This window comes from Planobispora longispora (assembly GCF_016863135.1).
In the GTDB taxonomy this organism is placed as follows: Bacteria; Actinomycetota; Actinomycetes; order Streptosporangiales; family Streptosporangiaceae; genus Planobispora; species Planobispora longispora.
On sequence record NZ_BOOH01000037.1, the window covers coordinates 1 to 55,411 of the forward strand.

The 55,411-nt window shown below is 72.0% G+C and carries 53 protein-coding genes and 2 pseudogenes (1 of these 55 cut by a window edge); 22 read left to right on the forward strand and 33 right to left on the reverse strand.

Features of this window, described 5'->3' with window-relative positions; translation table 11 throughout:
- The 3 genes from Plo01_RS22105 to Plo01_RS22115 all read right to left on the reverse strand — a co-directional run.
- A partial coding sequence (locus Plo01_RS22105; protein ID WP_203892576.1) for a hypothetical protein occupies positions 1 to 265 on the reverse strand: 265 nt, incomplete at its 3' end.
- A 450-nt stretch (positions 266 to 715) separates the two neighbouring features.
- A complete protein-coding gene (locus Plo01_RS22110; RefSeq protein ID WP_203892577.1) occupies positions 716 to 1,276 on the reverse strand; it encodes a MauE/DoxX family redox-associated membrane protein in 561 nt (186 codons plus the stop codon).
- Between the two features lie 90 nt (positions 1,277 to 1,366).
- Complete coding sequence (locus Plo01_RS22115; RefSeq protein WP_203892578.1) at positions 1,367 to 1,540, reverse strand: hypothetical protein; 174 nt, start codon at positions 1,538 to 1,540, stop codon at positions 1,367 to 1,369.
- A gap of 144 nt (positions 1,541 to 1,684) precedes the next feature.
- On the opposite strand from Plo01_RS22115, the gene Plo01_RS22120 reads away from it, so the two are divergent.
- Genes Plo01_RS22120 through Plo01_RS22130 form a run of 3 tightly spaced genes read left to right on the forward strand, consistent with a single transcriptional unit; the run spans position 1,685 to position 4,505 of the window.
- Positions 1,685 to 2,227 carry a TlpA disulfide reductase family protein gene (locus Plo01_RS22120; RefSeq protein ID WP_203892579.1) on the forward strand — a complete coding sequence of 181 codons (543 nt, stop codon included), beginning with the start codon at positions 1,685 to 1,687 and terminating at the stop codon, positions 2,225 to 2,227.
- Positions 2,224 to 4,050 (forward strand): ABC transporter ATP-binding protein, encoded by a 1,827-nt coding sequence (locus tag Plo01_RS22125; RefSeq protein WP_203892580.1) that lies wholly within the window; start codon positions 2,224 to 2,226, stop codon positions 4,048 to 4,050. Before Plo01_RS22120 ends, Plo01_RS22125 begins: the two co-directional genes overlap by 4 nt.
- Positions 4,047 to 4,505, forward strand: coding sequence for a S26 family signal peptidase (locus tag Plo01_RS22130; RefSeq protein ID WP_203892581.1), 459 nt, complete (start codon positions 4,047 to 4,049; stop codon positions 4,503 to 4,505). Before Plo01_RS22125 ends, Plo01_RS22130 begins: the two co-directional genes overlap by 4 nt.
- Here Plo01_RS22130 and Plo01_RS22135 read toward each other — a convergent pair.
- The 3 genes from Plo01_RS22135 to Plo01_RS22145 form a co-directional block, all read right to left on the reverse strand.
- Entirely contained in the window at positions 4,471 to 6,285 is a 1,815-nt protein-coding gene (locus tag Plo01_RS22135) for an AfsR/SARP family transcriptional regulator (RefSeq protein WP_203892582.1), read from the reverse strand. The genes Plo01_RS22130 and Plo01_RS22135 overlap by 35 nt on opposite strands.
- A gap of 81 nt (positions 6,286 to 6,366) precedes the next feature.
- Complete coding sequence (locus Plo01_RS22140; RefSeq protein WP_203892583.1) at positions 6,367 to 6,660, reverse strand: ISAzo13-like element transposase-related protein; 294 nt, start codon at positions 6,658 to 6,660, stop codon at positions 6,367 to 6,369.
- Between the two features lie 53 nt (positions 6,661 to 6,713).
- A complete protein-coding gene (locus Plo01_RS22145; RefSeq protein ID WP_203892584.1) occupies positions 6,714 to 7,676 on the reverse strand; it encodes a GlxA family transcriptional regulator in 963 nt (320 codons plus the stop codon).
- A 120-nt stretch (positions 7,677 to 7,796) separates the two neighbouring features.
- On the opposite strand from Plo01_RS22145, the gene Plo01_RS22150 reads away from it, so the two are divergent.
- Complete coding sequence (locus tag Plo01_RS22150; protein WP_203892585.1) at positions 7,797 to 8,072, forward strand: helix-turn-helix domain-containing protein; 276 nt, start codon at positions 7,797 to 7,799, stop codon at positions 8,070 to 8,072.
- 1,341 nt (positions 8,073 to 9,413) lie between these two features.
- Here the strand turns inward: Plo01_RS22150 and ligA are convergent.
- The 5 genes from ligA to Plo01_RS22175 all read right to left on the reverse strand — a co-directional run bounded on the left by ligA (position 9,414) and on the right by Plo01_RS22175 (position 16,105).
- Positions 9,414 to 11,501, reverse strand: coding sequence for an NAD-dependent DNA ligase LigA (gene ligA / locus Plo01_RS22155; protein ID WP_203892586.1), 2,088 nt, complete (start codon positions 11,499 to 11,501; stop codon positions 9,414 to 9,416).
- A 541-nt stretch (positions 11,502 to 12,042) separates the two neighbouring features.
- On the reverse strand, positions 12,043 to 14,541 hold the full coding sequence (locus Plo01_RS22160; RefSeq protein ID WP_203892587.1) for an FtsX-like permease family protein: 2,499 nt from the start codon (positions 14,539 to 14,541) through the stop codon (positions 12,043 to 12,045).
- The gene (locus Plo01_RS22165) at positions 14,538 to 15,212 is read right to left on the reverse strand and encodes an ABC transporter ATP-binding protein (RefSeq protein WP_203892588.1); all 675 of its coding nucleotides are present in this window, start codon (positions 15,210 to 15,212) and stop codon (positions 14,538 to 14,540) included. The genes Plo01_RS22160 and Plo01_RS22165 overlap by 4 nt, the downstream gene beginning before the upstream one ends.
- 3 nt (positions 15,213 to 15,215) lie before the next feature.
- A complete protein-coding gene (locus tag Plo01_RS22170) occupies positions 15,216 to 15,719 on the reverse strand; it encodes a PadR family transcriptional regulator (protein ID WP_203892589.1) in 504 nt (167 codons plus the stop codon).
- A 182-nt stretch (positions 15,720 to 15,901) separates the two neighbouring features.
- A complete protein-coding gene (locus Plo01_RS22175; RefSeq protein ID WP_203892590.1) occupies positions 15,902 to 16,105 on the reverse strand; it encodes a hypothetical protein in 204 nt (67 codons plus the stop codon).
- A gap of 148 nt (positions 16,106 to 16,253) precedes the next feature.
- Here Plo01_RS22175 and Plo01_RS22180 point away from each other — a divergent pair, with 148 nt between their 5' ends.
- Positions 16,254 to 17,429: a serine hydrolase domain-containing protein gene (locus Plo01_RS22180; protein ID WP_203892591.1), complete on the forward strand. Its 1,176-nt coding sequence runs from the start codon at positions 16,254 to 16,256 to the stop codon at positions 17,427 to 17,429.
- A 73-nt stretch (positions 17,430 to 17,502) separates the two neighbouring features.
- A pseudogene (locus tag Plo01_RS41350) lies at positions 17,503 to 17,637 on the forward strand (hypothetical protein); the annotation flags it as partial.
- On the opposite strand, the gene Plo01_RS22185 reads toward Plo01_RS41350, so the two are convergent.
- Positions 17,578 to 17,760 carry a hypothetical protein gene (locus tag Plo01_RS22185; RefSeq protein WP_203892734.1) on the reverse strand — a complete coding sequence of 61 codons (183 nt, stop codon included), beginning with the start codon at positions 17,758 to 17,760 and terminating at the stop codon, positions 17,578 to 17,580. The pseudogene Plo01_RS41350 and the gene Plo01_RS22185 overlap by 60 nt on opposite strands.
- Between Plo01_RS22185 and Plo01_RS22190 the strand changes: the two genes are divergently transcribed.
- On the forward strand, positions 17,738 to 19,645 hold the full coding sequence (locus Plo01_RS22190) for an alpha/beta fold hydrolase (RefSeq protein ID WP_239316832.1): 1,908 nt from the start codon (positions 17,738 to 17,740) through the stop codon (positions 19,643 to 19,645). The genes Plo01_RS22185 and Plo01_RS22190 overlap by 23 nt on opposite strands.
- A 230-nt stretch (positions 19,646 to 19,875) precedes the next feature.
- On the opposite strand, the gene Plo01_RS22195 is transcribed toward Plo01_RS22190, so the two are convergent.
- A complete protein-coding gene (locus Plo01_RS22195) occupies positions 19,876 to 21,198 on the reverse strand; it encodes a YibE/F family protein (RefSeq protein ID WP_203892593.1) in 1,323 nt (440 codons plus the stop codon).
- A 268-nt stretch (positions 21,199 to 21,466) separates the two neighbouring features.
- Positions 21,467 to 22,660: a glycosyltransferase gene (locus tag Plo01_RS22200; protein ID WP_239316834.1), complete on the reverse strand. Its 1,194-nt coding sequence runs from the start codon at positions 22,658 to 22,660 to the stop codon at positions 21,467 to 21,469.
- A 226-nt stretch (positions 22,661 to 22,886) separates the two neighbouring features.
- Between Plo01_RS22200 and Plo01_RS22205 the strand changes: the two genes are divergently transcribed.
- Positions 22,887 to 23,837 carry a Gfo/Idh/MocA family protein gene (locus Plo01_RS22205; RefSeq protein ID WP_203892594.1) on the forward strand — a complete coding sequence of 317 codons (951 nt, stop codon included), beginning with the start codon at positions 22,887 to 22,889 and terminating at the stop codon, positions 23,835 to 23,837.
- On the forward strand, positions 23,830 to 24,936 hold the full coding sequence (locus tag Plo01_RS22210; RefSeq protein WP_203892595.1) for a zinc-binding dehydrogenase: 1,107 nt from the start codon (positions 23,830 to 23,832) through the stop codon (positions 24,934 to 24,936). Before Plo01_RS22205 ends, Plo01_RS22210 begins: the two co-directional genes overlap by 8 nt.
- Positions 24,937 to 24,967: 31 nt before the next feature.
- Here Plo01_RS22210 and Plo01_RS22215 read toward each other — a convergent pair whose 3' ends face one another.
- Positions 24,968 to 25,909 (reverse strand): NAD-dependent epimerase/dehydratase family protein, encoded by a 942-nt coding sequence (locus tag Plo01_RS22215; protein ID WP_203892596.1) that lies wholly within the window; start codon positions 25,907 to 25,909, stop codon positions 24,968 to 24,970.
- A 93-nt stretch (positions 25,910 to 26,002) separates the two neighbouring features.
- Complete coding sequence (locus Plo01_RS22220; protein WP_203892597.1) at positions 26,003 to 26,593, reverse strand: TetR/AcrR family transcriptional regulator; 591 nt, start codon at positions 26,591 to 26,593, stop codon at positions 26,003 to 26,005.
- A 92-nt stretch (positions 26,594 to 26,685) separates the two neighbouring features.
- Here Plo01_RS22220 and Plo01_RS22225 point away from each other — a divergent pair, with 92 nt between their 5' ends.
- Both Plo01_RS22225 and Plo01_RS41060 read left to right on the forward strand, forming a co-directional pair.
- Complete coding sequence (locus Plo01_RS22225) at positions 26,686 to 27,507, forward strand: acyl-CoA thioesterase (RefSeq protein WP_203892598.1); 822 nt, start codon at positions 26,686 to 26,688, stop codon at positions 27,505 to 27,507.
- 135 nt (positions 27,508 to 27,642) lie between these two features.
- Complete coding sequence (locus tag Plo01_RS41060) at positions 27,643 to 27,777, forward strand: hypothetical protein (RefSeq protein WP_275415411.1); 135 nt, start codon at positions 27,643 to 27,645, stop codon at positions 27,775 to 27,777.
- A 66-nt stretch (positions 27,778 to 27,843) separates the two neighbouring features.
- Here Plo01_RS41060 and Plo01_RS22230 read toward each other — a convergent pair whose 3' ends face one another.
- Positions 27,844 to 28,815: an NADPH:quinone oxidoreductase family protein gene (locus tag Plo01_RS22230; RefSeq protein WP_203892599.1), complete on the reverse strand. Its 972-nt coding sequence runs from the start codon at positions 28,813 to 28,815 to the stop codon at positions 27,844 to 27,846.
- 86 nt (positions 28,816 to 28,901) lie between these two features.
- The gene (locus tag Plo01_RS22235) at positions 28,902 to 29,714 is read right to left on the reverse strand and encodes an alpha/beta hydrolase (RefSeq protein ID WP_203892600.1); all 813 of its coding nucleotides are present in this window, start codon (positions 29,712 to 29,714) and stop codon (positions 28,902 to 28,904) included.
- A 116-nt stretch (positions 29,715 to 29,830) separates the two neighbouring features.
- Here Plo01_RS22235 and Plo01_RS22240 point away from each other — a divergent pair, with 116 nt between their 5' ends.
- Together Plo01_RS22240 and Plo01_RS22245 are read left to right on the forward strand one after the other, a co-directional pair.
- Positions 29,831 to 30,835: a GlxA family transcriptional regulator gene (locus tag Plo01_RS22240; protein ID WP_203892601.1), complete on the forward strand. Its 1,005-nt coding sequence runs from the start codon at positions 29,831 to 29,833 to the stop codon at positions 30,833 to 30,835.
- Positions 30,836 to 30,942: 107 nt separating this feature from the next.
- A complete protein-coding gene (locus Plo01_RS22245) occupies positions 30,943 to 31,695 on the forward strand; it encodes an MBL fold metallo-hydrolase (protein ID WP_203892602.1) in 753 nt (250 codons plus the stop codon).
- 98 nt (positions 31,696 to 31,793) lie between these two features.
- Here Plo01_RS22245 and Plo01_RS22250 read toward each other — a convergent pair whose 3' ends face one another.
- Both Plo01_RS22250 and Plo01_RS22255 read right to left on the reverse strand, forming a co-directional pair.
- The gene (locus Plo01_RS22250) at positions 31,794 to 33,356 is read right to left on the reverse strand and encodes a pectate lyase family protein (protein WP_203892603.1); all 1,563 of its coding nucleotides are present in this window, start codon (positions 33,354 to 33,356) and stop codon (positions 31,794 to 31,796) included.
- An 872-nt stretch (positions 33,357 to 34,228) separates the two neighbouring features.
- Positions 34,229 to 34,900, reverse strand: a complete 672-nt coding sequence (locus tag Plo01_RS22255; RefSeq protein ID WP_203892604.1) for a TetR/AcrR family transcriptional regulator — start codon at positions 34,898 to 34,900, stop codon at positions 34,229 to 34,231.
- A 169-nt stretch (positions 34,901 to 35,069) separates the two neighbouring features.
- Between Plo01_RS22255 and Plo01_RS22260 the strand changes: the two genes are divergently transcribed.
- The gene (locus Plo01_RS22260; protein ID WP_203892605.1) at positions 35,070 to 36,626 is read left to right on the forward strand and encodes an MFS transporter; all 1,557 of its coding nucleotides are present in this window, start codon (positions 35,070 to 35,072) and stop codon (positions 36,624 to 36,626) included.
- Positions 36,627 to 36,740: 114 nt separating this feature from the next.
- Here Plo01_RS22260 and Plo01_RS22265 read toward each other — a convergent pair whose 3' ends face one another.
- Complete coding sequence (locus Plo01_RS22265; protein WP_203892606.1) at positions 36,741 to 37,109, reverse strand: DUF4406 domain-containing protein; 369 nt, start codon at positions 37,107 to 37,109, stop codon at positions 36,741 to 36,743.
- A gap of 76 nt (positions 37,110 to 37,185) precedes the next feature.
- Entirely contained in the window at positions 37,186 to 37,965 is a 780-nt protein-coding gene (locus Plo01_RS22270) for a DeoR/GlpR family DNA-binding transcription regulator (protein WP_203892607.1), read from the reverse strand.
- Positions 37,966 to 38,140: 175 nt separating this feature from the next.
- Between Plo01_RS22270 and Plo01_RS41355 the strand changes: the two are divergent.
- Positions 38,141 to 38,719, forward strand: a pseudogene (locus Plo01_RS41355) (DUF2238 domain-containing protein); the annotation flags it as partial.
- A 63-nt stretch (positions 38,720 to 38,782) separates the two neighbouring features.
- Here the strand turns inward: Plo01_RS41355 and Plo01_RS41360 are convergent.
- Positions 38,783 to 38,989, reverse strand: coding sequence for a hypothetical protein (locus tag Plo01_RS41360; RefSeq protein WP_373871707.1), 207 nt, complete (start codon positions 38,987 to 38,989; stop codon positions 38,783 to 38,785).
- Positions 38,990 to 38,998: 9 nt separating this feature from the next.
- Here Plo01_RS41360 and Plo01_RS41365 point away from each other — a divergent pair, with 9 nt between their 5' ends.
- Positions 38,999 to 39,304: a substrate-binding domain-containing protein gene (locus Plo01_RS41365; RefSeq protein WP_373871708.1), complete on the forward strand. Its 306-nt coding sequence runs from the start codon at positions 38,999 to 39,001 to the stop codon at positions 39,302 to 39,304.
- 65 nt (positions 39,305 to 39,369) lie between these two features.
- Here the strand turns inward: Plo01_RS41365 and Plo01_RS40445 are convergent, their stop codons facing one another.
- Entirely contained in the window at positions 39,370 to 39,795 is a 426-nt protein-coding gene (locus Plo01_RS40445) for a glycerophosphodiester phosphodiesterase (protein WP_239316836.1), read from the reverse strand.
- 187 nt (positions 39,796 to 39,982) lie between these two features.
- Between Plo01_RS40445 and Plo01_RS22285 the strand changes: the two genes are divergently transcribed.
- The gene (locus tag Plo01_RS22285; protein ID WP_239316838.1) at positions 39,983 to 41,293 is read left to right on the forward strand and encodes an endo-1,4-beta-xylanase; all 1,311 of its coding nucleotides are present in this window, start codon (positions 39,983 to 39,985) and stop codon (positions 41,291 to 41,293) included.
- Between the two features lie 100 nt (positions 41,294 to 41,393).
- Positions 41,394 to 42,155: a 3-oxoacyl-ACP reductase FabG gene (gene fabG, locus Plo01_RS22290; RefSeq protein ID WP_203892611.1), complete on the forward strand. Its 762-nt coding sequence runs from the start codon at positions 41,394 to 41,396 to the stop codon at positions 42,153 to 42,155.
- Positions 42,156 to 42,260: 105 nt separating this feature from the next.
- Here the strand turns inward: fabG and Plo01_RS22295 are convergent, their stop codons facing one another.
- The 6 genes from Plo01_RS22295 to Plo01_RS22320 all read right to left on the reverse strand — a co-directional run bounded on the left by Plo01_RS22295 (position 42,261) and on the right by Plo01_RS22320 (position 47,299).
- On the reverse strand, positions 42,261 to 43,268 hold the full coding sequence (locus Plo01_RS22295; RefSeq protein ID WP_203892612.1) for a hypothetical protein: 1,008 nt from the start codon (positions 43,266 to 43,268) through the stop codon (positions 42,261 to 42,263).
- Positions 43,265 to 44,044, reverse strand: coding sequence for a hypothetical protein (locus tag Plo01_RS22300; protein WP_203892613.1), 780 nt, complete (start codon positions 44,042 to 44,044; stop codon positions 43,265 to 43,267). The genes Plo01_RS22295 and Plo01_RS22300 overlap by 4 nt, the downstream gene beginning before the upstream one ends.
- 249 nt (positions 44,045 to 44,293) lie before the next feature.
- A complete protein-coding gene (locus Plo01_RS22305; RefSeq protein ID WP_203892614.1) occupies positions 44,294 to 45,451 on the reverse strand; it encodes an MFS transporter in 1,158 nt (385 codons plus the stop codon).
- 216 nt (positions 45,452 to 45,667) lie between these two features.
- Positions 45,668 to 46,246, reverse strand: a complete 579-nt coding sequence (locus Plo01_RS22310; RefSeq protein WP_203892615.1) for a GNAT family N-acetyltransferase — start codon at positions 46,244 to 46,246, stop codon at positions 45,668 to 45,670.
- A gap of 67 nt (positions 46,247 to 46,313) precedes the next feature.
- Entirely contained in the window at positions 46,314 to 46,940 is a 627-nt protein-coding gene (locus Plo01_RS22315; RefSeq protein ID WP_203892616.1) for a hypothetical protein, read from the reverse strand.
- A 71-nt stretch (positions 46,941 to 47,011) separates the two neighbouring features.
- Entirely contained in the window at positions 47,012 to 47,299 is a 288-nt protein-coding gene (locus Plo01_RS22320) for a hypothetical protein (protein WP_203892617.1), read from the reverse strand.
- A gap of 111 nt (positions 47,300 to 47,410) precedes the next feature.
- On the opposite strand from Plo01_RS22320, the gene Plo01_RS22325 reads away from it, so the two are divergent.
- Entirely contained in the window at positions 47,411 to 47,890 is a 480-nt protein-coding gene (locus tag Plo01_RS22325) for a nucleoside deaminase (RefSeq protein ID WP_203892723.1), read from the forward strand.
- Between the two features lie 58 nt (positions 47,891 to 47,948).
- Here Plo01_RS22325 and Plo01_RS22330 read toward each other — a convergent pair whose 3' ends face one another.
- Both Plo01_RS22330 and Plo01_RS22335 read right to left on the reverse strand, forming a co-directional pair.
- The gene (locus Plo01_RS22330; protein ID WP_203892618.1) at positions 47,949 to 48,722 is read right to left on the reverse strand and encodes an SDR family NAD(P)-dependent oxidoreductase; all 774 of its coding nucleotides are present in this window, start codon (positions 48,720 to 48,722) and stop codon (positions 47,949 to 47,951) included.
- Positions 48,723 to 48,736: 14 nt separating this feature from the next.
- The gene (locus tag Plo01_RS22335; protein ID WP_203892619.1) at positions 48,737 to 49,231 is read right to left on the reverse strand and encodes a MarR family winged helix-turn-helix transcriptional regulator; all 495 of its coding nucleotides are present in this window, start codon (positions 49,229 to 49,231) and stop codon (positions 48,737 to 48,739) included.
- A gap of 119 nt (positions 49,232 to 49,350) precedes the next feature.
- Here Plo01_RS22335 and Plo01_RS22340 point away from each other — a divergent pair, with 119 nt between their 5' ends.
- The 3 genes from Plo01_RS22340 to Plo01_RS22350 all read left to right on the forward strand — a co-directional run bounded on the left by Plo01_RS22340 (position 49,351) and on the right by Plo01_RS22350 (position 55,225).
- Entirely contained in the window at positions 49,351 to 52,611 is a 3,261-nt protein-coding gene (locus Plo01_RS22340) for an efflux RND transporter permease subunit (protein WP_203892620.1), read from the forward strand.
- Positions 52,612 to 52,876: 265 nt separating this feature from the next.
- Positions 52,877 to 54,307 (forward strand): adenylosuccinate lyase, encoded by a 1,431-nt coding sequence (gene purB / locus Plo01_RS22345; RefSeq protein ID WP_203892621.1) that lies wholly within the window; start codon positions 52,877 to 52,879, stop codon positions 54,305 to 54,307.
- A 6-nt stretch (positions 54,308 to 54,313) separates the two neighbouring features.
- Positions 54,314 to 55,225, forward strand: a complete 912-nt coding sequence (locus Plo01_RS22350; protein ID WP_203892622.1) for a GNAT family N-acetyltransferase — start codon at positions 54,314 to 54,316, stop codon at positions 55,223 to 55,225.
- Here Plo01_RS22350 and Plo01_RS22355 read toward each other — a convergent pair.
- Positions 55,165 to 55,411, reverse strand: the 3' portion of a protein-coding gene (locus Plo01_RS22355) for a hypothetical protein (protein WP_203892623.1). 41 nt of this gene lie beyond the right edge of the window; 247 of the gene's 288 nt are visible here — the last part of the coding sequence; its start codon lies off the right edge, out of view; its stop codon occupies positions 55,165 to 55,167. The two genes, Plo01_RS22350 and Plo01_RS22355, sit on opposite strands and share 61 nt — an antisense overlap.

The window sequence follows — 55,411 nt, forward strand, 5'->3', positions numbered from 1 at the left end:
TGCAGCGGTTTCCCGGCGTACCCGTACCCGGTGAAGCAGCCCGGGTCGATGCGGCGGGGCGGCCGGCCAGTTGCCGCACCGTCGGCGGGGCGGCGTCATCGAGGTCGTCGACGGCGGCCAGGGCGGCGGCGGTGACGTCGTCGGCGCGCATGCCGTACTTGTGCAACAGCGTGGCCAGGACCACCCGGGCGATGTCGCGGGTCGTGGTGTCGGTGCCGGGGGCCTGGAGCAGGCATCGCCGGCGCCGCAGGACCGGTTCGATCACCGGCCGCCGGACCTCGGCGCGGGTTCCGCGAAGTCGCGTGTCCGCCATCCACCGGAACGGCGATATTTCATGCATATATCAGCATGTATCCGCCCTATCGACCACTTCCCTACCGTCGAAGTAAATCAGTACGCGATCGAAGGTGGAGACGCGCATGAACGCATTCATCGGCCGCGCCGCAGACCTGATGCTGGGACTGCTGGCGCCGAGGGCCACCGCAGAGGCAGCGGTCATCATCGGCTGTTGTGACTTCTGTCTGTGCCGGGTCAAGTCCGAAACCACCGGCCAGACCTGGTGTGCCAGGTGCTCCTGCACGAGGTGCTGACCCGCAGACGCTGACCGCCGGCCACGCGTGACGCGAAGCGAAGATGGAGGCCGCGGCAGCGGTGCGACCCGGGCGAGGATCTCCCCGCCCGGGTCGTTCCTGTTACGTGGTCTTGCTGCGTCCCGTCACGTGGCCGGGTCGGGTGAGCCGGCCAGCAGGGCGGCCAAGTCATCGAAGCGGACCGCCAGCAGGCCCACGATCATGCCCGAGGCGGCCGCGACCGAGACACCGGCAAGATTCCCGCTGACCGGCTCCAGCACCTCGACCACGCTGCCGGCCACAGCCACGCCGAGCAGCAGCACGTTCCGCACCACATGGCGCGGACCCAGGGGCATCGGCGAGGTGCCGAAACAACGGCAGGGCGTCCGGTCCCGGCGGCGCAGTGACGCCACAACGGCGATCGTGAACGCGCCCAGCACCCCCGCCGCCCCCATGAAGGCGCACAGTGCGACGGCCCCGAGCGCCGGCCACCAGGGACGGAGCAGGCCGGTGACCAGCCCGGCCGCCACCACGGCCTCGGCCGTCACCACCGTCGCAGCCAGCGGGCCGCGCAGCCGTGCCGGGAACAGGCTCAGCGGTCCTGCGGATACGGCGAAGGCCCGGAACTCCTCCCGGCCGGCCTTACTCGCCAGTGACGCCCCGAAGACCACGCTCAGCGCCATGGCGCATCCCAGTGATACGTACATCGTCAGACCCTTCCCCCACCAGTGGGCGGGCGGCGGGGTGAGGCCTCCGCCCGCCCGTGACGGCTTATCCCGCGTGCTGGTGCGCGCCCGTCAGCACCGAGAGCACGAGCACTGGGCGCACCACTTGTTGTTGGGATTGATCTCCGATTGGAAGTAGCAGACGCACCAGTCGCAACAGCCGATGAAGATGGCCGCCTCCGCCTTGAGCTTGGGCGCCAGCAGGCCGAGCATCAGATCACTGGCTCGGCCGAACAGTTGGTTCATGGGATCTCCAGACTCGAATGCCGACTGATTCCGCCAGCGACGGTAGAGATCGGGCCGATAGGACCGATACACGAGCACGTGTGCGGGAGTTATCACCCCGGCGGTTAGCGTCCGTTTCCTGCCAGAACGAAAAGGAGAGACACCGTGTCAGGTCTCGTCGTGCTCGTCGGCGCGTTGGCCCTGCTCAATCTGCTGCTCACCTTCGGCGTGATCAGGCGGCTGCGCGAACACACGGAGCTCCTCGCCGGGCGGGCGCCCGCCTCGTCCCCTGAGCCGCCGTCGCTTCCGGTGGGCCTGCGGGTATCCGCCTTCCGCGGCGCCACGACCGGCGGGGAGCCGCTCACACACGAGTCGTGGTCCGGGGACACACTCGTCGCCTTCATCAGCCCCGACTGCAGCCCCTGCCAGGAACGCATGCCCAGCCTGATCGAGACGGCCCGGCTGTGGCCAGGAGGGCGCCAGGCCACCATGGCCGTCGTCATCGCCGAGCCCGATGCGGCCGCCGAGTACGCCGAGTTGCTGTCCCCGGTGGCGAGGGTCGCGGTGGAGCCGCCGGGCGGGCCCATCGCGGCGGCGTTCGGAGTGGCGGCGTTTCCGTTGTTCGGGGTGGTAGACCGTTCGGGGCGGGTGCTTCGCTCCGCGCTGGAGCCGTCCACGCTGCTGCTCCAGGAGGTGGCGCAGGCATGAGGTTGCGGCGTCCCGCGGGGATCGCCGACGCCGTCGCCCTGGCCTGGCACGCCGGGCCGGGGACGCTGCTGGCGTACGTCGCCCTCACGGTGGTGGGCGGCGCCGTACCGGTCGTGGTCTCCTGGCTGACCAAACTGCTCCTGGATCACCTCGGCGCCGGCCACCCGGATCCGACGATGCTCGCCGCGCTGGGCACCGGCCTGGCGCTCGCCGGGGCCGCCGTCGCCGTGCTGCCGCGCACCGTCGCCTACGTCACCGACGAGCTGCGGCGCTCGGCCTCGCTCGTGGCCGATGACCGCCTGTACGCAGCCGTCAACTCCTTCGTCGGACTCGGCCGCTTTGAGGACCCGACGTTCCTGGACCGCCTGCGCCTGGCCAAGCAGTCCGGCGGAGTGACGCCCGGCAGGGTGGTCGCCGCGCTGCTCGCGCTCGTCCGGGCCGGGATCGGCGTCGCCGGCTTCCTGGGGTCGCTCGTCGTCATCAGTCCGGTGATGGCCGTGGCGGTGCTGGCGGGGGCCGTCCCGGTCGCCGCCGCCGAGTTCCTGCTGGCGCGGCGGCGGGCCACGATGTTCTGGCGGATCGGGCCGTTGCAGCGGCGCGAGGTCTTCTTCGGCTCGCTGCTGGCCGGTGTCGACGCCGCCAAGGAGCTCCGGCTGTTCGGCATCGGGACGTACCTGCGGGAGCGGATGCGGGCCGACACGCTGGCGGCCAACGCCGCCGAACGCCGTACCGCTCAGCGCGAGACTCTCATCCAGGGCGGCCTTGGCCTGCTGAGCGCGGTCGTCTCGGGAGCCGGCCTGGTCTGGGCCGTCCTGGAGGCCGGCGCGGGACGGATCTCGGCGGGCGACGTCACGATGTTCGTCGCCGCGGTTTCGGGCGTCGGGCTTGCGCTGGGGAGCCTGGTCACCGAAGCGGCGGGAGCGCACTACCAGCTGCTGATGTTCGCGCACTTCCGCGCCGTCGTCCACGCCGGGCCCGACCTCCCCGCACGGCCGCAGCCGCGTCCCCTGCCGCAGCTGCGCTCAGGGATCGAGCTGCGCGACGTGTGGTTCCGCTACTCGGCCGGCCATCCATGGGTGTTGCGGGGCGTCGACCTGTTCATCCCCGGGGGCGCCGCGTTCGGGCTGGTCGGCGTGAACGGGGCGGGCAAGAGCACCCTTGCCAAGCTGCTGTGCCGGTTCTACGACCCCGATCGTGGCGTGATCCTCTGGGATGGTGTGGACATCCGCGACGTGGACCCCGCGGTGCTGCGCACCCGGATCAGCGCGGTCTTCCAGGATTTCATGACCTACGACCTGACCGCGGCCGAGAACATCGGGCTGGGCGACCTGCGCGGGCTACGCGATCGGCCGCGCATCGAGACCGCGGCACACGAGGCGGGAGCCCATACCGTGCTGTCCGCGCTGCCGGACGGCTACGACACCCTGCTGTCCAGAGAGTTCTACAGCGAGGCGGACAAGGACGACGCCTCCACCGGCGCCCACCTGTCGGGCGGCCAGGGGCAACGAGTCTCGATCGCCCGGGCCCTGTTCCGGAGTCACTGCGAGCTGATGATCCTGGACGAGCCCAGCTCGGGGCTCGACGCCGACGCCGAGCACGAGCTCCACCAGCGGCTGCGCCGGCACCGTTCCGGCCGTACGAGCGTGCTGGTGTCCCACCGGCTCGGCGCGCTGCGGGACGCGGACACCATCGCTGTGATCGATGGCGGACGTGTGACCGAGCGCGGCTCGCACGACGAGCTCGTCGCGCTCGGCGGCACGTACGCCCGGCTCTTCGCCCAGCAGGCCGAGGGCTATCGCCCCGGCGCGAGCGTGATGCCGTGACCGGCTGGGTGCTGCCACTGCTGGTCGGCATGATCGCCCTCGGTGCGGCGTACGTCCGGCGCCGCCTCATCGCCGTGACCGTCGTCGGCACCAGCATGGCGCCGACCTTCACCGGAGGTGAACGCGTCCTCGTCCGGCGCACCGGCGTCCACCGGCTGCGTCACGGCGACGTCGTCGTGGTCCGATGGACGCCGCCGACACCATCGCTGCAGGGCACGACGGGCGAGCTGGTGTTGATCAAGCGAGTGACGGCCGTCGCCGGCGACCCGGTGCCGGCCGAGGTGGCCGAGGCCGCCGGCCGTCCGGCGGCCTCGGCGGTGCCCGCCGGCGCGTTCGTCCTGATCGGCGACAACGTCGAACGCAGCGTCGACTCCCGAATCTGCGGCCTCTTCCACGCCCCCAACCTGCTCGGGATCATGGTCAGGCGACTGGGCGTGCCCGGTTCCCGCCGTTGAGGTCCAGCTCGGCCAGGTGGGTCGCGACGTCGCGGGCGAGCAGCCGGGCGAGGTCGGCGAACAGGTAGCGGTCCGGCGGCTGGAAGCCCGCCAGCTCCATCTCGACCAGCCGGTCCAGGGCGCGGACGACCTCCCCGGCGCGCCCGCGCACCGCCCGCACGGCGTCCTGGACGCTGATCATGCCGGCCGGTAACGGCCCGAGTCGCCGGAACATCTCCGCCGCCAGCCGATCCACGCAACGCCCGCTGCCCGCCAGGCAGTCGTACGGCGATCTGAGGCTGGCGCGTAATGCCAGGCCGTCGGCTTCGAGCTCGTCGAGCCGCTGCCGCTCGTCACCGAGCCGGTCGGCCAGCTCGCGTACGGACCGGTCGGCGTGCGCCCTCAGGCGCGCGGCCGCGATCCGCAGCGCGAGCGGCAGCCGGCCGCACAGCCGGACCAGGTCGGCGGCCGCGTCCGGCTCCCGCCGCAATCGCGTGGGGCCGACGTGCAGCGACAACAGCCGCAGGGATGCGGCGTGACTGAGCGGGCCGACACGCAGGTGCGCCGCACCGTCGAGGACACTGAGCATCGGGCAGCTCGTCACCAGAACGGTGCTGCCGGGCGACGCCGCCAAAAAGGGGCGGACCTGAGCGGTGCCGGCGGCGTTGTCCAGCATCACCAGCATGCGGCGATCGGCCAGCACCGACCGGTAGGCCAAGGGAGCGACGTCCGGATCGGCCACCTCGGCGCCGAGCCCGCGCAGCGCCTGGCACAGGACGTCCGCGCCGGGACCGGCCGCGCGTAGATCGACGTAGAGCTGGCCGTCGGGATAGTGGTCGGCGACGGCGTGGGCAGCGCTCACCGCCAGGCACGACTTGCCGCTGCCGGCGGGACCGTGCACGACGACGACGTCGCCGGGCGCGCCGAGGCGGCGGGTGAGGTCCGACAACTCCTCCTCGCGGCCGACGACCGCAGTGGCCGGGGGCAGCTGGCGCGGCAGGCAGACGGGCCCCGAAGCCGGTACGACCGTGCGGGGCGGGGCCAGATCTCGACGGAGGATCGCCTGGTGCAGCCGTTGCAGCCCCTCGTGCGGCTCGATACCCAGGTCCTCGGCCAGCGCGTCGCGGGCCTCCGCGTAGGCGTCGAGCGCACCGCAGACGTCATGCAGAGCGTAGAGGGCGCGCATCAGCAGCCCCCACGCGCGTTCGCGCAGCGGGTGCGCCGTGACCAGCGCGCGGAGCGGGTTGAGAGCGCGTGTCGGCTGGCCGAGCGCCAGCAACGCCTCGCAGCAGTCCTCCTCGGCCGACAAACGCAGCGCGTCGACCGTGACCTTGCGCGCGGCGATGACGGATCCGTGCGGTACGTCCTCGAGCATCTCTCCGCGCCAGAGGGCGAGCCCGGTTTCGAGCCGCCGAAGGGCCTCCTCCGCCCGCCCCTCCTCCAGCAGCACCCGGCCGGCTGCGGCCTCGGCCTCGAAGACGTCGAGGTCAAGCTCACCGTCTTCCACCCGCAGCCGGTAACCGAGCGGGCGGGCGACCAGCCGGTCCCGCTCCCGCGGTGGCAGGGCCGCGCGCAGGCGCCCGGCGTACGTCCGGAGGTTGGCCGCCGCCGAGCGGGGCGGCGCCGAACCCCACAACTCCTCGGTCATCTCGTGGAACGGGACGGCCCCATTCGGCCTCATGAGCAACAGCGAGGCGAGGGTGCGCTGCTTGGGCGGCCCGACCGCGAGCACACCGCCGTCCGCCCGTATGACGAGCACCCCCAGCACCCCGAACTCCAATGACGCAGCCGTCTTCGACATGATCCCCGTTCACCCCGTCGAGGGCCCCACCGCGGCCGCCCACGATCTCCACTCTGACCGCGCGCCAGGACAGCGACCAGGTCAGCAGCAGGACAATGACCGGACATTGTGCATCGGCCGGCGCGTCGAGCGTCTGTATCGCCAGGTGCAGTTCCACTCGCCGTGAAAGGCGTACCGCACCAGGGGCAAAGCGGCCAGGCCGACGGCGCCGACCTGGACTCCCGGCGGGTAGCAGCCGGTGTCCCGCTCGACATGCACGGGCAGCCCGCCGGAGGTGGTGGCCATGGTGGTGACGACCTGGTGGCTGGTCGGCGGACGGCCTCGCCATGCCGCTCTTGCAGGCCCGAGTGCGACAGCCGCCTGCTCCTCCGGCATCGGCGGTGATCAGCGGTGTCGGCCGGGACGGGACGCGATCTCCTCCGACATGACTACGTGCTGGTCCGGGCCAGGCGGTAGCGCGACGGAGGGATGCCGTACCGGTCGACGAACGCCTGGCGGAGCGCCTCGATGGTGCCGAAGCCGCAACGGGCCGCGACGGCGCTCATGGGCAGGGTGGTGGAGGTCATGAGGTGGGCGGCGGCCTCGGCACGGGCCCGGCGTACGAATCGGCCCGGGGGCTGGCCCAGGTGTTTGAGGAACAGCCGGGTCAGGTGGCGCTGGCTCACTCCCGCGCCGTCGGCCAGGGCGGCCAGGGTCAGGTCGGTGTCCAGATGGCCGGTGATGTGATCGATGACCCGCTTGATCAGGCCGTCCGAGGGCGGCGGGCCCTGGGTGAACATGCTCCTCTGCGCCTGATCGCCGGGCCGCTGCAGGTAGGTCACCGCTTCACGGGCCACCTCCCGGGCGAGGGCGATGCCGTGATCCTCCTCGATGAAGGCGAGGGCCAGGTCCAGGGCACTGGTGACGCCGCCGGCCGTGACGACCTCGCCGTCGCGGATGAAGATCGGTCCGGAGTCGACGATGAGCTGCGGATGACGGGTGGCGAGCACGGGCGCGTAGCGCCAGTGGGTGGTGACGCGCCGGCCGTCGAGCAGGCCGGTGGCGGCCAGCACGGTTGTGCCCGTGCACACTGATGCGACGCGGCGGCTCTCCCGCGCCAGACGGCGGATGTGGCCGACGATCACCTGGTTGACGGCCGCCGCCTCATGTCCGATTCCGCCGGCCACCACGAGCGTGTCCAGCGGGCCGGCGACGCGTTCGAGGGCCAGTTGTCCCTGGAGCGTCAGCCCGCTGGCACAGGTGATGGGCAGGCCCGATGGAGTGGCCAGGAAGACCTCGTAGAGCGGGGCGCCGCCGTGGAGGTTCGCCATTACCAGGCTTGACGTCACGCAGGCGATGTCCAGCAGCTCCGCAGCGTGGTACCCGACCATGATCACACGCCGTTGGGTCATGACGCGACCGTATGTCACAAGGACGGGGCGGCCAAGTTTCTGGACCTCTCCCGGTGCCGTCCTTGGCGCGGCGCCGGGCCGTCGCAACAGTCGAACCACGACTCGGACGAGGGGAGTGTCATGCCTACCGGGAGACGAGAGGACGACCGGGACGATCCCGGGACGGAGTACCGAAGCCTGGGGGCGCTCATGCGGGCCTGGCGTGACCGGGCCCTGCTGACCCAGGAGCAGCTCGCCGACCGGGCGGGCGTCAACGTACGCACCATCCGCAGGCTGGAAGGCAACGCCGTGGGACGCCCCCGGAGTGCGTCGATCCGGTCGCTGATCGAGGCATTGGGGCTGGACCCGCGGGAACGGGCGGAGTTCACCGCCGCAGCCGTACGGGGTGACCGGTGAGGCCGGGGCCTTCCTCCAGGAGGAGACGCGGTGATCCGGTGATGTGCGCTCCATCAGAGGTTCGCGCGCCCTTGAAATGTCCGGTTATTGTCCTGGTCGCCATAGAAGCGCAAGTGCTACCTTTCTCACGATAACCGTTCTTGATCGCAGGAAAGAATCGCAGTGTGCCCGGTCGGGTACAAATCGGAAGAACGGGAATTGCCTGGTGCGCGAATCCGGCGGGTGTCGTCCACGCAAAGATTCAACAGGAAATCACAAGACGGAGAGAGGGAAAATGAAAAAAACGGCATGGGCTGCCGCGGCCGCCCTGACGACTGGCCTTCTGGCCAGTGCGGCGCCCTCCGCGGCGACGGCCTCGCCGACGGACAACGAGGTTCACAACACGAGCACGATCGCCGTCGGCGCCGTCCAGGTCTACAGGGAGCCCAGCTGTGTTTACCGGCAGGGCTGTTACGATGCCCTGATTCCAGCCGGAGGATATTCGGGATGGCGGCACACGGATGCCATCTATTTCGGAGAGAATTATTGCCTGCGAGTCCGCCCCTGGCTGCCGGGAGGCGGTCTGGGACCCGTGGCAATCACCCGTGAGGGGCCCGGGTACTTCGTATTCTCCGACGCTTATCCTGGTTTCGACGTAAGGGCGAAGCCGATCGGCGATCCCCTCTGCCGGCGCTCGGCAAAGGCCTCCACGGACGCAGGGGGCTTCGTTCGGGCCGAGCGGTAACGCTAAAGGGTCCGAAGGCGCTTGTCATGCCGGAAAGCGCCTTTCGCCGGCTGGAGGCCGCTTGTTCCTTAGCCCCGTCGAGGAACAAGCGGAACTGCAGAGGTGCCGCTCAGTATGGTCAGAAAGCGATGAAGCGACATCCCGCGTAGTGGCGCGGCGTTAAGTGGACGCTTGAGTCTCTCGCAAGTGTCTTCCTGTGCGACACGGAGATCACGATGTGGGGTTCAGGGAAGCACCCACTTGATGCAGCATGAGCATGGTTATGCATGATGGCGGTGGAGGCGACGCCAGGAGCCGAAGAACCGTGCGCCCTTGCCGAAGACCACCGGGCCGGCGCGATCCGCCGTCTTTTCCCGGGACGGGCGCTCGGGTCGCAGATGATGATCGTCGGCTGTACTGAACACCGAACACTTCACAACCGCATCCGTAAGCTGACCACCCACAGCCCTTCGGCGACCCGCACGACCTCGGCACACAGGAGTGATGATCTTCGGGTCGGTTCCGGCCGGGACGGTGGCATCCCCGATCCGGTAGGTGATGGCGGTGACGAGCAGCCTCCTTCACGCGATGGCGGGCATGCTGGCATCAGCAGGCCCGCCCGCCGGCGTTTTCAGGGACTACAGGAACGCCTCGACCATGTCGGCGAACTCCTCCGGAGTGACGATCCGTACGCCCAGATCCTCGGCCTTGGCCCGCTTGGAGCCGGCCTTCTCGCCGGCGACCAGCAGCGCGGTCTTGGCCGAGACGCTGCCCGACGCCTTGCCGCCGGCGCGTTCGATCAGCTCGTTGACCTGGTTGCGGCTCAGATCCGCCAGCGGGCCGGTCATCGTCCCGGTGGCCACCACCGACATGCCCGCCAGCGGCGGCCCGGCGACGGGCTGCCCGTCCTCGGCGGTCGCGACCGTGACGGTGACGCCGGGCTCGGTCATGTTGACGCCCGCCTTGATCAGCTTGTCGATCAGCGGGGCGAGCTCGGCCAGCTCGGCGACCACCACCGGAGCCTTCTCCGGGCCGATGCCCTCCACCTGCTGCAGCTCCTCGGCGGTGGCGGCGAGGACGGCCTCCATGCCGCCGAAGTGACGGGCGATGCGGCGGCTCATGGACCGCCCGGTCCCGCGCACGCCCAGCGCGCAGAACACCCGGCTCAGCGGCCGGGTCTTGGCCGTCTCGAGGGCGGCCAGCAGCTTGTCGGTGCTGAGCTCGCCCATGCGCTCCAGGCTGAGGATCTGTTCGCGGGTCAGGAAGAACAGGTCGGCGAAGTCGGCGATGAACCCCGCCTCCAGCAGCTGGACGATGCGGGATTCGGCCAGGGTCTCGACGTCGAGCTGGTCACGGCCGACGGCGTAGGTGATGGAGGCCAGCGCCCGGCAGGTCCGCCCGCGCACGCAGCGCCACCGCTCCTGGACGGTGTCGATCGCGTCGCCGCAGTTCGGGCATGCCTCGGGGAAGACGATCGGCTGCTCGTCTCCCGTGCGCAGGTGCACCACCGGCGCCTCCACGCGCGGGATGACGTCGCCGGCCTTGTAGACGGTGACCGAGTCGCCGAGCATCAGGCCGCGGCGGGTGATGTCGGCCGGGTTGTGCAGCGTGGCGTAGGTGACGGTGCTGCCGTCGATCTCGACCGGCTCCAGCACCGCGCGCGGGGCGATGACGCCGGTGCGGCCCACCGCCCACTCCACGCCGACGAGCTTGGTGATCTTCTCGACGGCCGGGAGCTTGTAGGCGACGGCCCAGCGCGGCGCCCGGCTGCCCACCCCGGCCTGAGCCTGGTCGGCCGCGAGGTCGGCCTTGACGACGATGCCGTCGATGCCGAACGGCAGCGTGGCGCGGGCGGCGGCGATCTGCTCGATGCGGGCCTGGATCTGCCCGACTTCGGTGACGGCGACGCCGGCGACCGGCGTGGTGGCGGCGGTGCCCACGCCCCAGGCGGCGACCAGGTCCATGATCTGGCTGTGCGGCAGCTCGCGCAGCCGCCCGGCCAGTTCGGAGCCGTCGCCGGGAGGCAGCGGCAGCGCCCCGTAGCCGAAGAACGTCAGCTCGCAGACGTATGGCCGGTCCTGGGCCCGCAGGGTGCCGGCGGCGGCGCTGCGCGCGTTGGCGAACGTGGTGCCGTCGTGCGCGGTGCGCTTGGCGCAGGCCGCCTCGAACTGCGCGGCCGTCATCATGACCTCGCCGCGGATCTCCACCGTGACCGGCTCGGTCAACCGGCCGGGCAGGCCGACGATCGTGCCGATCGCGTGGCTGACGTCCTCGCCGGCGGCGCCGTCCCCGCGGGTGACCAGCTGGGTCAGGCGGCCGTTCCGGTAGCGGGCCGAGATCGCCAGGCCGTCCAGCTTGGGCTCCACGCTCCAAGCGGTGACGGGCCGGCCCAGGCGGCGCTCCAGCCCGGCGACCCACCGGGTCAGATCCTCGGCCGAGAAGACGTTGTCCAGGCTGAGCATCGGCACCGTGTGCGGGACGTCGCCGTCGACCGCGCCGCCGGCGACCTTGCCCGTGGGCGAGCCGGGCAGCGCCTGGCCGGGATGCGCCGCCTCGTAGGCCTCGATGCCGCGCACCAGCCGGTCGTAGGCGTCGTCGTCCAGCGGGGAGGTGCCGTCGCCGTAGTAGGCGGCCGCGGCGTCGACCGCGAGCTGCACGGCTTCGGCGTAGGCGGCCTGGTCGGCCAGGACGGTGAGGGGAGCGGGGGCGGCGGGCGCGTCGTTCATGGGTCCATTCTCTCCGGGGAGACTGACATTCTCGGGTGCGGAAAGGCGGGGTGAGCTGGGAATCGTCGTAAGTGCAGCCGGATGGGCACCCTGCTGGACGTGAGCATTCACGCAGATCTCCAAAGAAGAGGGCCGGCGCCGGCTTTCCAGCGCCGCGGCCGTCTGGGCGCGCAGGTTCCGTGGTAGGCCTCAAGCAGGCGCCGGACCCGGTGCTGCGGCGCCGGGCCGGCATCCCCCTCGGCCTGCCGAGCTCCACCAGGTCGTGGGTGCACCTCAGGGGTTTCCGGTACCGGGTCAACACAGCAGAACCTGCCCTGACCAGCCGGGATGCGCTCAACCTCCTGGTGGGCTGGGACTTACCGAGATCTTCGCCCGTCTGGACGGAGACTCTCGGCTGATGTCAGATTGCGAGGACGTCGTGACACCCATCTATCTGTCTCCGGACAACTCCTCGTCGGCCAGCACGCCCTCCCACGGGATGCCGTGCGCGTCCGGAGCCCAGAACGTGCCCGGCGCCAGACCGCCGGCTCCGGTCACGGCATCAGGTTGGGCGACGATTGAGCGGCGGCGGGGCGTTGCGCATGAGCGCTCCGGCCAGCACCATCGCCAGCAACGGCAGCCCCACCACGACACCGAGCACGAAGAGCCAGGGAATCGCGATCGTGACCGAACCGGCTCGTTCCGTCAGCGACCAGGTCAGCGCGATCCCGGCCACGGTCCCCGTCACCGCCCCGGTCAGCACACCGATGCCGGAGATGTAGCCCGCCTGCCCGGCGAGCAGCAAGCGTCGTACACGCGGACTCCCACCGATGGCGTGTACGGTGGCCAGGTCCGGCCGGGAGTCGGCCGCGGCCAGACGTGTGGCGATGAACGTGCCGCTGACCACGAAGAAGAAGGCCACGCCGAACAGCGCCCACAACTGAGGCGTCATGTAGTTGCGATAACCCGCCTCGTAGTAGCTACTCGCGCCGCTGGGCAGCATGAGCATCTCGTCACGCGGCGTATAACGGGTGTAGAGGCGCCGCTCCCAGGTCTTCAGACCGAGCTTCTTCGCCGCGGTGAAGGGCACGACGGCGCCGGCCTGCTTGGGTTGGGAGGGAGCCACGAAGACCGCGGGGGCGTCGGCGGGGAACCCCGTCATCTCCGCGGAGATCCGTACTTTGCCGTCGCGAACCAGCCCAGGCTCGAAGACCACCACCTTGCCCGCGGCGAAGGCGGCGGTGGCAGCGGGGTCGTCGCGGCCGAGAAGGAAGCGCAGCAGCCGCTCGTCGCCGACGGGTATCCCGTAATCGCCTCCAGGTCGTTCGCACATGGGCCCGCACCGGCCGCCCTGACGCGGGAGCATCAGGATGGAGTTCTCTTCGCTTCCCGGCTCCCTGATCTCGTGCGCCTCGATGAACGTGGCGCCCGGAAGCGTCACGACGGCCTTCGCCTTGATCTCGGCCCACTCCCGAGTGGTCGGCACCTCACCGCTGATCATGAGGGTGCCCAGCGGCTGGATCGGCACATAGCGATCGCGATTGTCGACGTAGTTGCTGTAGTAGCCGATGCCGAAGGCCATCACCGCCGCGGTGACCGCCATCACCGCCGCGGCGGCGGAAGCCGTACGGCCACGGTGGCGGGAGGCGTCACGGACCGCGAGACGGAACGGGAGCGGCAGGCGGCTGGCGAGCCGCCCGCAACGCGCCACCAGCCAGGGCATGAGGGCGACCAGGCCCACCACCACCAGCGTCATCGCGGCGAGGATCCACATCTCCTCCGACGCGTGGGCCGCGAAGGTCGCGGCCAGGCCGGCCACGATCAGGGCGAGACCGAGAAGAGGTCTGCCTGTGCGAATACGGACGTCCGGCGCTCGCCCGGCGAGGACGGCGGTCGTGCTCTGCCGGGCAGCCTGGGCCGCGGGGACGAGCGCGGCGACGAGGCCGCTGATCACAGAGAGCAGCATTACCGGCAGCACGACCACCCACTGGGTGTCCGGCGGGCCGATGCGGGAGCCGAAGCGGCTGAGAACGTACGCGGCCGCCACGCCGCCCCCGAGTCCGAGTGCCGCGCCGGCCACTGCCGCCAACCCGCCCAGGACCAGGCCGTCCGTGGCCACTATCGTTCGTAGATGGCGCGACGATCCGCCCTGTGCCGAGATCATCGCGAGCTCCGTGCGCCGGCGTCGCAGGCTGACGGCGAAGGCAGGACCGGCGAGCACGGCAGTCTCGAGCACGATCATGAGGAGCAGGGCGCCGAATCCGGCGACCATGGCGGCGGGAACGGCGAAGCCGTAGCTGAACATTGCCAGGGCGTCTTCGCGCGGATCCAGCGAGCCCCTCTCCTGAAGCAACGCGCGCGATTTCACGTGGATGCCCTTGCGAATCAGCCGGTCGACGTCGTCCCGTAGGAGTGGCTCCGGCATGTCCACCAGCCAGCCACCCCCGGACAGGCCGTTCCGGGCGTCCTCGCCGAACAGGGTCCCTGGCAGGCTGACGAGCTCGTCGCCCATCGGCTGGTTGGGGTTCTCGACCACTCCCACCACCTTGACGGACCGGTTCCGCTGGGGCAGCTGGAGCGTGGTGCCCATGCGCCGCATCGGTGGCGAAACCACCACCTCACCGGCGGCGGCGGGCAGCCGTCCCTCCACCAGGCGGCGCATTCCGGAGGAGACGGGGTCGCGCAGGTCCACCTCCATGCCCGGATACCTCGCCCGGTCCTCCAGCATCACGCTCTCTTCCCGATGGGGCACCAGTCTTGCGCCGGGGAACAGCGGCTGCAGCTCCCCAGCGGTCCAGGTATGGCCCTTCCCACTCATGGAGAACCGTCCGTCTCCCATGTCATGGACCTCGGGATTGATCAGGCCGAAGGCCTCCACGTAGGCGTCGGCGGCGCCCATCGAGGTAGTGAGCCCCTCACGCTCCGAGACCGCCATCGTCGACAGGGCGGTGACCACGCCCGTGATCGCCAGCACCGGCAGCGCGATCATGGCCACGATGAGCGCGCTGCGCCCCTTGGACCTCCGCGCCGCGCGCCACGACAGCCGCAGGAGCGCCCTCATCGGACCTGCTCCAGCAAGGAGGAGTCCACGATCTCGCCGTCCCTCAGGTAGACCACCCGGTCGGCCCAGGCGGCGTATCGCGACTCGTGCGTCACGAGCAGGACTGCGGCGCCCGCGTCGGCGCGCCCCCGCAGCACGTGAAGGATCTCATCGCTCACGTGGGTGTCGAGCGCGCCGGTCGGCTCGTCGGCGAGCACCAGCCGCCTGTCACCCACCAGCGCCCGCGCGATCGCCACCCGCTGGCGCTGGCCACCCGACATCTCATCGGGGAAGCGGTCGGCCAGGTTGGCCACCCCCACCTCCTCCATGACCGCCAGTGACTCCGCTCGCGCCCGCCGGGTGCGCACACCGTCGAGCTCGCGCGGCAGCATCACGTTCTCGGCGGCGGTCAGCGAGGGGATGAGGTTGAGGTCCTGGAACACATACCCCACGGCTCGGCGGCGGAGGGCAGGGAGATCCCGGACCTGGGCTAAGTCGGCGCCGTCGACCGTCACCGTCCCCGACGTGGGCAGGTCCAGGCCACCGGCCACGTTCAGCAGCGTCGACTTGCCCGACGCCGACGGCCCCATGACCGCGACCAGCTCGCCTTCGGCGACCTCCAAGCTCACCCTTTTGAGCGCGTGGACCTCGCCGTAGTGGCGGCTCACCTGCGCCAGCCGTACGAAACTCATGTTTCAGCTCTCCCTGAGTACGGCTTCGCAGTGGTCCAGCCACCGCTGCTCGGCCTCGGCCTGAAAGATCATCGAATCGAGCACCAGCCGCTGTGCCGGCCCGTCGAGGGCGGCGCGCTTCGCCCGCGTGAGCTCCTGCATCGTGCGCATCGTGGCGGCGCGCTGGGCCTGGATCACCTGGTGCGCGTTGGGATGGGTGGTGATGGCCAGCGCCAGTTTGATCACCAGCTCGTCCCGTGGCCGGTCGGACTGGGCGACGGGGGTGCTGAACCATCGCTCCATCTCGGCCCGACCGGCCTCGGTGATCCGATAGGCGACGCGGCCGTGCTCATCCGCCTCGCCCTGCTCCACCAGGCCGTCTCGCTCCATACGGGTCAGGGTCGTGTAGACCTGGCCGATGTTGAGCGGCCACGTCGCCCCCGTGGACGACTCGAACTCCGCCCGCAGCTGATAACCGTGGCGTGGGCCCCGGCTGAGCAAAGCGAGCAGACCGTGCCTGACGGACATAGTTACTCAGTATGCATACTCCGTATAGGGCGGCAATGGCTTCCGAGGCAGATGTCAGTAACCGCTCTCGGCGGAGAGGCGGGCCTGCTTATTTAGATATATATCTATTTAGATGGGAGCCTCGTCGCCGAAGAGGCTGTCATGATCCAGCCGAACGATCTTCGCGAACAGGTCCACATCCACTACGCCGCCGTCGCCGCCAACGAGCCGAGCGGCTGCTGCTCACCCGCGTCCGGCTGCGGCCCCACCGGCACCACCGGCTGATCGTCGTCATCCAGGCGCACCGCACCGACCTCATCGGGCGCCGCGCCGGCCAGCGCGGCCTCCAGCTCCGCCAAGGCGGCGTGCAGCTCCTCCTCGCCCTGGGTCAGGACCTCGGGAACCAAGCGATTCCACCATCCGTTCGGCCTCCTCCTGAAGTAGTAACCGGGCCGTGGCGCTCAGGGATGGGCGGGGGATCACCCCGATCCGCCGCGGATCCGTCTTCCGCGATCTTTCATGGGCACCCGTTCCACCCTTCCGGAAGGAATCCCCGTGCGTCCCGTGAAACTCGCCGTGATCACTGCGGCCGTCCTGGCTGTCCTGGCCGTGCCGGCGCCGTCAGCCGCCGGCGCCGACACCGGCGCGAACGACCCCTCGCCCTACCAGTGCCTCATCGACGAGGTCGCCGCCGCGCCCCGGCCGGACCTGCCCGAGGACCAGACGCCGATCCCCGGTCATGTCAGAACCCCGATCCCCGGAATCGTGCTGGACGTCCGTACACCCGGTACCCGGTTCACCGGTGCCACCGGCCGCTTCGCCCTCGGCGGCGGCAGGTTGCGCCCCGGCGACGCCTTCCGTACCGCCAGCGTCACCAAGACCTTCACCGCGGTGGCGGCTCTACGGCTCGTCGAACAGGGCAGGCTGCGCCTCGACGACCCGATCGGCCGCCACCTCGACCCCGCCCTGATGAAGAAGATCCGCTACGGCTCGCGCATCACCCTCCGGCAGTTGCTCGAGCACACCTCCGGCATCGCCGACTATGTCACCGACGACCCGTCGTGGATGAGCGAGGTCTTCGCCGGCCCCCACCGCATCTGGACACCTCGTGAACTGGCCGAGCGGGGACTGCGGCTTCCTCCGGCATTCCAGCCCGGAAAGGGCCACCACTACTCCGACACCGGCTACGTGCTGGCCGGGCTCATCATCGAAGAAGCCGCCGGCAAGCGTCTGCACCAGGTCTACCGCGAGCAGATCCTGCAACCGCTCGGCCTGCGCGCGACTTACCTGGAGCTCTGGGAGCCCCACCGCGGGCGACTGTCTCACCCCTACGTCCTCGACCTGGACTTCAGGCGATGGAACCCCACCTACGACACCTTCGGCGGCGGCGGCCTGGTCTCCACCGGCGCCGACCTGGCCCGGTTCATCCGCAGCCTGTTCGAAGGCCGGGTCTTCGAGCACGCCGCGACGCTTGAGGCCATGCTGCGGGCCGCCCCGCACAGCGAGGGCGGCTACGGCCTGGGCATCATGCGCCTGCAGGAGGGAGAGACGACGCTCTGGGGTCATCTGGGTGCGCACGGCTCCTTCATGCTCTACGACCCGGCCGCCAAGATCTCCATCACCGGCACCGTCAACCAGATGTTCACCGGCGACAAGCAGGCGGAGAGCGAGATCATCTCTGCCGCCTACCGCATCGCCGCCGGCGCGAAGGCTCCTTCCTGCCCCGTGTGACGTCGCCGGAACCACCGCGTCGCGCTCCGCCGATCCGGTCGCCGCCGGCGCGCACCACGACGACATCGGGGAAATGGGCCGCCAGGTCTATGCCCGGCGCAACGCCCTGGCCCTTGAACTCATCGAGCGGGCACGTCTGCGCGGACAACTACGGACCGACCTCGATGCCGTCGTGGTGCTCCTCGACCGGCTCGCCGGTGCCCTGTACTACCGCGTCCTGGTCACCGGAGCCCCGGTGGACCACAGCTATGCCGAACGCCTCGTGGCCGGTGCGCTCGACGGTGTGATGAACCGGAAGGAAAACCCCCGTGTCCGTGAAGAGCCTCGTCATCGGTTCCGTCTCCCTGGCCCTCGTCGTCCTCACCACCGGAGCACCGGCGCTCGACGCGTCGGCCGCCGTCGCGGCGCAGGCCGAGTCGCCCGTCCGCCCCGCCGCTGTCTCGTCCTTCGCTCCGTCCTCCGTGCGCGGCGCGCCGATGCTGGAGGAGCACCCGTGCCCCGTAACGGCCCCGCCGGGCACCCGATGCGGTTATCTGGTGGTCCCGCAGCGACGCGACGTGCCGCAGGGTCCCAGCGTGAAGGTGGGCTTCGCCGTACACCGCTCGACCGCCGCCGACCGGAAAGCGGACCCGGTCGTCTACACCAGTGGCGGCCCGGCCTCGGGCTCGATCCCCCTTACCGGCTACCTCGCCGACATGTTCCGAGATCGCGACGTGGTCGTGCTGGAGCAGCGTGGCAGCAGGTGGTCGCAGCCCCGGCTGGACTGCCCGGAGACGGTCCGCGCCGTGCTGGACACGCTCGTCACCCCAGGCCGGGCCAGGCAGGAGAGGGGCGTGATCGCCGCCGGGGCGGCGGCGTGCCGTGACCGGCTCGGAGTAGACCTGCGGGGATTCCGGACCGAGGAGATCGCCGCCGACGTGGTGGATCTGCGGCGGGCCCTGGGATATGCGCGCTGGAACCTGTTCGGGGTCAGCTACTCCACCCGCTCCATGCTCGCGGCCGCCGCCGTGGACCCGCAGGGTACCCGCTCGGTGGTGCTGGACTCCTTCCTGCCGGCCGGCAAGGACTGGTACGACGACGCCGCCCGCGACCTGACCGAGGCGATCGGGAGGCTGGCCGGTCAGGGCTGGCCGGACCTGCCGGCGCGGTTCGAGCGGATGGTCGACCGGCTGAACCGCGACCCGGCGGCCGTCACGACCGACGACCCGCTGACCGGAAGGCCGATCACCGTCCGGCTCACCGGGGACGACGTGGCGACCGTGATCGGCGAGGCCCTGCGCGAGGCCGACGTGGTCCCCATCGTGCCCGTGCTGATCGACGGACTGGCGGCCGGTCGCGATGACCTGCTCCAGCCGCTGGCCGATGCGGCCGGCTCCGGGCTGACCAGCCACGAGTTCGGCCTCTACTACGCCATCCAGTGTCAGGACGAGGCGCCCGACAACGCATTCGCGCCCGCGCGCCCGCAGTTGTTCACCGTGGTGCACGACCAGGCGGTGTGCGACACCTGGAAGCTACCCGGTGCACCCGCCGCCGAGGCCGCCACCGCGGCGCCCGTCCTGGTGGTGGGCGGCCAGTACGATCCGACGACTCCCACCCGTACGGCGGAGCCCGCTGCCCGGGCGTTGCCGAATGCCCGGTTCGTGGAGTTCGCCGGGGTCGGGCACGCGGTGTTCCTGTCGAATCAGTGCGGCCGTCAGACCATCGCCGCCTTCGTCGCCGATCCCGCCGCGGCCCCGCCCTGCGACCCCGCACGGGCTGCCTACCGGGTGATCGGGCCGGAGCAGCTGCACCTGACCACGGCGGTGTACCGGGCGCAGCGGGAGCCCTGGAGGCTGCTGCCCTTCGGCTTGTTCGTCCTGACCGCACTGGCACAGCTCGGCGTGGGACTGGCGCGCCCGCGCCGGCGCCTGCCCGCGCTGGTGGCGGGGGTGTGCGGCCTGGCGCTGGCCGGGCTGACGGCCGGCGCGCTGTACGGGGTGATCGAGGAGAACGAGGTCGTGCTGGGGATGGGGATCCCCGCCGCCGTGCCGTGGTACGGCCTGCCGGCCTGGGCCGGTCTGGCCGTCACGCTGGCGGCCGCTTGGCGGGCGCGGACCGCTCGCGCCTCCCGGCGGCCGATCGCGGGCGGGCTCCTGCGGGATCCGGCGGCGGCCCACCTCCTCGCTGCGGTGATCTCCGCCGGTTTCCTGGCCTGGTGGCACCTGTACTTCCTGTGACCCGCACCTGGGCCTCGGATGTCCGTCAAACCGGATCAAGCCCAGAATAACGGTCATCATGCCTCCGTACCGGGTCCAGGCCAGCATGCGATCCAGCTCGGCCTTGGACAGTCCCGGGGTCTTGGAGAACGCGGGCGGCTGGGCGCGGTCCATGGCGGCGAACGGGTTGCGCGCCGCAATCCCCATGCGCTCCAGGTAGCGCTACCAGGAGGAGGCCGCCGGGAGCCCCCTCAGGCGACCGGATCGGTCAGGAAGTCCGGTGGCCGCCGGTGCCGTGCCCGTCGCGGCGCCCGGTCGTGGTCCCGGTCCCAGTCCTGATCGTGGTCGTGGTCGTGGCCGTGGTCGCGGGGATCCTGATCCCGGCCGGGGGAGCGGCGGACGGTGGTCAGGGCGGCCAGGGCGGTGGTGATCGGGACGGCCGCGATCAGGCCGAGGGTGCCGGCGACGCTGCGGACGATCTCCTGGGCGAGGACGGGGTTGGTCACGACCTGTCCGACCGGCTGCTCGCCGACGCTGATGAGCAGCAGCAGGGGCAGCGACGCCCCGGCGTACGCGAGGATGATCGTGTTGATCACCGAGGCGATGTGGGAGCGGCCGACCCGCGCGGCGGCCCGGTACAGCTGGGCGAAGCCGTAGCCCGGATTGGCGTGGGCCAGCTCGGTGACGGTGGCGGCCTGGGTGACGGTGACGTCGTCGAGCACGCCGAGCGAGCCGATGATGATGCTGGCCAGCAGCAGCCCCTGGGTGTTGATGCGGTAGCTGGTGTCGAGGTAGAAGGAGCTCTCGTCGGTGATCCCGTTGAGCTGGACGATGCCGATGGCGGCGTACGACAGCAGGCCGGTCAGGCTGAGGCTGACCACGGTGCCCACGATCGCCGTCGAGGTGGTGACGGTGAAGCCGTGGGTGAGGTACAGCACGGTGAGCATGATCGCCGCCGAGCCGACGATTCCCACCAGGAGCGGGGACTGACCGGCCAGGATCGCCGGGATGACGAACATCAGCAGCAGCACGAAGGTGATGGCCAGCCCGATGAGCGCCGTCACCCCGCGCCACCGGCCGAAGGCGACCACCGCCAGCGCGAAGGCGGCGCCGACCAGCCACAGCGACGAGCCGCGGTCGTGATCGGAGATCTGGTACGGCGGCACGTCCAGCGTGCTGTCGGGGGTGTGGATCAGCACCACGTCGTCGCCCTCGGCGAAGCGCTGCCCGCCCGGGCCGCTGGGCAGCTGGGTGGTGACGCGTTCACCGGCCTGCTCGCCGCCGGTCAGCTCCACCTCGGCGTCGCCGCAGGTGGCGGGGTCGGGAGGCGGCGTGTTCTGCGGCGCCCCCTCGATGGGGGGCTCCTCCGGACAGGGGGTGAGGGTGATGTCGGTGATCGTCCCGGTCACCCGCTCCAGCTGCGGCTGCCCGGCGGTGGAGACGGGCTCGGCCGGCCACATCCAGACCAGCGCGGCGAGCGTGGCGATCGCGAGGGGGATGATGACGGCCAGCGTCGCCCACACCGTCGCCCGGGAATGAGGGACGACCGGACCGTGGGAGTGGTTGGCGCCCATGGGGCATGCTCTCCTCGAGGCGGCTGGCGGGCGGGGCGGAGGCGGGGGAGCGCCGCTCCACCTCGCCGGACGGGTGAATCGAACGGACGGGCGCAACGGGATCCACTGCCCCTGCACAGTAGATTTTGGCGGAAAGCCCTGAGTGGTCAGGCACGTTCTGGCGGGTTACCGGCCGATATCCGGACGTGGGATCGGACACGGGGAAGGCGGGGGCGGGAGAGGACGGGAGCGGTTCGCGCGGTCGGGGCCGCCTCTCACCGTGCTCGTGTCACCGTGCTCGGGCGGCCAGATCCAGCACCCGGCGGTAGAGGTCCAGGTACCTGTCGGCCATCGCCGAGGGGGAGAAGCGGCGCGCGGCGCTGCGGCGGCACTCTTCGGGATCGATCTCCTCGGCGCGCTTGAGGTTGTCGCCCAGCTCCTCCTCGCCGTCGGCGAGCAGCCCTGTGCGCCCGTGCTCGACGAGTTCGGGCAGGCAGCCGCGCCTCAGGCCGATGACGGGCGCCCCGCAGGCCAGCGCCTCGACCACGGCCGTGCCGCCGGGCTCCTCCCACTGCACCGGGAACAGCGCCGCCCGGGCCTCGCCGAACAGCCGCTCGCGCCGCGCGCCGTCCACCGAGCCGATCCACCGGACGAGCTCGTGGTCGATGTACGGCGCCACCTGCTCCAGGTGGTAGCGCACGTCGGGATTGACGTGGGCGGGATGACCCGGATCGGCGAGCGCCTCGGCCAGCTCCCGGGGGCCGTCCAGCCCTCCGACCGGACCGGCCATGATCAGGGGGATCCCGAGCTCCCGGCAGAGCCGGGCGCCCAGATGCTGGCCCTTGAGCGGGCTGATCCGCCCCAGGATGACCATCGGGCCGGTGCGGTCGTGCCCCGTGGCGGCCGGTGACGCCGCCGTGGTCCCGGTGGCCGGTGACGCCGGGACCACGGCGGCCAGCGGGGTCGCCAGATGGGCCCAGCCGAGGCTGTGCTCGCGCAGGTTCCGCGGGGCCCGTGCGAGCTGGGAGGCGGACACGCCGTTGACCCAGACCCGGCCGCCGCCGTCGAAGCCGCCGTACAGCTCCGGGTGCTTGCGCAGGTCCCAGTGCAGGGTGTGCAGCACCGGCGGGGCGGACCGGCCCAGGGCGCCCCAGACGGCCAGGCCGACGGCCTCCATGTGGTCGTGCACCAGGTCGATGTCGCGGCGGCGGCGCAGCTCGGCGACGACCCGCTGCAGGTGGGCGTGGGCCAGCCCCATCACCTGGTTGTAGGGGCGCTGCAGGTGCGGGAACTGCCCCGTCTCGAACACGTGCATCCGGTCGTCGGCCTCGAGGGTGCTCGCGCCGACCGTGGCCAGGACCACCCGGACGCCGCGCGCCCTCAGCTCGGGCACGAGGGTGGCCACGACCGTCTCGATGCCTCCGTACCCCCGCGGCGGGACCGGCAGCCAGGGACCGGCGTTCATCAGCACCGTGATGCTCATCTGGGCCTCCGCCTGTAGGGGGTGCGCGGTCGCCGGCCGGCCTCGGGGAACGTCGGGGAGCCTCACCTGTCACGGGCGGGAAGGCGCGTCCCGCCGATCGGGCTCCTCCCGCCGCTCGGTCCCGACGATGTTGATTTCCCTGATCAAGTGGATTCAATCTGCTATCGGATGGTTTCAGATCATTTGTCGGTGGCATTGCTGGTCTGTGAAGTGCCGCATCGGTTTCGTGGGCGCGGGAAACGTCGCCGCGCGCCACGCGCGCGTACTGTCCGGCTTCCCCGACGTCCGGATCGCGGCGGTGGCCGACACCGACGTCACCCGCGCCGCGACGCTGGCCGCCGAGCACGGCGCGGCCTGCTACGACAGTCACGAGACGCTGCTGGACGGCGAGCGGCTGGACGCCGTCTACGTCTGCGTGCCGCCCTTCGCGCACGGCCCCGTCGAGCTGGCCGTCCTGGAGGCCGGTCTGCCGCTCTTCGTGGAGAAGCCGCTGGCGTTGGACGAGCAGACCGCACGGCGGGTCTCCGAGGCCGTGCGGCGCCGGCGGGTCGTCACCGCGGTCGGGCACCACTGGCGCTACCTGGACGTCGTCGAACAGGCCCGGCGGCTCCTCGGCGACCGACCGGTACGGCTCGCGCTGGGCGTGTGGCTGGACAAGGTGCCGCCGGTTCCCTGGTGGCCGCGCCGCGACGGCTCGGGCGGGCAGGTGATCGAGCAGGCGGTCCACGTGCTGGACCTGGCCCGCCTCCTCGTCGGCGAGGTCGCCGAGGTGAGCGCGCACGAGTCGGGACACCCGCCGGAGCACGGGGAGACGGCGGTCGGCGCGGCCACCGGAGCGCTGCTGCGCTTCCGTGACGGCGCGGTGGGCCTGCTCGGCGCCACCTGCCTGCTGGGCTGGAAGCACCGGGCCGGGCTGGAGGTCTACGCCGAGGGCATCGCGCTGCAGCTGTCGGAGGAGCAACTGGTCGTCGACACCGGCGAGGGCCGTACGGTCATCACCGAATCGGGGGACGCCAAGCACCGCGTCGACCGGGCGTTCGTGGACGCGGTCCTGGGCCGCGGCCAGGACGTGCGCGCCCCGTACGACGACGCCCTGCGCACGCACCGGCTGGCGTGCGCGGTCGCCCGCGCGGCCGCCGGCGGCGCACCGGTGACGCTGCCGGATCACGATGGGTGAGCGGCCCGCGCGGGTGCTGCAGGTCACCGGCGTCGGGGAGGTCGTCATCGCCGAGGAGCCGCAACCGCCGGTGGCCGACGGCGGCTTCCACGTCGAGACGCTCTACAGCGGGCTGTCGGCCGGCACGGAACTGTCCTACGTCAAGGGCACCAACCCCTACCTGAGCGCGGGCTGGGACCCGGTGCTCGGGCTGTTCCGCGCCGACCGGCCCGCCACCGGCTACCCGGTCAGGCGCCTGGGCTACATGGAGGTGGCCCGGGTCACCGAGAGCCGCACCCCGGAGCTGTCGCCCGGCCAGGTGGTGGCCATGGCGTACGGCCACCGCACCGGCTACACCGCCGACGGCGTCGAGGACCGGTTCGTCCCGCTGCCCCCGGAGCTGGACCCGCTGCTGGGCGTCTACGCCGCCCACATGGGCCCCATCTGCGCCAACGGCCTGCTGCACGCCGCCGCCGATCTCCACGGCGCCGACGTGCGCGCCCTCGGCGACGGCGTGCGCGGCAGGCGTGTCGCGGTGACCGGAGCCGGGGTCGTCGGGCTGCTGACCGCCCTGTTCGCCCGGCACCACGGAGCCGAGGCGGTGACCGTGGTCGACCGGACCCGCGCCCGGCTGGAGTGCGCCGGGCGGCTCGGCCTCGACACGATCGCGACGGACGCGCGGGACCCGGCGCTCACGCTGAAGAGCCGCTGGCGGCATTCCGCCGGGGACCGGGGCGCCGACGTGGTCTTCCAGTGCCGCGGCCGGGCGGAGGCCCTGCACCTCGCGCTGCGGCTGCTGCGCCCCCAGGGCACGGTCGTCGACCTGGCCTTCTACCAGGAAGGCGCGGCGTCCCTGAGGCTGGGCGAGGAGTTCCACCACAACGGGCTCTCGATCAGGTGCGCGCAGATCGGCCGCGTGCCGCGCGGCCTGGCCCACCTGTGGAGCCGGGAGCGGCTGTCGGCCGAGACGCTCGACCTCCTGCGCGCCCGCGGCGACGCCGTCCGCCGCCACCTGATCACCGATCTGGTGCCCTTCGACGACGCGCCCCGCTTCCTCGCCGCCCTCGCCGACCGGCGCCGCCACGCCATCCAGGCCGTGTTCGACATGACCCGCGGATGATCACCCGCCTCCCGCGGCCGGAAGGACGCGCTCAGGAGGTGGCCTGCAGGCCGCGCTGCACGCCGGTCTCCCCGGCTGCCAGGGCCTCGCGCGCGTGGGGGAGGAGACGGCCGTCCTCGTCCAGCAGGTCGCGCCAGCTCCGGGCGGGTTTCCAGCCGAACAGGCGGGCGGCCTTGGCGCAGGAGATCCCCGAGGCGTCCTCGCGCTCCACCGGCCGCAACTCCACCTCCTCGCCGAAGTGGTGGCGGACCATCTCGTGCAGCGGGCGACCGGCCGCGTTGTCGGCGGCCGCGCAGTAGACCACCTCGTGGCCCGGCACGTCCGCCGTCGCCGCGGCCGCGATGAGGCCGGCGAGGTCGTACACCACGAGATACGACCAGAACGACGCGCTCTTGTCGGTGCCGCGGGCGCGCACGATCGGGCCCACGTTGCGTTCGATGTTGCCCTCCCACTGGACCCAGGTCGGCCGGATGGACACCCCCGCCAGGTCGCCGCGCCGCACCGCGGCGTCCATCAGCTCCTCGCCGAAGTGCTTGGACAGCGCGTAGGCGTCCTGCGGGAGGACCCGGTGCCCCTCGTCGATCGGCGCGTAGTCGGCGTGGAAGTAACGCCGGGGATAGGAGAAGCCGGGCACCGTCTCGCTCGAGATGTTCACGAAGCGCCGGACACCGGAGCGCTCCGCCGCCTCGATCATGTGGTAGGTGGCCATCACGTTGGTCTGGAAGATCACATGTGGCGGGTTGTGCTTGGGGCTGGGGACCGCCGCGGTGTGCACGACCGCCTCGTGTCCCGGAACCACCGCGGCCGCGTGCCCGGCGTCGGTCAGGTCGGCCTGGACGTATCTCACCTGGCGGGCGCGTTCCTGCACCGCCGGGGCGATGTCGGCGGCCGTCACCTCATGCCCGTCCCGCAGCAGCCGGTCCACGGTCGCGGCGCCGACCTTGCCGCGAGCTCCCGTGACGAGGATACGCACGGCGCTTTACCTACCCATTGCTCCTCAAGTGACACACATCACGCATACCGGGTCATAGCCTGAGGACGCCTCCGGAGACCGGCCTTCGCGTGGCTAGCCCCGAGGCGCGACGTCGATCACCGACCGGCACAGCGCGCTCAGCTCGTCGACCACCACGTCCAGCGGCGCCGAACTGCGCTGGGCCTGGGCGAACACGAGCGCGCCCTCGAGCGCGCTGACCACGAGCACCGCGGTGGACCGCGCCCGCCCCGGGTCGGCCCCGTCCGCGACGAGCTTGTCGGAGATCAGGTCGCACCAGGTCCCGAACGTCGCACCGGCGATGTCCCGGGCGGCCCGTTCGGTGCCCAGCGCCGCGGCGACGATCGGGCAGCCGACGGCGTAGTCGCCGGCCTCCAGGCCGCGGCGCCACAGGCCGGCCAGCGCCCGCAGCGCGCCCGGGGCGTCCGGAGCGTCGAGTGTCCGGGCCACCCCGGCGCTCAGCTGCTCGGCGGCGCTGCGGGTGGCCTCCTCGACGAGCTGGGACTTGCCGCCAGGGAAGTGGTGGTAGATCGATCCGCGCGGCGCGCCGCTGTCGGCCAGCACGTCCGCGAACGAGACCGCCGCGACGCCGCGCTGGCGGATCAGTCTGATCGCACTGCGGATCATCGCCGCCCGGGGGCCGGCCGGATCCTGCTGTCTCGCCATACCCTCTGCTCCCGTCACCACCGGTTCTATGTATGTTGTCATACATAGAACCGGCCCGCGCCGGAACCCCCGTCCTGCTCCGAGGAGACAGCGTGATCGATATCGACGCTCCGCCGCACCCGTTCGACGCGGCCATCGCCCTGGCCCCCGCAACCGACGGCCGCATCAGGAGCCGGACCCGGCCGGAGTACGCGAACATGGTCGGGCCCTTCGGCGGCATCACCGCCGCCACCCTCGTGCAGGCCGTCCAGCAGCACCCCGACCGGCTCGGCGACCCGCTCTCGATCACCGTCAACTACGCGGCCCCCGTCGCCGACGGCGACTTCGACATCAGCGCGCGGGCCGTGCGCACCAACCGCACCAACCAGCACTGGACGCTCGAGCTGACGCAGGACGACGTCGTCACGACCACCGCCACCGCGGTGTTCGGCGTCCACCGCGACACGTGGTCGGACACCGAGATCGAGATGCCGCCGGCGCCGTCGCCGGACGCCGTGCCCGTGCAGGGCTTCCCGGACTTCATCGCCTGGGCCCGCAACTACGAGATGCGGTTCGTCGAGGGCGCGGTGCCGGACCAGGACGCCGGAGATCACCCGGACTCGACCTCGACGCTGTGGGTGCGCGACAACCCGGCCCGCCCCCTCGACTTCCCGGCGCTGGCGTCGTTGTGCGACGTGTTCTACCCGCGGGTGTTCCTGCGGCGCGGCCGGTACATGGCGGCCGGCACCGTCTCCCTCACCGCGTACTTCCACGCCGACGCCGAAGAACTCGTGGCCCAGGGCACGGACTACATCCTGGGCACCGCGCGCACCCGCCGCTTCTCGCGCGGCTATTTCGACCAGACCGCCCACCTGTGGGGCCGCGGCGGCACCCTGCTGGCCTCCAGCCACCAGCTGGTCTACTTCAAGGACTGAACCCGCCCGGGGCCGAAGGGCCGAACCCGCCCGGGGCCGAAGGGCCGAACCCGCCCGGGGGTCGAAGGATCGAACCCGCCCGGGGGCCGCCGGTCGCGCGCCTACGGCTTCCCCGGTTCCGAGAGCGATCTGCTCGTGCGAGGGCTGACCGGCGCGGGTTTCCTCCACCCGTACAAGGCGCGGATCCTGCTGACCGTCCTGCTGGCCGCCGGAGCGTCCTGGGAGGAGATCACCGAGACGTTCGCCAGGGCGGGAGCCGGGCAGGTGTAGCCCGGAACCCCGCGGACGCCGGAAATCCAGCCACGCGGGACGGCGGCCGGCCCGCGCGCCCGGGGCTCAGGGGATGAGGGCGACCTTGCCGACGACCCTGCGGTGGAGGAGGTCGTCCATGACGTCGGCGGCGGCGTCGAGCGGCGCGGTGCGCGGCGCGACGGGGTCCAGGCGGCCGGATGTGACGAGTTCGAGCAGTTCCTCCAGGAGGGCGCGCTGCCTCAGGGGGCCGGTGAGCGACCAGGCACCCCAGTCGACGCCGACCAGCGACCGGTTGCGCAGCAGGACCTGATTGAGCGGCAGGGCCGGGATCGTGCCGGAGGCGAAGCCGATGACCAGGTAGCGGCCGTGGTCGCCGAGCGCGCGCAGCGCCTGCTCGGCGATCTCCCCGCCGACGGGATCGTAGACGAGGTCGACTCCGCCGTCCGACCAGTGGCGGGCGAGCGCCTTCAGGTCGGCCGGCGTGAGCTCGGAGGTGTCGGCGAGCTCGTGCGCGCCGGCGGCGCGGGCGGCGGCCAGCTTCTCCGGTGAGGAGGCCGCGGCGAGCACGCGGGCGCCCAGCGCCGCCGCGACCTGGACGGCGGCCAGGCCCACGCCGCCGCCGGCACCGAGGACCAGGACGGTCTCGCCGGCGGTGAGGGCGCCGCGGTTCCGGAGGGCGAACATGGCGGTGCTGTAGCTCTGGACGAAGGTCGCCGCCCGCGCCGCGTCGAGCCGGTCCGGAATCGGCACCGCCGCCGTCGCGGGCACCGCCACCTGGGAGGCGAAGCCGCCGAGACCGCACATGGCGACCACCCGGGTGCCCACGGCCGGCTCGGTGACTCCCGGGCCCGCCGCGGCGACCGTGCCGGCCACCTCGCCGCCGGGGACGAACGGCAGCGGCGGCTTGATCTGGTAGCGGCCCTGGACGAACAATCCGTCCACGTAGTTGACTCCGGCCGCCTCCACGGCGATCAGGACCTGACCCGGGCCGGGCTCCACCGGCTTGGTCTCGGTCACCGCTACGGAGCCCAGTTCCTCGCATATCACCGCGCGCATGCGCCCTACTATGGCCGAAACCGAATCTTGTTCGCCAGTGTGAGCGGGCGGGCGCGCGGCCTTCCGAGGGGGTTTCCCGGCCGCCGTCAGGGCGCCCGTCCGGCCAGGTCCACGACCGCGTCCACCAGTTCGGGGCCGTCCAGGAAGACGCGGTCGTTGTGGCCCGCGCCCGCGATCTCGACGCTGCGGACCAGCCCCGGCGCCGCCTCGGCCACCGCCCGGCTCAGGCGGGCGGGCACGATCGTGTCGCGCGAACCGAAGACGACCGTCGTGGGCGCGCGCACGCCCGCCACGTGCTCGGTCACCGGGAAGCGGTCCCACAGCAGGGGGCGCACCGGCAGGAAGGGGTAGTTCACCTGGCCGGCGTCGGCCAGATCGGTGAAGGGGGAGCGCAGCAGCAGCGCCGTGGGCGGATGCTCGGCGGCCAGTTCCGTGACCACGGCCGCGCCCAGGCTCTCCCCGAAGTAGATCACGGCGTCGCCGGAGCGGGCCAGATGTTCCCGCGCCGCCCGGACGTCCAGGGCCAGCCCGGCCTCGCTGGGCCGGCCGGGGTTGCCGCCGTAGCCCCGGTAGTCCAGGAGCAGCACCGACAGCCCGCGGGCGGCCAGCGCGCGGGCGAGCGGCGCCCGGTGCGCCCGGTTGCCCGCGTTGCCGCCCGCGACGAGCACCGACACGCCCCGCGCGGACCCGGCGGCGGGCACGTACCAGGCTCCCAGGCGCAGGCCGTCGGCGGTGGTGAGGGTGACGTCGCGCGCCCCGGGCAGGACGGCGGCGGCCGGCGGGACGGGGGAGCGGTCGGGCAGGTAGATCAGACTGCGCTGGAACAGCCAGGCCAGGCCGACCACCAGGAGTGCGAGCACGAGCAGGGTCAGCACGCCCCGCGTGATCCAGACGAGCATCGTCGACCTCCCACCGCCCACGGTACGGGCTCTCCTGCGCGACTCCGGTGATCATGGCAGGATGTTGCAATAACCTGTCATTGCCGACAACCGGCGTTCCCCCGATAGTTGAGGGCATGAGCGCCCACCCCGCCCTTCCCCACGTCGTCGTGATCGCGATGTTCCCGGGGGTCGACACGCTGGACGTGACCGGCCCCGCCGAGGTCTTCGCGATGGCCGGCCAGTTCCTGGGCGGGCGGCGCGCCGGTTACGAGGTGCGCCTGGCCGGTGAACGGCGCGGCCTGATTCCGACCTTCTCGGGGGTACGGCTCTGCGTGGAAGAGGTGTTCGCCGAGCAGCGTCAGGCGATCGACACGCTGCTGGTGCCGGGCCGGATGCTGATCGGCCCGGACGGCCCGGTCCCGCAGATCGACGAGGGCGTGGTGGCGTGGCTGCGCGAGGCGGGGACCGGAGCCGGCCGGGTGGCGTCGGTGTGCGCGGGCGCGCACATCACCGCCGCGGCCGGGCTGCTGGACGGGCACCGCGCCACCACGCACTGGGCGACCGTCGAGCGGCTCGCCGCCGACCACCCCGAGATCGAGGTCGAGTCCGATCCCATCTTCGTCCGCTCGGGCCGGATGTGGACCAGCGCCGGCATCACCTCCTCGATGGACCTCGCCCTGGCCCTGGTCGCGGAGGACCACGGCGACCGGCTCGCCCTCGACGTCGCCCGCGCCATGGTCATGTACCTGCAGCGGCCGGGCGGGCAGAGCCAGTTCAGCGTGCCTCTGGCGCAGCGGCCCGGCGGCCGTGACGACATCCGCGCCCTGCGGTTGTGGATCGGCGAGCATCTGGACGCCGACCTGTCGGTGCCCGCGCTGGCGGCGCGGACGGCGATGAGCGAGCGGAACTTCGCCCGGGTCTTCCACGCCGAGACCGGCAGCACGCCGGGCGCGTTCGTCGAGAGCATGCGCCTGGAGGCCGCGCGCCGGCTGCTGGAGCGCACCGGCCGCCTGCCGTCCGACATCGCCAGGGCGTGCGGGTTCCGTTCGGTGGAGACCCTGCACCGGGTCTTCCGCGACCGCCTGGGCACCACGCCGGGCGAGTACCGGCGCAGGTTCCGCACCACCGCTTCCGGCTGATCCACGGGCGCGTCGCCCCGGCCGTACCCCTTCCGACAACCGGGCCGCTCCCGCGGCGCCGGTCGATGCCGCGCGTCCCGGCAGGGCGCACCACCGAAAGAGAGCACATGAAGATCACCGCCACGCACATCGGCACCGCGACCGTCCTGCTGGAGATCGGCGGGCTGCGCCTGCTCACCGACCCCGTCTTCGACCCCGCTCCGGCCGAGTTCGACTACGGCCCCGTCGTGCTGCGCAGCACCGCCGGTCCGGCGATCGAGGCGGGCGACCTGCCGCCGATCGACGCCGTCCTGCTGAGCCACGACGAGCACTACGACAACCTGGACACCATCGGACGCACGCTGCTCGACGGGCGTCCGGTGATGACCACCGTCAGCGGCGCCGGACGCCTCGGCGGCGAGGCCGTGGGCCTGGAGCCGTGGGCCACCCGCGAGCTGACCGTCGGCGGCACGACGTTGCGGGTCACCGGCACCCCCGGCCTGCACGGTCCCTTCGGGGACGTCACCGGCTTCGTCGTCGAGGAGCCCGGGGAGGAGGAGGCCCTCTACATCTCCGGCGACACCGTCTACTTCGACGAACTCGACGAGATCGGCCGCCGGTTCACCATCGGCACCGCCCTGCTGCACCTGGGGGCCCCGCGCATCCAGAACTTCGGCGGCGGCGAGCTGATCTGCATGGACGGCGCGCAGGGCGCGGCGCTCACCCGCTCGCTGGGAGCCCGCCGGGTCTGCCCGATCCACTACACCTCGTGGGAGCACTTCACCGAGGACCGTGACCAGGTCACCGCGTGTTTCACCGCCGCGGGACTCGCCGAGCGCCTCCACTGGCTCACCCCCGGCGTTCCCGAGATCCTCGGCTGAACCGGACGGCGGCGGACGGCGGCCACGGCGCCGATGCCGGCTGCGTGGCCGCCGTCCGTCCGGGATGCCGGTCCCGGACGGACGGCGGAAGCGCGCCGCTACCCGGCGTAGGTCTCGTACTCGGCGACCTTCGGCGTGCCGGTCGAGCCGGTGATCTCGAAGGTGAGCTTGCGCAGCGAGGTCTTGGCGAAGGTGATGACGCCCGCTCCGCTGCCGGAGGCCAGGACCGCGCCGGTGTCGCCGTTGACGACCCTCCAGGTCTTGATGCCGCCCGCGGAGCCCGATGCCTCACGGATGTTGATCTTGGAAACCGCGGTGGCGGAGCCCCACTTGATCGAGATGGAGCCGGTCGAGCCGGCCGGCGACCAGTACGTGCTCATGTTGCCGTCCCGCACGTTGCCGTAGCTCGTCCCGTCGGCCTTGCTGGAGCCGTCGGAGCCGGCCCCGATGCTGAGGTTGGCCCCGGTGGGCTGGGTCGTCGGGGTCACGGTGGGGGTCACGGTCGGCGTGGGCGTCGGGGTGGGCGTCACGGTCGGGGTGGGGGTCGGCGTCTGCGCCGAGCAGCTGCCGTTGGAGACCTTCAGCCCCTTGCCGGCCCCCGCCGTCTGGCCCACGATGCCCGGCACGCAGCCGGCCGTGTCGAGGCTGTAGGAGTACGGGATGCTGACGGTGGTGTTGGACTGCGGGTTGGGGCCGGCGGGCTTGTTGTCGGTCCCGGGGGCCGACCAGGTCACGTTGTCGAAGACGTTGCCGCTGACTTGCCAGTAACCGGCCGCGTCGGTGTAGAACGTGCCCAGGACGTCCTTGGAGTTCTTGAAGTAGTTGTTGTCCACCTTGGCGCGGGCCCCGGCCCGGGAGTTGATGCCCGACTCGTTGAGGCTCACGTAGTAGTTGTTGTAGATGTGGGCGATGCCGCCGCGCAGCAGGGGCGTACGGGAGTCGATGTTCTCGTACAGGTTGTGGTGGTAGGTGATGAAGCCGTTCGACAGGTCGCTCTCACTGGACCCCACCAGGCCGCCGCGGCCGGAGTTGCGCAGGATGCTGTAGGACAGGGTCACGTACTGGGTGTTGCCCTTCATGTCGAAGAGGCCGTCGAAGCCCTCCGACTCCCCGCCCGACGCCTCCAGGGTGGCGTGGTCGACCCAGACGTTGCGGACCGTGCCCTCCATGCCGATGGCGTCACCGCCGTTGGAGATGGGCGAGCCCGACTTCTTGACGTTCCGTACGGTCACGTTCTGGACGATGATGTTGCTGGAGTCGCGGATGTGGATGCCCACCTGGTCGAAGACGGCTCCGCTGCCGACTCCGACGATCGTGACGTTGCTGATCTGCTTGAGCTCGATCAGGCCGGCGGCGGTGCTGCAGCTGTCACCCGAGACCTTGGCGGTGTTGCCGTGGTTGATGGTGCCCTCGACCTCGATGGTGATCGGGGTGCTGCTGCTGGCCCGGTTGCACAGGGCCGCGTGGATCGCGGTCCCCGTGGTGGCCCGCACCGTCTGCCCGCCCGCACCGCCGGTGGTCCCGCCGTTCTGGGTCGCGTAGCCGGTGGCGCCGCCGGCCGCCGCCGACGCCGCAGGCGTCGACAGGACCGCGCCGGCCGCGGCCGCGACGGCCGTCGTGGCCAGCGCCGCAGAAAGCCGCAGTGTGACTGGTCGTCTCATTCTCGACTTGCCTTTCGTCTTCGAATGCTGGGGGGTACTGCTCCATGCCGTGATCATTTCGGCGGATCGCCGAGGTCGCCCGCCCGTCGCCGGGCAGGCTGCCGCCCGGCCCGGACGAGGGAGTCCTCCTCGGTGGGGATCGGGCCGGCGGTCCGGCCGCGACCTGGCCCTTCCGGGTCGTCAGCGAAGATCGTCAGTGCGGGTCGCGGGGCCGCGGGGAAAGCCGCGACGGCGCCATACGTCGTCGTGATGGCGCGCACCCCGCGTTCGGTGGTGCGTCGACATCCCGGGTGAAGTCCTCGCGCGGGATCGATGAGGGCTCATGCGCAAAATCGCTGTAGATGCCGCGGCGGTCGCCTCCATCGGAATGATCCGGTACGCTAGGAAAGCGCTTTCCATCCGGGAGAATAAAGTGACCCCTGTCGGGTTGGCAAGACCGCGGACACCGGAAATTCATCCGGCCGCGCCTCGTCGTGCGTGGTCGGCGGCGCGCCGCCGTACCCGTCGGTGACGCTGGAGGGCATCGCCACCGGCATCCTCTCGTTGACCACGCCGGGCGCCCATCTCGGCGGCGGCGCCGACGCGGCGTACGTGGCCCGGGAGTGCAACGAGTTCGCCGCCGGACTGGTGGAGGAGCATCCCCGCCGGTTCGGGCTCTTCGCCACGCTCAACCCTGCCGGACGTCGCGGCCGCGGTCACCGAGGCCGCCCACGCGCTGGACCACCCGGCCGCCGACGGTGTGATGCTGCTGGCCAACAGCTACGGCGCCGCCGACCCGGTGACGGAGCTCCGGCGGGTGCTGGAGAGCGTCCTCGGCCACACGGTCGGGGAGGGAGCCGGCTGAGAGCCGCCGCCCGGTGTCATGAGGGTGCTCAGTGTTGCGAGGGCGCGAGCCGTGCGGCGATGCCGTCCAGCACGAGATCGAGCTTGCGGGCGAACCACACCGAGGCGGGCTCGGCCAGGGCGGTCCGGATGAGCGGCGCCACCGCCTCGCCGACCGCCGTCGCCCAGGCGTCCGCGGTGCTCGTGCGGACGTCGGCGTCTCCCACGGGGACGTCCAGTTGCTTGCCGCGGCTGAAGACGTCGACGGTGAGGTCGAAGACGGTGTCCGCCGCCAGGAACGCGTTCTCGGGGGTGAACCCGTAGGCGATCAGCTGCTGGATGGAGTCGCCGAACCGGCGCATGAGCTCCTCGGGGAAGCGCGTCAGCTTGAGGAACTCCTTGATGAGACCGGGATGGGACTCCAGCAGCCGCCAGACGGCGTCGGCCTGCGCGGCGAGGTCCGTACGCCACCGCCCGGCCGGCTCCGGCCAGGGGGTGAGCTGCAGCATCCGGTTCATGGCCAGGACGACCAGGTCCTCGCGGTCGGCGACGTGGCGGTAGAGCGCCGAGTGGGCGACCTGCAACTGCTCGGCGACCGTGGCGAGGGTGAGGTTGTCGAACCCCACGGCGAGGGCGGCGTCGGCGATCGCGGGCCGGGTGATGCGCGCGGGACGCCCCCGGGGGCGTCCCAGCACCCGCCACTGACGCGGCTGTCGGCTCATGTCCCCCTGCTCGCCCGCCATCCGGTCGGTGTCACCCCCATGCGAGCCGCCGGACCGCGGCCCGTTCCCTCTCCTCCAGGAGGGAGCGTACCGGCCGCCGCATTTTGTTACAGACAGTCTTGAATTGATAAGGGTTACCTAACTATCGTCGATGGCGGAGGAGGTTCACATGACCCGGAACCGGCCCGCCTGGGCCCTCACGCTGGTTACCGCCGCCTGCGTACTGCTCACGCTCGACATCACGATCGTCAACGTGGCGCTGCCCGCCGTCCGCGACGACCTCGGCTCTGGTCTGTCCGGCCTGCAGTGGGTCATCAACGCCTACACGCTGGTCTTCGCCTCGGTGCTGCTGACGGCCGGTTCGCTGGCCGACTCGGCCGGCAGACGGCGGGTGTTCACCGGCGGGCTGGCGGTGTTCACCCTGGCGTCGCTCGCGTGCGGGCTCGCGCCGTCGACGGTGGCGCTGAACGTCTCCCGCGCCGTCCAGGGGCTCGGCGGGGCGTTCGCGTTCGCGCCCGCGATGGCCCTGATCGCGGGCTCGTACGGCGGGGCCGCGCGCACGAAGGCCATCGCGATCTTCGGCGCCGCGACCATGGGGGCGGGGGCGCTGGGCCCGCTGGCCGGGGGAGTGCTGGTGGAGACCCTGGGCTGGCGGAGCATGTTCCTGCTCAACGTCCCCCTCGGCGCGGCCCTCCTCTGGCTCGCCCTGCGCAGACTCGACGCCGACCCGCCCACGGGCCGGGTGCGCCTCGACCTCGTCGGTGTCGTCACGCTGACGACCGGCGTCGGCGCCGTCACCCTCGCCCTGCTCCGGGGAGCCGATCAGGGCTGGTCCAGCACGGCCACGCTGGCGCAGGCGGGCGTGGGAGTGCTCGCCCTGGCCGTGTTCGCGGTGAGCCAGATCAGGGGCGCGCACCCGCTGCTGGACCTGTCGCTGTTCCGCATCCGCTCCTTCACCGGCGCCGCCGTCTCCGCGCTCCTGGTCCGGGTGGTCGGCTTCGGCCTGATGGCCTACCTGGTGCTGTTCCTGGCGGCCGGTTACTCCTACGACGCCTTCGACGTGGGCCTGCGGCTGCTCGCGCTGAGCGCGCCGCTCATGGCGGGCGGGCTGGTCGCCGTACGGCTGGGCGCGCGCGTGCCGCCCGGGGGCCTGATCGCGGCGGGCTTCGTCGTCTCGGCGGCGGGGCTGGCCGCGCTGACGGCGGCCGACGCGGGAGGGTCGTGGGCCCGCCTGCTGCCGGGCCTGGTGCTGCTCGGCTCCGGCCTCGGCCTGGTGTCGACGCCGGGGATGACGGTGGTCATGAGCGTGGTGCCGCCCTCTCGCACCGGCACGGCCTCGGGAGTGATCCAGTCCTTCCTGCCCCTCGGCACCACGTTGGGCACCGCCGTCTTCGGCGTGATGTTCTCCGCGCACCTCCACGAGGCGGCCGGGGCCGCGCCCGCTCTCGCCGGGCTGGACGCCGGGGCGCGGGAACGCGTCGCCGACGCCCTGGAGGCCGGGCGGATCGACGCGGTGGCGGCGGCCGTGCCGGAGTCCCTGCGCGAGGCGGCCACCGCGTTCGGCCGTGACGCCCTCGCCGGCGCGCTGGGCCTGCTCGGCGTCGCCGGCGCGGTCGTGGCCCTGGCCGGGGCGGTGCTCGGCGCGCTGCTCATCCGCCGCGGCGATCTGCTGCACACCGGGGCCGCGGGAGAGGCCGCCGAGAAGTCTCCGGCCGACGCGCCGTGACCGGCTCCGGCGGGTCGCCCGGCGCACGGGACGGGGTGTGCGGGCGGCCCGCCCGTACGCCCCGGGCCACGATGCCGGCGATCCGGCCGGGAACGGCGGCGCCCGGACGCGGGGTCAGCGGGCGGACGGGACGGCGGCGAGGCTGGTGTAGACGTCCTTGCCCTGGTCCCGCGCCTGGCTGACCATGAGGTCGGCGCCCTCGGAGGGGCCGCCGATGCGCAGGACCGCGTCGCAGCGCGACAGCAGCCGCTCGGCGACGGGGTGGAAGATCTCGTCGAAGACGGCGTCGCCGTGGCGGACGCTGCCCGCCGTCTCCAGGAGGGGGAGGGCGAGGGCCTCGCCGGTGACGGGCAGGTGGCCGGCGCGGAAGAGGGTGAGCGCGGTCTCGTTCATGGCCTGGACGTTGGCCTGGAGCTTGCGGGGGTCGTCGCCGGTGCCGGAGCGGTACGGGCCGGCGACGAGGATCATCAGGGGGCGGGTCACGGTTCTCCTTCGGGTTGGTCCGGTTCGTCCGGATTGATCAAATTCGTCCGGGTTGGTCCGGGTCGTCCGGGCCGCTTCAGGCCAAGAGGGTTTCGACGCCGGCGTCCCGCAGGGCCGTCAGCGTCGGGGGGCCGCTGGGGTGGGTGGCGGGATCCCGGGCGGCGTCGTCGGTGACGAAGGTGTGCACCGCATCCAGAGGGGCCACCCGGCTGAAGGCGCGCACGCCGAGCTTGGTCGCGTCGGCCACGGCGACGGTGCGGCCGGACTGGGCGAGGCCGGCCTGCTTGACGGCCGCGTCGTCGAGGGAGAACTCGGTCCAGCCCTGCTCGGCGTGGACGCCGCCGATGGACATCACGAAGCAGTCGAAGGTCAGGGACTCCAGGGTGCGCAGGGCCAGCGGGCCGACCAGGGAGCGCTCGCCGGGCCGCGAACGGCCGCCGATCACCAGGAGGTCGATGCCGGGCCGGTCGGCCAGGCGCTGCGCGGCCTGCAGGCTGAGCACGGCGACCGTGAGCGGCGCCCGGGCGGCCAGATGGTCGGCGACGTGCACGGTCGTGGTGCCGGCGTCCAGCAGCACGCGCGAGCCGGGCTCGATCAGCGTGGCGAGGGCCGCGCCGAGGCGGTCCTTGGTGGCGGCCTGCCAGTACTCGCGGGTGGCGAAGCCGCCCCCCTCCTCCCGGGGACGGGTGGCGACCGCGCCCCCGTGCACCCTGCGGACCAGGCCCTGACGCTCCAGCGTGTCCAGGTCCCGCCGCACGGTCATCTCCGAGACGCCGAGCCGCTGGGCGAGCTCCGAGACGGCCATCCGGCCGGAGCCCTGCACCAGGCGCAGCGTCAGATCCAAACGATTCGCCACACTCACGGGCTATTTCTAACATAAAAATGTTCGGACGAACAAAATCTTGTGAGAGAGCGGATGGCGGGCCCGCTCGGCCCGCACCGGGGCGGGTCCGGCGCCGCGTCGTGCCTGGTGAGACCGGTCGCGGCGCGGTACCGTACCGTTCCGCTCCGATCACTGCCGAGGCTGACCCATGACTGACACGCCCGCCGCACGGCGGCTTCCCCTGGTACTGGCCGCCGTGGTTCTCGTCGCGCTGGCGGTGTCGGGGCTGCGGCCGTACGACCGGTTCACCTGGGGGCTGGAGGTCTTCTGGGTGATCGGCGGGCTGCCGCTGCTGGCGGTGCTCTGGCGGCGCTTCCCGCTGACCTCGCTGACCTGCTGCCTGCTGGCCGCGCACGCCCTGGTGCTGATCGTCGGCGGGCACTACACCTACGCGCGGGTCCCGTTCGGCCACTGGCTGCAGGACGTGCTGGAGCTGTCGCGCAACCCCTACGACCGCATCGGCCACCTGATGCAGGGCTTCGTGCCCGCGATCCTGGTGCGCGAGCTGCTGGTGCGGACCTCCCCGCTGCGCGGCAGCGCCTGGCTGGCGCCGCTGACCGTCTGCGCGTGCCTGGCCTTCAGCGCCTTCTTCGAGCTGCTGGAGTGGTGGGCGGCGCTGGCGGCGGGGGAGGCCGCCGACGACTTCCTGGCCGTGCAGGGCGACCAGTGGGACACCCAGTGGGACATGGCCTGCGCGCTGATCGGCGCGATCAGCGCGCTGCTGCTGCTAGCCGCCCGCACGACCGGCAGCTCGCCCGCCTGGGCGGCCCCGCCACGGGCCCGTGACCTCTCACACGGGCATCCAGACGCGCATCGTCGCGGGACCGCGGTTGCCCCAGCGGTGGTACGGCACCAGCCGGAGCCTGACGTCCGCCCCCGGCACCCGCCCGTCCGGCGAGGAGGCGTACGGCCATCCGCCCGCGTCCCCGGCTCCCAGGCACGCCCCGATCTCCAGCTCGATCGCCCCGTCCCCGGCCAGCTCGGCGGGGGGCGGCACGCCGCGGAGATGCTGCTGATGGCCGATCCCGAGATCGACGCGGTGTTCTGCGGCAGCGACCAGATCGCGGCCGGGCTCGTGGAGACGGTCAGGGAGCGTGGGCGCAGGGTGCCCGACGACATCGCGGTGGTGGGGTACGACAACTGGGAGGCGCTGTCCACCGAGACCCGGCCGGCGCTGACCACGGTGGAGATGAACCTGGAGCTGCTGGGCCGGACCGCCGCCCAGCACCTGTTCGCGGCCATCGACGGAAAGGCCACGCCGGGCGTGCACAAGATGCCGTGCCGCCTGGTGATCAGGGACTCCACCGCCTGAGCCGTTCCGATCGGCGCCCGGCGCGTTCCCCGCCCGGCCCGGATCGGAACGGCGGTGGAGCGTCCTCAGGCGGCTTCGCGGGCGGACAGGACCTCGTTGAGGACGTCCGGCCTGTTGGTGATGATTCCGCCGACGTCCAGGCCGACGGCGCGCCGCATGGCGGAGGCGCTGTCCACGGTCCAGGTGAAGACCTCCATGCCGAGGTCGTGCACCCGCCGGACGTACCCGGCGGTCAGGGCGGTGTGCGGGGGGTTGATCTGGTCGGCGAACGTCGCCAGTTCCGGCAGCCGGGCGGCGGGAGGGGTGCCGAGCAGCCCGACCGGGACGTCCGGCAGCAACCGGTGGAAGCGCCGCATCGAGGAGAAATCGAAGGCTTGCACGATCAGCCGGCGCCCGTGCGGATCAGGCCGGATCCACGACGGATGGAGCCGCAGCTCGTCCGCGACGCGCCGCTCGATGCCCGGGTACAGGGAGGGCGCCTTGATCTCCATCCGAAAGTTTCGGTCAGGCATTGACATGTTTCGGGAGGCTCCCCGAGACTGCTTCCCGGCCGAGCGCCCCGGCGGGCGTCCCACCGGGAGGCAGCACGACCGGGAACGCGGAACCTCCGGATCGATCCGTCCCCGCTCGGCCGTACCCCCACCGTTCCTCTCCGGACATCGCTCGAAGGACATCCCGATGCCGTCACATCTCGACCGCTCCGCCCGCGGCGCCGATCCCCTCATCCGGAAGCACCGCACCGCGTCCGCGGCTCTCACCGTCACCGTGGACGGGGCGCCGCCGGCCGGCCGGGAGGTGGTCGTCAGGCAGCGCGACCACAAGTTCCTCTTCGGCTGCATCGGCTTCGACTTCATCCCCCTCGCCAACGGCGAGCCCCTGCCCGAGCCCCCCGCCGGGCCGGGGGGCGGACCGGAGCAGCTGCCGGACGAGGCCGTCGCGGTGCACGACGAGGTCCTGGCGGAGCGCTGGTCCGAGCTGTTCAACTTCGCCACGCTCCCCTTCTACTGGGGCCGCTTCGAGCCGGTCCGCGGACGGCCGGACACCGAGCGGCTGCGCGAGACGGCCCGCTGGTTCGCCGACCGGGGCTGCGTGGTCAAGGGCCACCCGCTGACCTGGCACACCGTCACCGCAGACTGGCTGCTGGACCTTCCCAACGAGGAGATCGTCCGCGAGCAGGTGCACCGGATCCACCGGGAGGTGGCCGGCTTCGGCGGGCTCATCGACATGTGGGACGTCGTCAACGAGGCCGTGATCATGCCGGTCTTCGACAAGTACGACAACGGCATCACCCGCATCTGCCGGGACATGGGCCGCATCCCGCTGATCAGGACGGTCTTCGACGCCGCGCGCGAGGCCAACCCGCGCGCCACGCTCCTGCTCAACGACTTCGACATGTCCACCGCCTACGAGTGCCTGATCGAGGGCGTGCTCGAGGCGGGCATCGAGATCGACGCGCTCGGGCTCCAGAGCCACATGCACCAGGGCTACTGGGGCGAGGAGAAGACCCTCGCCGTCATCGACCGCTTCGCGCGCTACGGGCTGCCGATCCACTTCACCGAGACCACCATCGTGTCCGGTCGCATCATGCCGCCGGAGATCGAGGACCTGAACGACCACCGGGTGCCGGAGTGGCCGACGACCCCGGAGGGCGAGGAGCGCCAGGCCGAGGAGATCGTCCGCCACTACAAGACCCTGCTGTCCCACCCGGCGGTGGAGGCGATGACGTACTGGGGGTTCTCCGACGGCGGATGGCTCGGCGCGCCGGGGGGATTCGTCCGCCTCGACGGCACGCCGAAGCCCTCCTACGAGGCGCTGCACTCCCTGATCAAGGGGGAATGGTGGCTGGAACCGACCACGATGGCCGTCGGCGACGACGGCCTGGTCCGTTTCAACGGGTTCCTCGGCGAGTACGAGGTCACGGCCGAGGGGAGGACGGCGGGCTTCAGGCTCGACGAACCGGGCGAGACGGCGCTCAGCGTGGCTCTCTGACCCCGTCCGCCGGCCGTGGCGCACCGGTCCGCCCGGGTCCTTTTTGCGTACGATCGTTTCCCGTCCCTCAAGCGCACTCCGCAAGCCACCGGGAGACCCCATGACCCAGCAGGCACCCCGTACGGCCATCGTCACCGGCGCGGCGCGAGGCATCGGCGCCGCGACCGCCAGGCGACTGGCCAGGGACGGCTTCGCCGTGGCCGTCCTCGACCTGAACGCCGACGCCTGCGAACCGCTCGTCGCCGAGATCGCCTCCGACGGCGGGCGGGCACTGGCCGTCGGCGCGGACGTCTCCGACGAGCGGGCCGTGGCCGACGCGGTGGCGCGCGTCGCCGACGAGCTCGGCGCGCCGACCGTGCTGGTCAACAACGCCGGCATCATCCGCGACAACCTGCTGTTCAAGATGAGCGCCGGTGACTGGGACGCGGTCATGGGCGTCCACCTGCGCGGCGCGTTCCTGATGAGCCGGGCCGTCCAGGCGTTCATGACCGAGGCCCGGTGGGGCCGGATCGTCAACCTCTCCAGCACCTCGGCGCTCGGCAACCGCGGCCAGGCCAACTACTCCGCCGCCAAGGCGGGACTGCAGGGCTTCACCAAGACCCTCGCCCTCGAGCTGGGCAAGTTCGGTGTCACGGTCAACGCCATCGCCCCCGGCTTCATCGAGACCGAGATGACCGCTGCCACCGCCGAGCGCCTGGGCGTGCCCTTCGACGACTTCAAGAAGGCGGCCGCGGCCCAGATCCCCGTGCAGCGGACCGGCCGCCCCGAGGACATCGCGCACACCGTGTCGTTCTTCGTCAGCGAGGGCGCGGGATTCGTCTCCGGCCAGGTCATCTACGTGGCCGGAGGACCGCGCGCCTGATCGCGCGGCGGGCTTCCCGGCCGCGCAGGCGCGCCGCCCGGGCCCGGCGCGTCCGGTGACGTGCTGTTCCCGCCCGGCGGATGTTCCCGCCCGGCGGAGGACGGCTCAGCAGGCGGCGGGCAGGGCGGCGGCGCGGTCGGCGCGCAGGAACTCCACGCGCAGCGTCGAACTGCGCGGCAGCAGGATCGCCACGCCGTCGCTGACGTTCCATCTCGCCGGCAGGAAGACGTACTGGTCGGCGGAGTGCACGATGAGCTTGAGCCCGTCGTAGCGGTACCGGTAGGCGGCCTTGCCGTCGCGGCAGAGGGTCTCGCGAACCCCGGGGGCGGTCAGGCTGAGACTGTTCTGGCTGTACAGGACGGCGCTGGGCTCGTACCGGAGCCGGGCCGCCAGGCCGTGGGCCCTGGTGGTGCCGGCCGCGGCGGCGTAGTCGGCCGCGGCCCAGAACAGGCTGATCGCGACCAGGACGAAGGTGACCGCCCACTCGGCGATCGCGGCCAGCGCGGGCCTGCCGGCGGCCCGGTCGGCGTGCAGCCGCCGGGCGTAGGCCAGCAGGAGCACCCCCGTGGCCAGGCACAGGGGAGCGGCCGCCAGATGCCGGCTCAGCGTGGTGACGGTGAAGACGCTCGCGACCCCGGCGAGCATGAGGACGACGCCGACCAGCACCATCACCGGAACGACATGGCGCAGCAGGCGGGGCAGGGGCCCGGCGGCCATGCGGGTGCGCAGCGCGGCATGGGCCCACAGGGCGACGAGCGCGATCAGCGCGGCCACCGTGAGCGGAACGAACAGCACTTTCTGGCTGTTGATCAGGTAGTCGGCGGTGGAGAAGCCGAGCACCGTGGCGTTGACCCCGAACTCGTGGAACAGCCAGTAGGTGTAGTTCCAGCCGAAGAAATACAGCAGGGCGGTCAGCAGACTCGTCGGCGCGACGATGGTGCCGAGGAGCTGGGCGAGCGTCCCCAGCCCCGCGGCCTGCGGGGCCTGGAGGTCCTGCTGCTGTTCGCGGCCTTGGCCCTGGCCCTGGTCCTGCTCTTGTTCCTGGTCCTGCTCTTGTTGCTGGCCCCGTCCGTGATCCTGCTCCCGGCCTTGTCCGGGGTCCGGCTCGGTCATGACGGAGGCGCCACCGGCTGCTGCTCCTCGACGCCCGGCTGCCGGTCGTCGGGCGCCTCATAGCCGGAGTCGCCGGAGTCACCGGAGTCACCGGAGTCGCCGCTGTCCTGCTCGGGCCCGGCGGGCGGCGCCTCACCCTCACCGCCGGTGTCCCCTTCACCACCCTCGCCACCCTCGCCGGTCTCGCCGGTCTCGCCGGTCTCGCCGGTCTCGCCGGTCTCACCGGTCTCACCGGTCTCACCGGTCTCACCGGTCTCACCGCCGTTACCCTCTCCACCGTCGAGGCACTCGTCGGAAACCAGGACGGTCAAGGTCGTGCCCTGCTTCACCTCCTGACCCGCCGGTGGGTCGAAGCCTTGGAAGGAGCACAGTGAGTCCGGATCCGGGCCCTGCGCCCTGGCGTCCAGGGACAGGCAGACGGTGCCGTCGTCGCAGTTGTTCTGGACTTCACCCGCGATGATGCCCAGCAGCTCCTCGAGGCTGTCGAAAGTCGCGCCCTCATTCGGGATGTCCGGGACGTTGACCGGCGAGACCGGTACCTGGACGTCGCCGGGGTCGCCGCCCTGGGCGTTCGGACTGCTCTGGACGTCTTGATCGTCCTGATCGCCCCCGTCGCCCTGGCCCTCCTGGCTCTCCTGACCGTTCTGGCCTTCCTGGCCGCTCTGACCCTCTTGACCGTTCTGGCCGCCCTGATTCTCCTGGTTCTCCTGGGCGTCTTGGTTCTCCCGGCCGCTCTGGCCGTTCTGATCGCCCTGGTTGCCCGTTCCGCCTGTCACCCCCGCCATTTCGGCCCCCGGCCCGGCGCTTCCGCACGCGGCCGCCGACAGGCCAAGCAGGAATGCGGCGGCCGGCGCCGCCAGACGCTGCACGAATGACATCTCTGAATCTCCGCCGATATAGCAAGGAATTTACCTTACGTAATCACCTCTCAACTATCAGTTATAAACCCTATTTCCTCTTGAATACACCTATATCGATCGATTCATTCGCATATGAGACTTTGATCTACATTGTAAAGGGGCTGGTCATCGAGACCGCAGCGCTCCGGCCGAGGCGGCCATGAAAGCGGCGAGAGCGGCGGGGATGGCCAGAGCGGCGGGAAGGCCGACGAGTTCGGAGACGCCGCCGATGATGGCGGGCCCGGCGACGAGCCCGGCGTAGCCGACGGTGGCCACCTGGGCGATGGCCTGCCCGGCGCGGGCCGGGTCGTGGTTGCCGGCGGCGGAGAACACCTGGGGGACGATGGTGGCCAGGCCGAGACCGAAGAGCGCGAAGCCGGCGATGGCGACCGGGACGTTGCCCACGAGGAGGGCGCCGCCCAGGCCGAGTGCGGCGATGACGCCGGAGACGCGGACGAGGCGGACGGGGCCGTAGCGCAGGGCGAGGTGGTCTCCGGCGAAGCGGCCGACAGTCATGGCGGTGGAGAAGACGGCGAAGCCGAGGGCGGCGACGCTCTCGGAGGCGCGGAGGTCTTCGAAGAGGTAGACGGAGGTCCAGTCGACGGCCGCGCCCTCGCCGACGAGTCCGGCGAAGGCGACGACGCCCATGAGGACGATCCAGCCGCTCCAGGGAGCGCGGCCGGCGCCGGCGGAGGCGTGGTCGCCGGTGGCGGCGGCGGACGGCAGCAGGTGGCGCCCGGCGTAGAGGGAGATCAGGACCAGCGGGACGGCGGTGGCGACGAGGGTGATCCCGGCGCCGAGGCCGAAGAGGGCGAACAGGCCGCCGATCCCGGCGCCGATGAGGCCGCCGACGCTGAACATGCCGTGGAAGGAGGACATGATGGGGCGGCCGTAGGCGCGTTCGACCTCGACGCCGTGGGCGTTCATGGAGACGTCGAGGGAGGCGTTGACGACGCCGTACAGGAAGAGGGCGACGATGAGGGAGGGGAGGGTGGGCATGTAGCCCGCGGGGACGACGGCGAGGGCGGTGCCGATGCCGGCGGGGACGACGACGCGGGCGCTGCCGAGGCGGTCGGTGAGGCGGCCGGCGAAGCGCATGCCGACGACGAGGCCGACGGCGATGGCGAGCAGTCCGTAGCTGAGCTGGCCGTCGGTGAGGTTCAGGGTGCTCTTGACGGCGGGGATGCGCGCGGCCCAGACGCCGGAGACGGTGCCGAGGAGGACGAAGAAGTAGGACACGGCGCGGCGGGCGTTGACGGCCTGCTGGGTCGTGGTGGTGCTCATGGGGGTCCCTGGGGATTGAAGATCGGTACGGCGCGGCCATTCAATCACCGGGTGAGAAGGATCAAGCCCTGCAGGGGCCGGGAAGGCCCCTGACAGGTTCCCGGGCTCCGGTCGCCCGGCTTCCAGGCGCCGGACTCCGGCCTTCGAGCCCGGGGTTCTCAACCTCCGGGCTCCGGTCTCCGGGCTCTCAAAACCCGGGCTCCGAACTCCGGGCTCTCAGACTCCGGCCGCCCGGCCGCTGAGCCACTGCTCCCGTGTGATCGCGTACTCGACCTCGCCGAGCTCGCTGCCGGGGAGTGGTTCGTCCCAGTCCATGTGGAACGTGCGGATGTGCTGCAGGCCGACCGCGGTCATCGTCGCGCGGGAGGCGGTGTTGACCGCCATCGTCTCGGCGAAGACGCGGGTCAGTCCGAGGTCCTCGAACCCGTGCCGGATGAGCTCGCGGGCGCCCTCGCTGGCCAGGCCCTGGCGCCAGTGGCGGCGCAGGATCCGGTAGCCGAGCTCGGCCTGCCCGCCGGCCGGGCCCTGATCGGCGCGCTGGGGCGGCTCCAGGATCCACCAGCCGACGAACCGTCCCTCGACGAGGCCGGCCCAGAAGCCGAGCCCCGGGACGAGGCCGGCGACCGCGAGCCGCTCGTGGTGGAGGCGTTCGACCTCCTCGCGGGTGCGGGCGCGGCCGTTGCCGAGGTAGCGCATGACCTCGGGGTCGGCGTCGAGTTCGATCTCGTGCTCGAGGTGGTCGTCGGAGAGGGGGACGAGCTGGATGCGGCTGGTGCGCAGGGTCGCCTGAGACATGGGCGCATTCTCGCGTGTGATCCGCTCGCGGATCAGCTGGATTTTCCGGGACCCCGCCAGTTGGGGCTCAGCCCCTCATGAGCCCCGACCGGCGGGCCAGCTCGTCCTCCAGGGCCGTGCCCTTCCTCGTGCCCGGTCTGCCGCGGGTGACGTAGCGGAACGGCATGCCTCCCGGCACCGCCAGGACGCCGCCGAAGCGGGTGTCCCCGGCGAACCACATCTCGTCGCCGGCCACCGGGCCCCGGGGGCCGGGGCCGTCCCAGCCGTCCCACGGCGGCGGGAACGCGCAGTGGCTCTGGCCGTCCGGCTGGAGCAGCACCACCCTGTTCTCGGTGCTCCACCGGCGGCCCCGCGAACGTTCCCCGTCGCCCGAGACCACCTTCACCGGCTGGTCGCGGCACGGCCACACCTGCCAGCCGTAGGTCTGCAGGATCCGTCGCTCCCTGCGCCGCGCGCGGCGCCACAGCACCGCCAGGCCCGCCGTCACCGAGAACGTGACCGCGAGCATCCAGCCGATCGCCCCCGCGGGGCCTCCCGCCGGGAGGAGGACGGCCACGAGCACGCCCTGGGGGACCAGCCCGGCCAGGGCCCAGACGACTCCCGCGCGTTCACGGCGGCGCAGGACGGCTTCCACTCCGGGGGTGGCGAGGGCCTGGCCCGGCAGGACGGCGTAGCCGTACCGGTCTGCGATCAACGGGAACCTCCGGGAACGGTCGTCGGCTCGTGGCGGCGGGATCGCCCGGAGGCGGTCCCGCGCAGGCTGGGTCACTCTGAGCGCTGGTCCGCTTCCTGCCGCCGGAACATGCACGTGAGGACGCGCGCGCCATTGCCGTACATGCTCTCGAGCATGCGCTCCAGGCGCCATCCCTCCCGCTCGATGCGGCTGATCGCCTCGGTGGCCCCCCACGAGGTCTGAACCTGCCTGTACTTCCTGGGCACCTCATCCGGGATGTAGGCGACGTAGACCCCGTAGCCGCGCTCGAAAGCGGCTCGCGCGTCCTGCGAGAGCTGCTCCTGGTCCTGGCCGTCCTCATCCCCGCCGAAAAGTCCCATGCCGGTCACCTTTCCATGCTCACTTGCGGAAACACATGATCGAACGATGATGGTGCACGGATGGTTCCACGTGTCCGGCGAGCTGTCGTATTCCTGTTCCTGGAGGTCATCATGGTGGGCGAGGCCGAGCTGCGGTACCTGCGCCGTTGTGTGGAGCTGGCGGCCGAGGCCCTGGAGGAAGGGGACGAGCCGTTCGGTTCCGTGCTCGTCGCCGCGGACGGGACGATCCTGGCCGAGGACCACAACCGGGTGGCCTCCGGGGACCGGACCCGTCATCCGGAGTTCGAGCTGGCGCGCTGGGCCGCGGCGAACATGACCCCGGGGGAGCGGGCGGCGGCGACCGTCTTCACCTCGGGCGAGCACTGCCCGATGTGCGCTGCGGCGCACGGCTGGGTGGGGCTGGGGCGCATCGTGTACGCGAGCTCTTCGGAACAGCTGGCGGGCTGGCTGGCCGAGCTGGGGGTGCCCGCGCCCCCGGTGCGGACCCTGCCCGTCCGCGAGGTCGTGCCCGGGGCGGTGGTGGAGGGTCCCGTCGCCGCTCTCGCGGAGGAGGTGCGTGAGCTGCACCGCCGTTTCCACGGCGCGTCCTGAGCCGGGCACGCCGTGGTCGGCGGGGAGGGCCGCGCGGTCGCCGGAGGAGCCCGCGCGGTCAGTGGACGGAGAAGCCGCCGTCCACGCAGATGGTCTGCCCGGTGAGGTAGGCGGAGGCGGGTCCGGCCAGGAAGACGGCCACGCCGGCGAAGTCGGCGGGCAGGCCGTTGCGGCCGGTCATGGAGCGGGCGGCGAGGGCCTCGACGCGGCCGGGAACGGCCTGGGCGGGTTCGGTGAGGGGGGTCAGGACGAAGCCGGGGATGATCGTGTTGCTGGTGACCCCGTGGGCGGACCAGGCCTCGGCCTGGGAGCGGGTCAGTCCGGCGATGGCGGCCTTGGAGACGCCGTAGACGCCGCTGTCGCCGAAGGCGCTGATGGACTGCTGGGAGCCGATGTTGATGATGCGGCCCCAGCCGCGGGCGGCCATGCGGGGACCGTAGTGCTGGCCGAGCAGGTAGGGGGCGGTGAGGTTGACGGCGATGGTCTGGTCGTAGTCGTCGTCGGTGAGCTCGGCCATGGGGCGGCGGATGTTGTTGGCGGCGTCGTTGACGAGGATGTCGATGTCGCCGTACGGGGCGGCGGCCTGCTCGCACAGGCGGGCGACGTCGGCGCGGTCGCCGGCGTCGGCGCTGACGGCGACGGCCTGGACACCGTGCCGCCGGAGGTTCTCGACGGCGGTGGCCAGGGGGCCGGGGCGGCGGGCGGCGATGACGACGCGCGCGCCGGCGCGGCCGAGGGCCTCGGCGATGGCGTAGCCGATGCCGGAACTGCCTCCGGTGACGAGGGCGGTACGGCCGGCCAGGGAGAACAGGTCGTCAAGGTATCCAGGCATAGCCAAGGAACCTATCATCCCACCTTTTTCTCGCGGGAGTCTTCTCCGGGTTCTTCCTCGAGGCTGAAGGCGGCGGCCTGGATCTCGTCGAGGACGGCGTGCAGATCGTGGAGGAGCCGCGTGTCGAGGCGTTCGAGCAGGCGGCGGAAGTCGTTGATGCCGGCCTCGGAGATGCGTTCGAGGAAGGTGCGGCCCTCGGGGGTCAGTTCGACGCGGCGGACGCGGCGGTCGTGGGGGTCCTCGCGGCGGGTGACGAGGCCGTGGCCGATGAGGCGGTCGACGATGCCGGTGACGGTGCCCAGCCCCACGTCGAGGTGGTGGGCGATGTCCTGCCCCGAGGCCGACTCCTGCGCGGCCAGGAACATGATGACTTTCAGCTGGCGCATGGTGAGGTTGGAGTCGAGCAGGGGAGAAGAGTGCTGACGGCTTCCGGCGAGAAATCGGCCCAGGTCACGCTGTATCTGTCCGATCCGGTCGATCAGCCGGTCGCGTTCGTCGTCCACGCTCACCCTCTCGTTCCTGAGAAGGTTATCAGGATTGTATGACCTCGTTAAATATTCGTTCGGGGCGAAGTGTTAGTCTGTGGCGAAATTTACAGTGACATCCCCGGCCCTAGGAGTCCGTCCTCATGACCGCCCTGGCCAGGTTGAGCCTCGCCAACCGCAGCCTCGTCATAATGATCGCGGTGGTGCTGAGCGCGTTCGGCGCCTTCGCGATCCCGTCGTTGAAACAGCAGTTGCTGCCCTCGTTGTCGTTCCCCGGGGCGTTCGTGGTCGCGCCCTACCTGGGGGCCTCTCCCGAGATCGTCGAGGAGCAGGTCACCAAGCCGATCGAGGACAGTTTCCAGGGAATCGCGGGGATCACCGAGGTGACCTCCACCTCCCGGGAGGGCATGTCCCAGGTCCAGGCGGCCTTCGAGTACGGCACCGACATCGACGCCGCGGTCGGCAAGATGCAGCAGGCGATCTCGCGGATCGAGGCGCAGCTGCCGGACGGGGTCGAGCCGCAGGTGCTGGCCGGAAGCACCGACGACATCCCGGTGGTCGTCCTGGCCGTGGAGAGCGGCGGCGGCGGCGAACGGGAGATGGCCGACAAGCTCGAGCGCGTCATGGTGCCGGAGCTGCGGGGCGTCGAGGGCGTCCGAGACGTGACGGTGACCGGCACCCGCGACGAGAACGTGGTGATCACCCCCGACCTGCGCAAGCTCGCGCTGCTCGGCCTCCAGCCGACCGCGATCGCCGACGCGCTGCGGGCCAACGGCCAGTCGATCCCGGCCGGCAGCCTCACCGAGGACGACAAGTCGCTGACCGTGCAGGTCGGCACCGGGATCGACTCCGTCGAGGAGCTCAAGGACCTCTACCTGACCCCGGCGGCGCCGGCCCAGGCCCAGCAGCCGCAGGCCGCGCAGCAGGGCCGTACGGCCCAGGGGCAGGCGCAGGGCCGGCCGGCCTCCGGTCAGCAGGGACAGCAGGCGCGGCCGGCGGCGGCGCCCAAGCCGGTCCGGCTCGGCGACGTCGCCGAGGTGGAGCGCGAGCTCGCGGCGGCGACCACGCTGACCCGGACCAACGGCAAGACGAGCCTGGGCGTGTCGATCACCATGTCGCCCGACGGCAACGCGGTGGCGATCTCGAACGCGGTGGAGCAGAAGATCCCGGACATCGTGCGCGCCCTCGGCGACGCCTCGGCGGTGACGGTCATCTTCGACCAGGCGCCCTACGTCGAGCGCTCGATCAAGGACCTGACCACCGAGGGCCTGCTCGGCCTGGTCTTCGCGGTCCTGGTCATCCTGGTGTTCCTGCTGTCGCTGCGCTCGACGCTGGTGACGGCGGTCTCGATCCCGCTCTCGGTGATCATCGCGCTGATCGCGCTCTGGCTGGGCGACTACTCGCTGAACATGCTGACGCTGGGCGCGCTGACGATCGCGGTCGGCCGCGTGGTGGACGACTCGATCGTGGTGCTGGAGAACATCAAGCGGCACCTGGGGTACGGCGAGGCCAAGCGCGACGCCGTGCTGGCGGGTGTGCGCGAGGTGAGCGGCGCGGTGACGGCCTCGACGCTGACGACGGTGGCGGTGTTCGCGCCGATCGCGGTGGTCGGCGGCATGGTGGGGCAGCTGTTCGCGCCGTTCGCGATCACGGTGACGGTGGCGCTGCTGGCGTCGCTGCTGGTGTCGCTGACGGTCATCCCGGTGCTGGCCTACTGGTTCCTGAAGGCCCCGGTGCTCACCCCGGAGCAGGCGCGGGCGGTCCGCGAGGAGGCCGAGGCCAAGGAGCTGCGCAGCCCGCTGCAGCGCGCCTACCTGCCGGTCCTGCGCTTCGCCACCCGGCGTCGCCTGGTGACGGTGCTGATCGGCATCGTGGTGTTCATCGGCACGATGGGCCTGGCCGGGCGGCTGGAGACCAACTTCCTGGACTCCTCCGGGCAGGACACCATCTCCATCAGCCAGAAGATGCCCGTCGGCACGGACCTGGAGACGACCGACGCGGCCGCCGAGAAGGTCGAGGGGGTGCTCGCCTCCCTCAAGGACCAGGGCGTGAAGTCCTACCAGGTCAACGTCGGCGGCGGCGGCATGTTCATGGGCGGCGCGACGGGCGGCGGCGGCGACCGCGCCTCGTACTCGGTGTCGGTGGCCGAGGGCGCCGACACCCCGGCGCTGGAGGAGACCCTGCGCGAGCGCTTCAAGGCGCTGCCGGACGTCGGTGAGATCACGGTCGGCGGCAGCGGCGGCGGCATGGGCGGCTCCACCAACCAGGTCCAGGTGATCGTGCAGGCGCCGGACCTGGCGACGCTGAAGACGGCCGCCGAGACCGTGCGCGGCGAGATGGCCGAGCTGGGCGGGCTGCGGGACGTCACCTCCAACCTGGAGGCCAGCGCCGAGCGGATCGAGGTCCGGGTGGACCGCGAGAAGGCCGCCGCCAGGGGGCTGAGCGAGGCGGTGATCGGCCAGCTCGTCGCGCAGCGGTTCCGCGGCGCGCCGCTGGGCCAGATGACGCTGGACGGGCGGCCCGGAGATGTGATCCTGAGCAGCGGTGACGCGCCCGAGGACGTGGCCGACATCCGCAAGCTGGCCCTGCCGACCGCGACCGGAATGATCGAGCTGTCGGACGTGGCGGACGTGGAGAAGGTCGGCGGGCCGACGCAGGTGACCCGGATCGACGGCGAGCGCAGCGCCACGGTGTCGGGCACGGCCACCGCCAGTGACCTGGGGGCCGTGTCGGCGGAGCTGACGGACAAGCTCAAGGGCCTGTCGCTGCCGGCCGGGGCCTCCTACACCATCGGCGGCGTGAGCGCCGACCAGGCCGAGGCGTTCGGGCAGCTCGGGCTGGCGATGCTGGCCGCCATCGCGATCGTCTTCATGATCATGGTGGCGACGTTCCGGAGCTTCGCCCAGCCGCTGATCCTGCTGGTGTCCATCCCGTTCGCGGCGACCGGCGCGATCGGGCTGCTGCTGGCCACCGACACCCCGATGGGCGTGCCCGCGCTGATCGGCATGCTGATGCTGATCGGCATCGTGGTGACGAACGCGATCGTGCTGATCGACCTGATCAACCAGTACCGCGAGCAGGGCCTGGGCATCGTGGAGGCGGTGATCGAGGGAGGACGCCGCCGCCTGCGCCCGATCCTGATGACCGCGGTGGCGACGATCTTCGCGCTGGTCCCGATGGCGCTGGGCCTGACCGGGTCGGGCGGGTTCATCTCGCAGCCGCTGGCGATCGTGGTGATCGGCGGACTGCTGTCGTCGACGTTGCTGACGCTGGTGCTGGTGCCGACCCTGTACGTGATGCTGGAGCGGACCAAGGAGCGCTTCCGCCGTACCAAGAAGAAGGACGGCGAGGCGGAGCCCGAGGTGAAGGTCTACGACAAGGACGAACTGGCCCAGGTCACCTGAGGACCCGCTTCCCGGACCGCCCCGCCAGTCGGCGGCGGTCCGGGAACGGGATCGTCCTGATCGCCGTACGGCGGCGCCTCCCGCCGCCGTACGGCGATCCGCCGTCGCGGCCCCGGAGCGCGGGCGGGAGCCGGGACGGGCGGGCCGGCCGGGGCGCCGCGACGGCGAGGTCTCCCCGGTGCCGCGACGGCGAGGTCTCCCCGCCCGCGGCAGGGGAGGGGGCGGGCGCGTGCCGGCCGCGGGCGCCTCGATAGACTGCGGCAACGTGACTTCCAAGCCCCGCATCCCCAATGTCCTGGCCGCCCGCTACGCCTCCGCGGAGCTGGCCCGCCTGTGGTCCCCCGAGTACAAGGTGGTGGCCGAGCGGCGCCTGTGGCTGGCCGTGCTGGCCGCGCAGGCGGAACTGGGGATCGAGGTCCCCGCGGGCGTGGTGGCCGACTACGAGAAGGTCCTGGAGCAGGTGGACCTGGCCTCCATCGCCGAGCGCGAGCGCGTCACCCGCCACGACGTCAAGGCCCGCATCGAGGAGTTCAACGCCCTGGCCGGGCACGAGCACGTGCACAAGGGCATGACCTCCCGGGACCTGACCGAGAACGTCGAGCAGCTGCAGATCCGCGACAGCCTGCTGCTGGTGCGCGACCGGTGCGTGGCGCTGCTGGCGCGGCTGGCGGCGCTGGCCGCCGAGCACTCGGGCGCCGTGATGGCGGGCCGCTCGCACAACGTGGCCGCGCAGTCGACGACGCTGGGCAAGCGCTTCGCCTCGGCCGCCGACGAGCTGCTGGTGGCGTTCGCCCGGCTGGAGGAGCTGATCGCCCGCTACCCGCTGCGCGGGATCAAGGGGCCGGTCGGCACCGCCCAGGACATGCTGGACCTGCTGGGCGGCGACCGCGGCAGGCTGGCGGAGCTGGAGGACCGCGTCGCCGCCCACCTGGGCTTCGCCCACCGCTTCACCAGCGTCGGGCAGGTCTACCCGCGCTCGCTGGACTACGAGGTGCTCACCGCGCTGGTGCAGCTGGCCGCCGCGCCCTCGTCGCTGGCCAAGACGATCCGGCTGATGGCCGGGCACGAGCTGGTCACCGAGGGGTTCGCCGAGGGCCAGGTCGGCTCCTCGGCGATGCCGCACAAGATGAACACCCGCTCGTGCGAGCGGGTCAACGGGCTGACGGTGGTCCTGCGCGGTTACGCGTCGATGGGCGCCGAGCTGGCCGGGGACCAGTGGAACGAGGGCGACGTGTCGTGCTCGGTGGTGCGCCGGGTGGCGCTGCCGGACGCGTTCTTCGCCTTCGACGGGCTGGTGGAGACGATGCTGACCGTCCTGGACGAGTTCGGCGCGTTCCCCGCGGTGATCGCCGCCGAGCTGGACCGCTACCTGCCGTTCCTGGCGACCACGAAGATGCTGATGGCCGCGGTGCGGGCCGGGGTGGGCCGGGAGACCGCGCACGAGCTGATCAAGGAGCACGCGGTGGCGTCGGCGCTGGCGATGCGCGAGCGCGGGGCCGGCAACGAGCTGCTGGACCGGCTGGCGGCCGACGAGCGCTTCCCGCTGGACCGGGCCGGGCTCCAGACGCTGCTGGCCGACCGGATCGCGTTCACCGGCGCGGCGGCCGAGCAGGTCGAGGCGGTCGTGGCGCGCGTGGGCGAGATCACCGCCCGCCACCCGCAGGCCGCCGCGTACGCGCCCGGCGCGATCCTGTAGCTGCCGGTGGAGCTGACGGACGTGGAACCGGCGGACGTGGAACCGGCGGACGCGGAGCTGACGGACGCCGGGGACGTCGCGGTCGCGGCCGGTGACGACGCCATGGTCGTGTGGGCCGCGCAGGGGCTGCGCGGCGGGGTGCGGGCGTGGACGCTGGACGGGGCGGTGGCGGTGGCCAGCCCCGACCTGAACCGCCGCGACCGCCTGACCGTGCGCGGAGGCGCGCCCGAGGTGACCGAGCTGGTACGGCGGGTGCTGCCGGAGCTGGGGCCCTCCTACCGGCTGCTGGGCGAGCGGCCGCTGGTCGCCGAGGTGGTACGGCGGCTGCCGGGTGCGGAGATCGTGGGCGCCTTCGAGTGGATGGACACCGCCGGGGCCGGCAGGGCGGCGCGGCCGGGGGCCGTCCCGCACCGGAAGACCACCGGCTCCTCTCGGGTGCGGAACGGTGAGGTCGTCCCGCACGGCAGGCCCTCCGGGGCCGGCCCGGGCGGGAACGGCGAGGCGGTCCCGGATCGTCCCGGCCGGGACGGGCCGGTGAGCTGGCTGGCGCCCGAGGCCGACGACGAGGTGACGGAGCTGCTGGCCGAGGCGTCGCCGTCGGCCTGGGCGGTTCCGGGACTGCCCGGGATCCGCCGCTGGGCCGGGCTGCGCGACGCCGCCGGGACGCTCGTGGCCACGGCGGCCGACGCCTGGTCGGCGCCGGAGGTCGGCTTCGTCGCCGGGGTGGCCACCGCCCCGGCCTTACGGGGCAGGGGGCTGGGGGAGGCGGTGTGCCGGTTCGTGGTCGACGGGCTGGCCGCCGAGCACGGCCGGGTGGCGCTGATGGTCGACACCCACAACGCCGGGGCGATCCGCGTCTACGAGCGGCTGGGCATGCGCATCCGCCCGGTCGCCGCCGCGACGCTCATCCCCGGGTAGGACACACCTGCCGGTAGGCCACCCCGGGCAGGTGCTCGCGCCACTCCTGCGCGGTGAGCGTGCTCCCGGCGCGGGCGCACACCCGCGCCGCCATCTGCGGGGTCCGCGTCCATCTCCGGGAACCAGTCGACGATCTCCTCCGGATAGGTGTCCTTCCAGTGCTCGCGGGCCTGCTCCGGGGTCAGC

Excerpts from the sequence above, each read along its gene's own strand:
- Plo01_RS22110 (WP_203892577.1), bottom strand. The coding sequence starts at position 1,276 with ATGTACGTATCACTGGGATGCGCCATGGCGCTGAGCGTGGTCTTCGGG.
- Plo01_RS22115 (WP_203892578.1), bottom strand. The coding sequence starts at position 1,540 with ATGAACCAACTGTTCGGCCGAGCCAGTGATCTGATGCTCGGCCTGCTG.
- Plo01_RS22125 (WP_203892580.1), top strand. The coding sequence starts at position 2,224 with ATGAGGTTGCGGCGTCCCGCGGGGATCGCCGACGCCGTCGCCCTGGCC.
- Plo01_RS22135 (WP_203892582.1), bottom strand. The coding sequence starts at position 6,285 with ATGTCGAAGACGGCTGCGTCATTGGAGTTCGGGGTGCTGGGGGTGCTC.
- Plo01_RS22140 (WP_203892583.1), bottom strand. The coding sequence starts at position 6,660 with ATGCCGGAGGAGCAGGCGGCTGTCGCACTCGGGCCTGCAAGAGCGGCA.
- Plo01_RS22145 (WP_203892584.1), bottom strand. The coding sequence starts at position 7,676 with ATGACCCAACGGCGTGTGATCATGGTCGGGTACCACGCTGCGGAGCTG.
- Plo01_RS22150 (WP_203892585.1), top strand. The coding sequence starts at position 7,797 with ATGCCTACCGGGAGACGAGAGGACGACCGGGACGATCCCGGGACGGAG.
- ligA (WP_203892586.1), bottom strand. The coding sequence starts at position 11,501 with ATGAACGACGCGCCCGCCGCCCCCGCTCCCCTCACCGTCCTGGCCGAC.
- Plo01_RS22160 (WP_203892587.1), bottom strand. The coding sequence starts at position 14,541 with ATGAGGGCGCTCCTGCGGCTGTCGTGGCGCGCGGCGCGGAGGTCCAAG.
- Plo01_RS22165 (WP_203892588.1), bottom strand. The coding sequence starts at position 15,212 with ATGAGTTTCGTACGGCTGGCGCAGGTGAGCCGCCACTACGGCGAGGTC.
- Plo01_RS22170 (WP_203892589.1), bottom strand. The coding sequence starts at position 15,719 with ATGTCCGTCAGGCACGGTCTGCTCGCTTTGCTCAGCCGGGGCCCACGC.
- Plo01_RS22185 (WP_203892734.1), bottom strand. The coding sequence starts at position 17,760 with ATGACGAGGCTCTTCACGGACACGGGGGTTTTCCTTCCGGTTCATCAC.
- Plo01_RS22195 (WP_203892593.1), bottom strand. The coding sequence starts at position 21,198 with ATGGGCGCCAACCACTCCCACGGTCCGGTCGTCCCTCATTCCCGGGCG.
- Plo01_RS22200 (WP_239316834.1), bottom strand. The coding sequence starts at position 22,660 with ATGAGCATCACGGTGCTGATGAACGCCGGTCCCTGGCTGCCGGTCCCG.
- Plo01_RS22210 (WP_203892595.1), top strand. The coding sequence starts at position 23,830 with ATGGGTGAGCGGCCCGCGCGGGTGCTGCAGGTCACCGGCGTCGGGGAG.
- Plo01_RS22220 (WP_203892597.1), bottom strand. The coding sequence starts at position 26,593 with ATGGCGAGACAGCAGGATCCGGCCGGCCCCCGGGCGGCGATGATCCGC.
- Plo01_RS22230 (WP_203892599.1), bottom strand. The coding sequence starts at position 28,815 with ATGCGCGCGGTGATATGCGAGGAACTGGGCTCCGTAGCGGTGACCGAG.
- Plo01_RS22235 (WP_203892600.1), bottom strand. The coding sequence starts at position 29,714 with ATGCTCGTCTGGATCACGCGGGGCGTGCTGACCCTGCTCGTGCTCGCA.
- Plo01_RS22240 (WP_203892601.1), top strand. The coding sequence starts at position 29,831 with ATGAGCGCCCACCCCGCCCTTCCCCACGTCGTCGTGATCGCGATGTTC.
- Plo01_RS22245 (WP_203892602.1), top strand. The coding sequence starts at position 30,943 with ATGAAGATCACCGCCACGCACATCGGCACCGCGACCGTCCTGCTGGAG.
- Plo01_RS22250 (WP_203892603.1), bottom strand. The coding sequence starts at position 33,356 with ATGAGACGACCAGTCACACTGCGGCTTTCTGCGGCGCTGGCCACGACG.
- Plo01_RS22255 (WP_203892604.1), bottom strand. The coding sequence starts at position 34,900 with ATGAGCCGACAGCCGCGTCAGTGGCGGGTGCTGGGACGCCCCCGGGGG.
- Plo01_RS22260 (WP_203892605.1), top strand. The coding sequence starts at position 35,070 with ATGACCCGGAACCGGCCCGCCTGGGCCCTCACGCTGGTTACCGCCGCC.
- Plo01_RS41365 (WP_373871708.1), top strand. The coding sequence starts at position 38,999 with ATGCTGCTGATGGCCGATCCCGAGATCGACGCGGTGTTCTGCGGCAGC.
- Plo01_RS40445 (WP_239316836.1), bottom strand. The coding sequence starts at position 39,795 with ATGGAGATCAAGGCGCCCTCCCTGTACCCGGGCATCGAGCGGCGCGTC.
- Plo01_RS22285 (WP_239316838.1), top strand. The coding sequence starts at position 39,983 with ATGCCGTCACATCTCGACCGCTCCGCCCGCGGCGCCGATCCCCTCATC.
- fabG (WP_203892611.1), top strand. The coding sequence starts at position 41,394 with ATGACCCAGCAGGCACCCCGTACGGCCATCGTCACCGGCGCGGCGCGA.
- Plo01_RS22295 (WP_203892612.1), bottom strand. The coding sequence starts at position 43,268 with ATGACCGAGCCGGACCCCGGACAAGGCCGGGAGCAGGATCACGGACGG.
- Plo01_RS22305 (WP_203892614.1), bottom strand. The coding sequence starts at position 45,451 with ATGAGCACCACCACGACCCAGCAGGCCGTCAACGCCCGCCGCGCCGTG.
- Plo01_RS22310 (WP_203892615.1), bottom strand. The coding sequence starts at position 46,246 with ATGTCTCAGGCGACCCTGCGCACCAGCCGCATCCAGCTCGTCCCCCTC.
- Plo01_RS22320 (WP_203892617.1), bottom strand. The coding sequence starts at position 47,299 with ATGGGACTTTTCGGCGGGGATGAGGACGGCCAGGACCAGGAGCAGCTC.
- Plo01_RS22325 (WP_203892723.1), top strand. The coding sequence starts at position 47,411 with ATGGTGGGCGAGGCCGAGCTGCGGTACCTGCGCCGTTGTGTGGAGCTG.
- Plo01_RS22330 (WP_203892618.1), bottom strand. The coding sequence starts at position 48,722 with ATGCCTGGATACCTTGACGACCTGTTCTCCCTGGCCGGCCGTACCGCC.
- Plo01_RS22340 (WP_203892620.1), top strand. The coding sequence starts at position 49,351 with ATGACCGCCCTGGCCAGGTTGAGCCTCGCCAACCGCAGCCTCGTCATA.